Annotated in this window: 49 protein-coding genes (2 of these 49 cut by a window edge); 35 read left to right on the top strand and 14 right to left on the bottom strand. The window is 63.3% G+C overall.

What is annotated here, in order from left to right:
* The 12 genes from A3M3_RS0115770 to A3M3_RS0115715 form a co-directional block, all read left to right on the top strand.
* A protein-coding gene (locus A3M3_RS0115770; protein ID WP_028267133.1) for an aspartate carbamoyltransferase catalytic subunit crosses the window boundary here: on the top strand, positions 1-415 show its 3' end. Its footprint begins 599 nt before the window's first position; only the last 415 of its 1,014 coding nucleotides appear in the window; its start codon lies beyond the left edge, outside the window; the stop codon is at positions 413-415.
* A complete protein-coding gene (locus tag A3M3_RS0115765; RefSeq protein ID WP_028267132.1) occupies positions 415-1,776 on the top strand; it encodes a dihydroorotase in 1,362 nt (453 codons plus the stop codon). The genes A3M3_RS0115770 and A3M3_RS0115765 overlap by 1 nt, the downstream gene beginning before the upstream one ends.
* Complete coding sequence (locus tag A3M3_RS0115760) at positions 1,776-2,294, top strand: PH-like domain-containing protein (RefSeq protein ID WP_028267131.1); 519 nt, start codon at positions 1,776-1,778, stop codon at positions 2,292-2,294. The genes A3M3_RS0115765 and A3M3_RS0115760 overlap by 1 nt, the downstream gene beginning before the upstream one ends.
* Positions 2,275-3,561, top strand: a complete 1,287-nt coding sequence (gene carA, locus A3M3_RS0115755) for a glutamine-hydrolyzing carbamoyl-phosphate synthase small subunit (RefSeq protein ID WP_028267130.1) — start codon at positions 2,275-2,277, stop codon at positions 3,559-3,561. The genes A3M3_RS0115760 and carA overlap by 20 nt, the downstream gene beginning before the upstream one ends.
* Entirely contained in the window at positions 3,561-6,881 is a 3,321-nt protein-coding gene (gene carB, locus A3M3_RS0115750) for a carbamoyl-phosphate synthase large subunit (protein ID WP_028267129.1), read from the top strand. The genes carA and carB overlap by 1 nt, the downstream gene beginning before the upstream one ends.
* A complete protein-coding gene (gene pyrF / locus A3M3_RS0115745; RefSeq protein ID WP_028267128.1) occupies positions 6,874-7,743 on the top strand; it encodes an orotidine-5'-phosphate decarboxylase in 870 nt (289 codons plus the stop codon). Before carB ends, pyrF begins: the two co-directional genes overlap by 8 nt.
* 109 nt (positions 7,744-7,852) lie before the next feature.
* Positions 7,853-8,179: an integration host factor, actinobacterial type gene (gene mihF, locus A3M3_RS0115740; RefSeq protein WP_028267127.1), complete on the top strand. Its 327-nt coding sequence runs from the start codon at positions 7,853-7,855 to the stop codon at positions 8,177-8,179.
* Between the two features lie 71 nt (positions 8,180-8,250).
* Positions 8,251-8,823 (top strand): guanylate kinase, encoded by a 573-nt coding sequence (gmk, locus tag A3M3_RS0115735; RefSeq protein WP_028267126.1) that lies wholly within the window; start codon positions 8,251-8,253, stop codon positions 8,821-8,823.
* A gap of 39 nt (positions 8,824-8,862) precedes the next feature.
* Entirely contained in the window at positions 8,863-9,123 is a 261-nt protein-coding gene (gene rpoZ, locus A3M3_RS0115730; RefSeq protein ID WP_028267125.1) for a DNA-directed RNA polymerase subunit omega, read from the top strand.
* Between the two features lie 27 nt (positions 9,124-9,150).
* A complete protein-coding gene (gene coaBC, locus A3M3_RS0115725; protein ID WP_028267124.1) occupies positions 9,151-10,398 on the top strand; it encodes a bifunctional phosphopantothenoylcysteine decarboxylase/phosphopantothenate--cysteine ligase CoaBC in 1,248 nt (415 codons plus the stop codon).
* Positions 10,399-10,490: 92 nt separating this feature from the next.
* Complete coding sequence (metK, locus tag A3M3_RS0115720; protein WP_028267123.1) at positions 10,491-11,720, top strand: methionine adenosyltransferase; 1,230 nt, start codon at positions 10,491-10,493, stop codon at positions 11,718-11,720.
* Between the two features lie 105 nt (positions 11,721-11,825).
* Entirely contained in the window at positions 11,826-13,967 is a 2,142-nt protein-coding gene (locus A3M3_RS0115715; RefSeq protein ID WP_231497285.1) for a primosomal protein N', read from the top strand.
* Here A3M3_RS0115715 and A3M3_RS0115710 read toward each other — a convergent pair.
* Genes A3M3_RS0115710 through A3M3_RS0115695 form a run of 4 tightly spaced genes read right to left on the bottom strand, consistent with a single transcriptional unit; the run spans position 13,964 to position 17,902 of the window.
* Positions 13,964-15,049: a glycosyltransferase family 4 protein gene (locus tag A3M3_RS0115710; RefSeq protein ID WP_028267121.1), complete on the bottom strand. Its 1,086-nt coding sequence runs from the start codon at positions 15,047-15,049 to the stop codon at positions 13,964-13,966. The genes A3M3_RS0115715 and A3M3_RS0115710 overlap by 4 nt on opposite strands.
* A complete protein-coding gene (locus tag A3M3_RS0115705; protein WP_028267120.1) occupies positions 15,046-15,993 on the bottom strand; it encodes an alpha/beta fold hydrolase in 948 nt (315 codons plus the stop codon). The genes A3M3_RS0115710 and A3M3_RS0115705 overlap by 4 nt, the downstream gene beginning before the upstream one ends.
* Positions 15,994-16,003: 10 nt before the next feature.
* Positions 16,004-16,885, bottom strand: coding sequence for an aldo/keto reductase (locus A3M3_RS0115700; RefSeq protein WP_028267119.1), 882 nt, complete (start codon positions 16,883-16,885; stop codon positions 16,004-16,006).
* A gap of 42 nt (positions 16,886-16,927) precedes the next feature.
* The gene (locus tag A3M3_RS0115695; protein ID WP_028267118.1) at positions 16,928-17,902 is read right to left on the bottom strand and encodes a sugar-binding transcriptional regulator; all 975 of its coding nucleotides are present in this window, start codon (positions 17,900-17,902) and stop codon (positions 16,928-16,930) included.
* Between the two features lie 106 nt (positions 17,903-18,008).
* Between A3M3_RS0115695 and A3M3_RS0115690 the strand changes: the two genes are divergently transcribed.
* From A3M3_RS0115690 to holA, 8 genes are all read left to right on the top strand, one after another.
* Entirely contained in the window at positions 18,009-19,835 is a 1,827-nt protein-coding gene (locus tag A3M3_RS0115690; RefSeq protein WP_197023269.1) for a glycerol-3-phosphate dehydrogenase/oxidase, read from the top strand.
* Between the two features lie 93 nt (positions 19,836-19,928).
* Entirely contained in the window at positions 19,929-20,678 is a 750-nt protein-coding gene (locus A3M3_RS0115685) for an MIP/aquaporin family protein (protein ID WP_028267116.1), read from the top strand.
* A gap of 58 nt (positions 20,679-20,736) precedes the next feature.
* Positions 20,737-22,251 carry a glycerol kinase GlpK gene (gene glpK, locus A3M3_RS0115680; RefSeq protein ID WP_028267115.1) on the top strand — a complete coding sequence of 505 codons (1,515 nt, stop codon included), beginning with the start codon at positions 20,737-20,739 and terminating at the stop codon, positions 22,249-22,251.
* Positions 22,252-22,637: 386 nt separating this feature from the next.
* Positions 22,638-25,166 carry a leucine--tRNA ligase gene (gene leuS, locus A3M3_RS0115675; RefSeq protein WP_028267114.1) on the top strand — a complete coding sequence of 843 codons (2,529 nt, stop codon included), beginning with the start codon at positions 22,638-22,640 and terminating at the stop codon, positions 25,164-25,166.
* A gap of 6 nt (positions 25,167-25,172) precedes the next feature.
* The gene (locus A3M3_RS25480; protein ID WP_081736833.1) at positions 25,173-26,273 is read left to right on the top strand and encodes a DegV family protein; all 1,101 of its coding nucleotides are present in this window, start codon (positions 25,173-25,175) and stop codon (positions 26,271-26,273) included.
* A gap of 635 nt (positions 26,274-26,908) precedes the next feature.
* Positions 26,909-27,331 carry a helix-hairpin-helix domain-containing protein gene (locus A3M3_RS29570; protein ID WP_231497284.1) on the top strand — a complete coding sequence of 141 codons (423 nt, stop codon included), beginning with the start codon at positions 26,909-26,911 and terminating at the stop codon, positions 27,329-27,331.
* Between the two features lies 1 nt (position 27,332).
* On the top strand, positions 27,333-29,126 hold the full coding sequence (locus A3M3_RS0115660; protein ID WP_035741886.1) for a ComEC/Rec2 family competence protein: 1,794 nt from the start codon (positions 27,333-27,335) through the stop codon (positions 29,124-29,126).
* On the top strand, positions 29,045-30,061 hold the full coding sequence (holA, locus tag A3M3_RS0115655; protein WP_028267111.1) for a DNA polymerase III subunit delta: 1,017 nt from the start codon (positions 29,045-29,047) through the stop codon (positions 30,059-30,061). Before A3M3_RS0115660 ends, holA begins: the two co-directional genes overlap by 82 nt.
* Before the next feature lie 207 nt (positions 30,062-30,268).
* On the opposite strand, the gene rpsT is transcribed toward holA, so the two are convergent.
* Positions 30,269-30,529, bottom strand: coding sequence for a 30S ribosomal protein S20 (gene rpsT, locus A3M3_RS0115650; protein ID WP_028267110.1), 261 nt, complete (start codon positions 30,527-30,529; stop codon positions 30,269-30,271).
* A gap of 145 nt (positions 30,530-30,674) precedes the next feature.
* A complete protein-coding gene (locus A3M3_RS0115645; RefSeq protein WP_028267109.1) occupies positions 30,675-31,274 on the bottom strand; it encodes a type II toxin-antitoxin system PemK/MazF family toxin in 600 nt (199 codons plus the stop codon).
* A gap of 193 nt (positions 31,275-31,467) precedes the next feature.
* On the opposite strand from A3M3_RS0115645, the gene lepA reads away from it, so the two are divergent.
* Both lepA and hemW read left to right on the top strand, forming a co-directional pair.
* Complete coding sequence (gene lepA, locus A3M3_RS0115640; protein ID WP_028267108.1) at positions 31,468-33,321, top strand: translation elongation factor 4; 1,854 nt, start codon at positions 31,468-31,470, stop codon at positions 33,319-33,321.
* Between the two features lie 78 nt (positions 33,322-33,399).
* Positions 33,400-34,629: a radical SAM family heme chaperone HemW gene (hemW, locus tag A3M3_RS0115635; protein WP_028267107.1), complete on the top strand. Its 1,230-nt coding sequence runs from the start codon at positions 33,400-33,402 to the stop codon at positions 34,627-34,629.
* Here the strand turns inward: hemW and A3M3_RS0115630 are convergent, their stop codons facing one another.
* Both A3M3_RS0115630 and A3M3_RS0115625 read right to left on the bottom strand, forming a co-directional pair.
* The gene (locus tag A3M3_RS0115630) at positions 34,630-35,043 is read right to left on the bottom strand and encodes a DUF4870 domain-containing protein (RefSeq protein ID WP_028267106.1); all 414 of its coding nucleotides are present in this window, start codon (positions 35,041-35,043) and stop codon (positions 34,630-34,632) included.
* 147 nt (positions 35,044-35,190) lie between these two features.
* Complete coding sequence (locus A3M3_RS0115625) at positions 35,191-36,048, bottom strand: DUF3097 domain-containing protein (protein ID WP_028267105.1); 858 nt, start codon at positions 36,046-36,048, stop codon at positions 35,191-35,193.
* A 215-nt stretch (positions 36,049-36,263) separates the two neighbouring features.
* On the opposite strand from A3M3_RS0115625, the gene hrcA reads away from it, so the two are divergent.
* The 3 genes from hrcA (at position 36,264) to A3M3_RS0115610 (ending at position 39,255) form a co-directional block, all read left to right on the top strand.
* The gene (hrcA, locus tag A3M3_RS0115620; protein WP_028267104.1) at positions 36,264-37,277 is read left to right on the top strand and encodes a heat-inducible transcriptional repressor HrcA; all 1,014 of its coding nucleotides are present in this window, start codon (positions 36,264-36,266) and stop codon (positions 37,275-37,277) included.
* Between the two features lie 68 nt (positions 37,278-37,345).
* Positions 37,346-38,476: a molecular chaperone DnaJ gene (dnaJ, locus tag A3M3_RS0115615; protein WP_028267103.1), complete on the top strand. Its 1,131-nt coding sequence runs from the start codon at positions 37,346-37,348 to the stop codon at positions 38,474-38,476.
* A 2-nt stretch (positions 38,477-38,478) separates the two neighbouring features.
* A complete protein-coding gene (locus A3M3_RS0115610; RefSeq protein ID WP_028267102.1) occupies positions 38,479-39,255 on the top strand; it encodes a 16S rRNA (uracil(1498)-N(3))-methyltransferase in 777 nt (258 codons plus the stop codon).
* 62 nt (positions 39,256-39,317) lie between these two features.
* On the opposite strand, the gene A3M3_RS0115605 is transcribed toward A3M3_RS0115610, so the two are convergent.
* Positions 39,318-40,205, bottom strand: a complete 888-nt coding sequence (locus A3M3_RS0115605) for a GerMN domain-containing protein (RefSeq protein ID WP_442853107.1) — start codon at positions 40,203-40,205, stop codon at positions 39,318-39,320.
* Between the two features lie 422 nt (positions 40,206-40,627).
* Between A3M3_RS0115605 and A3M3_RS0115600 the strand changes: the two genes are divergently transcribed.
* From A3M3_RS0115600 to A3M3_RS0115580, 5 genes are all read left to right on the top strand, one after another.
* Positions 40,628-41,716 carry a PhoH family protein gene (locus tag A3M3_RS0115600; RefSeq protein WP_028267100.1) on the top strand — a complete coding sequence of 363 codons (1,089 nt, stop codon included), beginning with the start codon at positions 40,628-40,630 and terminating at the stop codon, positions 41,714-41,716.
* A complete protein-coding gene (ybeY, locus tag A3M3_RS0115595) occupies positions 41,713-42,186 on the top strand; it encodes an rRNA maturation RNase YbeY (RefSeq protein ID WP_028267099.1) in 474 nt (157 codons plus the stop codon). Before A3M3_RS0115600 ends, ybeY begins: the two co-directional genes overlap by 4 nt.
* Positions 42,183-43,514, top strand: a complete 1,332-nt coding sequence (locus A3M3_RS0115590; RefSeq protein WP_028267098.1) for a hemolysin family protein — start codon at positions 42,183-42,185, stop codon at positions 43,512-43,514. The genes ybeY and A3M3_RS0115590 overlap by 4 nt, the downstream gene beginning before the upstream one ends.
* The gene (gene era, locus A3M3_RS0115585) at positions 43,498-44,460 is read left to right on the top strand and encodes a GTPase Era (protein WP_028267097.1); all 963 of its coding nucleotides are present in this window, start codon (positions 43,498-43,500) and stop codon (positions 44,458-44,460) included. Before A3M3_RS0115590 ends, era begins: the two co-directional genes overlap by 17 nt.
* A gap of 164 nt (positions 44,461-44,624) precedes the next feature.
* Positions 44,625-46,085: an LCP family protein gene (locus tag A3M3_RS0115580; protein WP_231497283.1), complete on the top strand. Its 1,461-nt coding sequence runs from the start codon at positions 44,625-44,627 to the stop codon at positions 46,083-46,085.
* 93 nt (positions 46,086-46,178) lie between these two features.
* Here the strand turns inward: A3M3_RS0115580 and A3M3_RS0115575 are convergent, their stop codons facing one another.
* Positions 46,179-48,131, bottom strand: a complete 1,953-nt coding sequence (locus A3M3_RS0115575) for a M13 family metallopeptidase (protein WP_028267095.1) — start codon at positions 48,129-48,131, stop codon at positions 46,179-46,181.
* Positions 48,132-48,382: 251 nt separating this feature from the next.
* Between A3M3_RS0115575 and leuA the strand changes: the two genes are divergently transcribed.
* The 3 genes from leuA (at position 48,383) to A3M3_RS0115560 (ending at position 51,777) form a co-directional block, all read left to right on the top strand.
* A complete protein-coding gene (gene leuA / locus A3M3_RS0115570; protein ID WP_028267094.1) occupies positions 48,383-50,122 on the top strand; it encodes a 2-isopropylmalate synthase in 1,740 nt (579 codons plus the stop codon).
* 84 nt (positions 50,123-50,206) lie between these two features.
* A complete protein-coding gene (gene recO, locus A3M3_RS0115565; RefSeq protein ID WP_028267093.1) occupies positions 50,207-50,959 on the top strand; it encodes a DNA repair protein RecO in 753 nt (250 codons plus the stop codon).
* Between the two features lie 2 nt (positions 50,960-50,961).
* Complete coding sequence (locus A3M3_RS0115560) at positions 50,962-51,777, top strand: isoprenyl transferase (protein WP_028267092.1); 816 nt, start codon at positions 50,962-50,964, stop codon at positions 51,775-51,777.
* A gap of 6 nt (positions 51,778-51,783) precedes the next feature.
* Here the strand turns inward: A3M3_RS0115560 and A3M3_RS0115555 are convergent, their stop codons facing one another.
* From A3M3_RS0115555 to A3M3_RS0115545, 3 genes are read right to left on the bottom strand one after another with little or no spacing between them, the layout of a single operon-like run.
* Positions 51,784-52,857 carry an alpha/beta hydrolase gene (locus A3M3_RS0115555; RefSeq protein ID WP_035741879.1) on the bottom strand — a complete coding sequence of 358 codons (1,074 nt, stop codon included), beginning with the start codon at positions 52,855-52,857 and terminating at the stop codon, positions 51,784-51,786.
* Positions 52,854-53,894 carry an alpha/beta hydrolase gene (locus tag A3M3_RS25470; RefSeq protein WP_051423227.1) on the bottom strand — a complete coding sequence of 347 codons (1,041 nt, stop codon included), beginning with the start codon at positions 53,892-53,894 and terminating at the stop codon, positions 52,854-52,856. The genes A3M3_RS0115555 and A3M3_RS25470 overlap by 4 nt, the downstream gene beginning before the upstream one ends.
* A gap of 9 nt (positions 53,895-53,903) precedes the next feature.
* Positions 53,904-55,586, bottom strand: a complete 1,683-nt coding sequence (locus tag A3M3_RS0115545) for an FAD-binding dehydrogenase (RefSeq protein ID WP_035741877.1) — start codon at positions 55,584-55,586, stop codon at positions 53,904-53,906.
* Positions 55,587-55,654: 68 nt separating this feature from the next.
* Between A3M3_RS0115545 and A3M3_RS0115540 the strand changes: the two genes are divergently transcribed.
* The gene (locus A3M3_RS0115540) at positions 55,655-56,722 is read left to right on the top strand and encodes a quinone-dependent dihydroorotate dehydrogenase (protein ID WP_028267089.1); all 1,068 of its coding nucleotides are present in this window, start codon (positions 55,655-55,657) and stop codon (positions 56,720-56,722) included.
* A gap of 113 nt (positions 56,723-56,835) precedes the next feature.
* On the opposite strand, the gene A3M3_RS0115535 is transcribed toward A3M3_RS0115540, so the two are convergent.
* Positions 56,836-57,435 (bottom strand): DUF3043 domain-containing protein, encoded by a 600-nt coding sequence (locus tag A3M3_RS0115535; protein WP_028267088.1) that lies wholly within the window; start codon positions 57,433-57,435, stop codon positions 56,836-56,838.
* 122 nt (positions 57,436-57,557) lie between these two features.
* On the opposite strand from A3M3_RS0115535, the gene A3M3_RS0115530 reads away from it, so the two are divergent.
* Positions 57,558-57,671: the 5' portion of a dipeptidase gene (locus A3M3_RS0115530; RefSeq protein ID WP_028267087.1), read on the top strand. Its footprint extends 1,314 nt past the window's final position; only the first 114 of its 1,428 coding nucleotides appear in the window; it begins with the start codon at positions 57,558-57,560; its stop codon lies off the right edge, out of view.

Below are 57,671 nucleotides of genomic sequence, written 5' to 3'. Positions count from 1 at the left end.
CTTGCTGCCGATCGGCGTCGAGCATTGGCCGTGCAAGGTCAGTTACAACCTCGACGAGACCCTTCAGGCCGGTGTCGACGCGATGATGATGCTGCGCGTCCAGGGTGAGCGCATGAACGCATCCTTCTTTCCCTCCACGCGCGAGTATTCGCGCCGCTGGGGCTTCGACGATGCGCGCCTGCGCGCGCTCGACGACCTCGGCCTCAAGGACACCATCATCATGCACCCCGGCCCCATGAACCGCGGACTGGAGATTTCGTCCGCCGCCGCCGATTCACCCCGCTCCACCGTGCTGGCCCAGGTTCGCAACGGTGTATCCGTCCGGATGGCCGCCCTGTACTTGCTGCTCTCGGGGGATTCCCGTGAAGCCGTCAGCCCGCCGGGCACCGCCCGTTCCGACAAGGAGAACAACTGATGACCGAGACCGCACCAGGAACAGCAAGCGGCACCTATCTGATCCGCGGCGCGGCCATCCTGGGCGGCAGCGCAGAAGACCTGTTGATCCGCGAAGGAGTTATCGCCGAGCGTGGCACGGGCCTTTCCGCCGAAGGGGCCACCGTCATCGAAGCCGCTGGCCTCGTGGCACTTCCCGGCATGGTCGACATCCACACCCACTTGCGCGAGCCCGGTCGCGAAGACGCCGAAACGGTTGAAACGGGGACGCGCGCCGCAGCCCTTGGCGGTTACACAGCCGTACACGCCATGGCCAACAGCAACCCGGTGGCCGACACCGCCGGCGTCGTCGAGCAGGTCCACAGCTTGGGCCGCGCCTCGGGCTGGGTGGATGTCCGTCCGGTAGGTGCGGTCACAGTGGGACTTGCCGGCGAGCAGCTTGCCGAGCTCGGCGCCATGGCAGACTCGCGCGCCCAGGTTCGGGTCTTCTCCGACGACGGCATCTGCGTGCACGATCCCGTGCTCATGCGCCGGGCCCTGGAGTATGTCAAGGCGTTCGACGGCGTTGTCGCCCAACATGCGCAGGAACCCCGCCTTACTGCCGGAGCACAGATGAACGAGGGCACAGTTTCCGCGGTGCTCGGCCTTGCAGGGTGGCCTGCAGTGGCCGAGGAAAGCATCATCGCCCGCGACGTGCTCCTCGCCCAGCATGTCGGGTCCCGCCTGCACGTCTGCCACGTTTCCACGGCAGGATCCGTGGAGATCGTCCGCTGGGCCAAGGAACGCGGCATCAACGTCACCGCCGAGGTCACGCCCCACCACTTGCTGCTCACCGATGAGCTGGTCCGTAGCTACGACCCCGTCTACAAGGTCAACCCGCCGCTCCGCACCGATGCGGACGTCCAGGCGCTCCGAGCCGGGCTGGCCGACGGCACCATCGACGTCGTCGGAACGGACCACGCTCCGCATCCGAGCGAGCACAAGGAATGTGAATGGGCCCAGGCGGCCATGGGCATGACGGGACTGGAGACCGCCCTGTCGGTGGTCCAGGAAACCATGATCGAAACCGGGCTCATGACGTGGGCCGACTTCGCCCGCGTAACGTCCACGGTGCCCGCCGCCATTGGCCGCGTGACTGACCAAGGACGTCCGCTCGAGGCCGGTGAGCCCGCCAATGTGATCCTCGTGGACCCGGCTGCCCGCTGGACAGTGGACCCACATAAGATGGCGACAATGGGCCGGAACTCACCCTTTGCGGGCAGGGAGCTGCCGGGCGCCGTCCTAGCCACGTTCTTCAAGGGCCACCCGACCGTACTGGATGGCAAGCTCAACACGCCATACCGCTACGCCGCGGATTCTTCCGGCACAGGCAGCAGCAACTGATGGACAAGATCGCGTCCCTGCTCATCGTCGTCGTCCTTGCTGCGCTTGCCGCGGGGCTCATCGCGAAAGGCTGGCGCAGCCGGCTCAAACGGCAGGCCAGCCTTGGGCAACTTCCGGATGTGCCCGAACAACTCAGTCCGGCGATGGTTGTGACGGAGGGACAGTATGTGGCCACGACGACGGCGGGAGACTGGCTCGACCGGATCGCCGTCCACGGGCTGGGCTTCCGCGGGAACGCGGAAGTGAGTGTCCATCCGGAAGGCGTCTTGTTCGACCGCGCCGGGACAGGACCGTTGTTCGTTCCGGCGGCCGCCGTGTCCGATTGCCACAGTGCCAACGGAATGGCCGGCAAGTTTGTGGAAAAGGACGGACTCGTGGTCTTGAGCTGGATGCTCGGGGAACATGAGCTCGATACCGGATTCAGGACCAGGCACGCCTCAGACAAGCAGCCGCTCCTCGAAGCGCTTCAAGATTTGATTTCTGCAGCCCCCCAGGCAGATGCCGATAGTGGAAAGTAACAAAGTGACGGATAGCAATGCAGTAGCAGGCACAGTGACAGGCAATACCACCCCCGTAGAATCCACCGCAGCGGTGCTGGTGCTCGAAGACGGCCGCACGTTCCGCGGCCGCAGCTATGGCGCCACGGGCGTCGCCCTGGGCGAGGCGGTCTTCGCTACAGGCATGACCGGGTACCAGGAAACCATCACGGACCCCTCTTACGCCCGCCAACTGGTGGTCCAGACGGCTCCGCACATCGGGAACACCGGTGTGAACAAGGAAGACGCCGAGTCCCGCCGCATTTGGGTGGCCGGCTATGTGGTCCGCGACGCCGCACGCCGCCCCTCGAACTGGCGCTCGGAGCGATCTCTCGACTCCGAGCTCGTTGAACAAGGCATCGTCGGCATCCAGGCCGTGGACACCCGCGCCATTACCCGGCACTTGCGCGAGCACAAGACCATGCGCGCGGGAATCTTCTCCGGTGAGGCAGCCAACGCCACTGATAAGGAGCTCCTGGACACGGTCCTCGCCAGCGCCCCGATGGAAGGCGCCCGCCTGGCCGAGGAAGTAAGTATCGATAAAGCGTATGTCGTGGAACCCGCAGACCACGGTTGGAAAGGCGAAGCGAAGTTCAGCATCGCCGCGATCGACCTTGGCATCAAAGCCATGACTCCCACCCGCTTCGCTGAACGTGGCGTTCGCGTCCACGTGCTGCCGGCCACCGCCACGCTGGAAGACGTCAAGGCAGTCAATCCGGACGGCTTCTTCATGTCCAACGGTCCTGGCGACCCCGCCACCGCCGACGCCCAGGTGAAGCTGCTCCGTTCCGTGCTTGACGAGAAACTGCCATACTTCGGAATCTGCTTCGGCAACCAGATCCTGGGCCGGGCCCTCGGATTCGGCACCTACAAGCTCAAGTACGGCCACCGCGGTATCAACCAGCCGGTGATGGACCGCCGTACCGGGAAAGTCGAAATCACTTCGCAGAACCACGGCTTCGCCGTCGATGCACCCATGGACGGCGCCACCCTGGCCCCGGAAGAGCGCTTCGGCCGCGTCGAGGTCAGCCACGTCAGTCTCAACGACGACGTCGTCGAGGGACTTGCCTGCCTCGACATCCCGGCCTTCTCGGTCCAGTACCATCCCGAAGCCGCCGCCGGACCGCACGACGCCGCGTACCTCTTCGACCGCTTCATTGAGTTGATGGAGAGCACGAAGAACAGCGACGCCGTGCAGGCAGCCGACACTCAGACATCGAACTCCGCGAAGAACGAGGACACCAAGTAATGCCAAAGCGTACAGATCTCAAGAGCGTCCTTGTCATCGGTTCCGGCCCGATCGTCATCGGCCAGGCGGCCGAATTCGACTACTCCGGAACCCAGGCGCTGCGTGTGCTCAAAGAGGAGGGCCTGCGCGTCATTCTCGTGAACTCCAACCCGGCCACCATCATGACCGACCCTGAGTTCGCCGATGCCACCTACGTCGAGCCCATCACTCCCGAGGTGGTCGAGAAGATCATCGCCAAGGAACGCCCGGACGCGATCCTGCCCACCCTGGGCGGCCAAACGGCCCTCAACACCGCCATCGCCTTGGACAAGAACGGTGTACTCGAGAAGTACAAGGTCGAACTCATCGGCGCCAACATTGCTGCAATCGAACTTGGCGAAGACCGCGAAAAATTCAAGGGCGTGGTGGAACGCTGCGGTGCCGAGTCGGCCCGCAGCCATATCATCCACACGATGGATGAGGCACTGACTGCGGCGGAAGACCTCGGCTACCCCATGGTTGTCCGCCCGTCCTTCACGATGGGCGGCTTGGGCTCGGGACTGGCGTACAACGAGGAGGACCTGCGCCGCATCGTGGGCCAAGGCCTGCAGTACAGCCCCACGTCCGAGGTCCTGCTGGAAGAAAGCATCCTCGGCTGGAAGGAATACGAGCTTGAGATGATGCGGGACAAGAACGACAACGTCGTTGTAGTCTGCTCCATCGAGAACTTCGACCCGGTAGGCGTCCACACGGGCGACTCGATCACCGTTGCTCCGGCGCTGACCTTGACTGACCGCGAGTACCAGCGCCTGCGGGACATCTCCATCGCCGTGATCCGCGAAGTCGGCGTCGACACTGGCGGTTGCAACATCCAGTTCGCCATCGAACCGGACACTGGCCGTGTGGTCGTCATCGAAATGAACCCGCGCGTTTCGCGTTCCTCGGCGCTGGCCTCCAAGGCTACGGGCTTCGCGATCGCCAAGATCGCTACCAAGCTCTCCCTCGGCTACACCCTGGATGAGATCCCGAACGACATCACCCAGAAGACTCCGGCGAGCTTCGAGCCGACGCTGGACTACGTCGTCGTCAAAGTTCCGCGCTTCGCGTTCGAAAAGTTCCCGGCCGCGGACAACACGCTGACCACCACCATGAAATCCGTCGGCGAAGCGATGGCCATGGGCCGCAACTTCACGGAAGCCTTGCAGAAGGCCCTCCGCTCCTTGGAGCAGAAGGGCTCGCAGCTGGACTTTAGCCACGTGCCCGAATGGGAAGTCCCGGAGCTGATCGAAAAGTCAAAGCGCCCGACGACGGACCGCCTCTATCAGGTCCAGCGCGCCTTGCTCGGTGGTGCTTCGGTGGAAGACCTTTACGCCGCCACAAAGATCGATCCGTGGTTCCTGGACCAGCTTCAGCTGCTCAACGAAACGTCCCAGGAGATCCGCACGGCCGGCGCCCTGACCGAAGACATGTTGCGCCACGCCAAGCGCCATGGATTCTCGGACGAGCAGATCGGTCTCTTGACCCACAATCCGGAAGCGGTGGTCCGCGGCGTCCGCCAGGCCCTGGGCATCCGCCCGGTCTACAAGACCGTGGACACTTGTGCCGCAGAATTCGCCGCGTACACCCCTTACCACTACTCGGCTTACGACGAAGAGGACGAGGTTGGCCTGCATTCCAAGCCGTCCATTATCATCCTGGGTTCCGGTCCCAACCGCATCGGTCAGGGCATCGAGTTCGATTACTCCTGCGTCCACGCCTCCATGGCGCTGCGCAAGGCCGGGTACGAGACCGTCATGGTCAACTGCAACCCGGAGACTGTCTCCACGGACTACGACGTCTCCACTCGTCTCTACTTCGAACCGCTGACCCTGGAGGACGTTCTCGAGGTCATCGCGGCAGAGGAGCGGACCGGCGGGGTCATGGGCGTGTTCGTGCAACTCGGCGGCCAGACCCCGCTCAAGCTCGCCCAGCAGTTGGCGGATGCAGGCGTGCCGATCCTGGGCACCTCGCCCGAGGCGATCGACCTCGCCGAACACCGCGGCATGTTCTCCCTCGTGCTGGACCGTGCCGGCCTGATTGCCCCGAAGAACGGCACAGCGGTGTCCTTCGAGGACGCGAAGAAGATCGCTGACGAAATCGGCTACCCCGTCCTGGTCCGCCCGTCCTACGTGCTTGGCGGCCGCGGAATGGAAATCGTCTATGACGAGCCCAACCTGTCGCGCTACATCGCCAATGCCACGGAAATCACGCCGGATCACCCGGTGCTGATCGATCGCTTCCTGGAGGACGCCGTCGAAATCGATGTGGACGCGCTCTTCGACGGTACGGACATGTACCTCGGCGGCATCATGGAGCACATCGAGGAAGCCGGCATCCACTCCGGTGACTCCGCCTGCGTGTTGCCCCCGATCACCCTCGGCAACAACGTCATCGAACGCGTGCGCACGGCCACCCGGGCCATCGCGGAAGGCGTCGGCGTGCGCGGCCTCATCAACATCCAGTTCGCGTTGGCCTCCGACGTTCTGTACGTGCTTGAAGCCAATCCGCGGGCTTCCCGCACCGTGCCGTTCGTCTCCAAGGCAACGGGCGTGCAAATGGCCAAGGCCGCTGCCCTGATCGGTACCGGCGTCACGATCAACCAGCTACGCAGTGCCTACAAGATGCTGCCGGAAACGGGTGACGGCTCCAACCTTCCGCTGGACGCGCCCGTGTCCGTGAAGGAGGCCGTGCTGCCCTTCAGCCGTTTCCGGACGCCTGAAGGCAAGGTGGTGGACTCACTGCTTGGCCCTGAAATGCGCTCGACCGGCGAAGTCATGGGCATCGACAAGCACTTCGACACCGCTTTCGCCAAGAGCCAGGCAGCGGCTAACAACGCGCTGCCCACCGAAGGAAAGATCTTCGTCTCGGTCGCCAACCGTGACAAGCGTTCGGTCATCATGGGCGTCAAGCGCCTGTCCGATCTCGGTTTCGAGATTGTCTCCACGGGTGGCACTGCCGATGTCCTGCGCCGCAACGGCATCCAGGCCACCCCGGTCCGCAAGGTCGCAGAAGGCAGCAGCGCCGAAGGCGAAGGCACCATCGCAGACCTCATCATTGCCGGCGAGATCGACATGGTCTTCAACACCCCCTCCGGCGGCGAAGCCCGCAGCGATGGCTACGAACTCCGGGCAGCTGCTACGTCCATCGGCATCCCCTGCATCACCACGGTGGCGGAGTTCAATGCGGCGGTGCAGGCAATCGAGGCGCAGCGCACCTACGAATGGTCGGTGACCAGCCTGCAGGAGCATGCCGCGGCGCTGCTTGCGTCCCAAAAGGCAGCCATCGAGGCCGTCAATGCCTGAGTCTGCCGCAGACCGGGAGCCGTTCGGCTCCCGGCTGGCTGCCGCCATGGCCGCACGCGGCCCCCTGTGTGTCGGTATCGACCCCCACCCGGCTCTCCTGGCGGACTGGGGATTGGACGACGACGTCGCCGGGCTGGAGCGTTTTTCGCTCACGGTGGTGGAGGCCGTGGCAGCCCTCGCTGCCGCGGTCAAGCCGCAAGTGGCGCTTTACGAGCGACACGGTTCGGCAGGCATGGCTGTCCTGGAACGGACCCTTGCGGCGGCATCCGACGCCGGAGTGTTGAGCATCGCCGATGCCAAACGCGGAGACATCGGCTCCACGATGGCTGCTTACGCCGACGCTTGGCTGCGTGACGGATCGGCCTTGGCGGCGGACTCCGTCACCCTGAGCCCCTACCTGGGATTCGAGTCACTGCGGCCCGCGCTCGATCTCGCAGCCGAGTATGGCCGTGGGGTTTTTGTGCTCGCCTTGACGTCCAACCCCGAGGGCAAGTCAGTGCAGCATGTTGGCGGTTCCGAGTCCGTGGCTCGGCGGATCGTCGAGGCTGCGGCCAATGAGAACCGCCGCTATGCCGGAACCGTGGGCCCTGGGGGTCTGGGATCGGTCGGGCTCGTGGTAGGTGCCACGATCGGCGTAGCACTCACGGAACTTGGATTGGACCTCAACGCCGTTCACGGACCCATCCTGGCTCCGGGCCTGGGTGCCCAAGGAGCTACCCCGGCAGATTTGCGTGCCACCTTCGGTGACGCGTATCCGGCGGTCCTTGCGACGTCGAGCCGTGGAATCCTCGCCGCCGGTCCGACGATTTCCGGACTGCGCTCCGCCACCGAGGCCACCCGTGACGGCTTGTTGCAAGCCTGAGCGCAATCTTGGTGGGTCTGGTGCATTGCGCTCTGCACGGACCAAGCGGTAGCTTCGGGATCAGTCCAAACCGCTACGCGCTCGATCGCAGCCAAAGGGGGATGTGTCAGTGACGTTGAAGGCTTTGTCTCCAGAGGAACGTTCCGACGCCTTGGAAAAGGCGGCGAGAGCCCGGGCACGACGGGCTCTCGCGAAGGAACAGCTCAGGACGGGTGGACTGAGCATCGCCGGGCTGATCAAATCTGCGCAGGCAGACGAGGCCATCGCGCGCATGCGTGTCTCCGAGCTCCTTGAGGCTGTTCCGGGTATCGGTCCGGTCAGGGCTGCTGCCATCATGGAGGAGATCGGAATCGCCGCTTCACGAAGGCTCAGGGGTCTGGGAATTCACCAGTCCCGGTCGCTGATAGATTTTATGGAAGACAAATACAGCGTTTAAACAAATACGGCTAAACAAATACGGCGTTTAAGCAGAAATGCAGCGTATTGAGCCTCTCCACGAAGGACGATGTGAGCAAGAATCCGGGACTGACCGTCCTCGCAGGCCCCACTGCCGTTGGCAAGGGAACCGTATCCACGTATATCCGTGACAATTACCCCGAGGTCTGGCTTTCAGTTTCAGCCACTACCCGCGCGCCGCGTCCAGGGGAGACCGACGGAGTCCACTACTTCTTCAAGTCCGCCGAAGAATTCGACGCACTGGTTGAAGACGGGCAGTTGCTTGAGTGGGCTGTCGTCCATGGCAAGAACCGCTATGGCACCTTGCGCAGCACGGTGGATGCCGCCATCGCCGAAGGCAAGTCCGTGCTGTTGGAGATCGATTTACAGGGTGCCCGCCAGGTCAAGGCCGCAGTACCGGACGCCAATTTCGTCTTCCTCGCGCCCCCCAGCTGGGACGAAATGGTCCGCCGCTTGGTCGGACGCGGCACCGAAACCCCGGAGGAACAGCGGCGAAGGCTGGAAACCGCTAAACTGGAACTTGCCGCTGAACCGGAGTTTGACCACACTGTCATCAATGACGACGTACGCCGGGCAGCGGACGAGCTTGTTTCACTCATGGGGCTTACCCCGCACCAGCGCTGAGCGCTAGCACTAGTCAGCCCGTTAGAATTTGGAGAATTCGTGTCCACGAACCTTGAAGGCATCATCAACCCGCCGATCGACGAGCTGCTTGCTGCCGCCGATTCGAAGTACGGTCTGGTGATTTTCGGCGCCAAGCGCGCGCGTCAGATCAACGCCTACTACGCCCAGCTGCACGAGGGCCTCTTCGAGTACGTTGGCCCGCTGGTCGACACGAAGCTGAACGAGAAGTCGCTTTCGATCGCCCTGCGCGAGATCAACGAAGGCCTGCTGGTTTCCACCCCCATCGAACCCGCAGAGTAATACAGACTGCTTGTTGACGGAGGTCACGTGCGCATAGTCCTCGGAGTCGGGGGAGGGATCGCAGCCTACAAGGTTGCATCGCTCCTCCGGCTTTTTACTGAGGCCGGACACCATGTCACGGTAATCCCCACGGAGGCCGCCAGCCGATTTGTCGGTGTCGCTACGTGGGAGGCGCTTTCGGGCAACCCGGTGAGCAACAGCGTCTTTGACGACGTGGAGAAGGTCAACCATGTCCGGCTCGGTCACGAAGCCGAGCTCATCGTGGTTGCCCCGGCAACTGCCGATCTGCTGGCCAAGGCCGCAACCGGCCAAGCCGGGGATCTGCTCACCAACACGCTCCTCATGGCCCACGGCCCGGTGCTTTTCGCCCCCGCGATGCACACCGAAATGTGGCATAACCAAGCCACCCAGGCGAATGTGGAAACACTGCGCAGTCGGGGCATTACCGTCCTGGAACCCGCAGTGGGCCGGCTGACAGGCGCGGACTCCGGGCCCGGCAGGCTGCCCGAGCCGGAAGCGATCTTCGCAGCCGCTATGGCTTTGGTCGACACCTCCTCGCCGGCAACCCAGCCTGCTGGCGTGAAGCCGCTGTCGGGGCGAACCGTCACCATTTCCGCGGGAGGTACCAGGGAAGCCCTGGATCCGGTCCGCTTCCTGGGGAACAGGTCGTCTGGCAAGCAGGGCGTTGCGCTGGCCACCGCGGCCCTTGACGCCGGGGCACAAGTCCGGTTTCTCGCCGCCCACATGGATGTCCAGCCACCCGCAGGCGTCGAGCTGATCCAGGTTGAATCCGCTCTGGAACTCCGCGATGCCGCGCTCAAAGCCGCCGTCGGCTCCGACGTCGTGATCATGGCCGCCGCGGTCGCTGATTTCCGTCCTGCTGAAGTCTCGGGTACCAAGATCAAGAAGGTCAACGGCAGCGACGCTCCGGTAGTGCACCTTGTGCAGAACCCCGACATCCTCCATGAACTGGTTGTGCGCCGCGACGCTGAAGCATCCACCCAGTTGATCGTCGGATTTGCCGCTGAAACCGGGGACGAAGACGGCGACGTGCTGCAGCACGCCACCGCCAAACTGAAACGCAAGGGCTGCGACCTTTTGGTGGTCAACCAGGTCGGCGTCGGACGTGTCTTCGGACAAGACCGGAATTCTGTGATCATTCTCTCGGGCCGTGGCGCTGCGCCGCAGTCTGCGGCCGGTTCCAAATCCGACGTTGCTGCCGCCGTCATTGACCGGGTCAGTACTGAACTGAGCCGCGTGCACCCGGCCAGCTAGGCGCCGGATGAGGCTCAATCCTTAGCTAGTCCATCCTTAGCACAGGGACATACGGCGGAAGCCGGTCGGCCCCAACCGAGTAAGGTAGTCGAGTGACTTTACCGCTGCACCATGAATCCCACGGAAACCCGTCCAAGCTCCGGCTCTTCACTTCGGAGTCCGTTACGGAAGGGCACCCGGACAAGATCTGCGACCAGATCAGCGATGCGATCCTTGACGCCCTCCTGGCGGTAGATCCGGAGTCCAGGGTTGCGGTTGAAACCATGGCCACCACCGGCTTGGTGCACGTGGCTGGCGAAGTCACCACGGATGCGTACGTCGAAATCCCGCAGATCGTCCGCGAGACCATCCTCGGAATTGGCTATGACTCCTCCGCCAACGGCTTCGACGGTGCACGTTGCGGCGTGTCCGTCTCCATCGGACAGCAGTCCAACGACATCGCTGGAGGTGTCTTCAACTCCCTCGAAGCACGGGAAGGCCGCCAGGAGGACGACTACGACCTGCAGGGTGCCGGTGACCAAGGCATCATGTTCGGCTACGCGAGCGACGAAACCCCGTCCTACATGCCTACCCCCATTTGGCTTGCGCACCGGCTTTCGGAGCGCCTCACCGTAGTCCGCAAGAGCGGCGAGCTGGCCTACTTGCGTCCCGACGGCAAGACCCAAGTGACGGTCGGATACGACGGCGACCGGCCGGTGTCCGTCGAAACCGTGGTCATTTCCAGCCAGCACGCCGAAGGAACCCATCTGGATCGCCTGCGCGCGGATCTTGCCTCGCACGTCATCGACCCCGTCCTGGCGGTTTCCAATCTGGACATTTCGCACGTCGCGAACATCCTGAACCCCGCCGGCGCATTCGTCATCGGCGGACCCGTCGGGGACGCCGGGCTGACCGGCCGCAAGATCATCGTCGACACCTATGGAGGCTTTGCCCGCCACGGCGGCGGTGCCTTCTCCGGAAAGGACCCGTCGAAAGTGGACCGTTCGGCCGCCTACGCAATGCGCTGGGTAGCCAAGAACGTCGTCGCGGCAGGATTGGCCAAGCGCGCGGAGATCCAGATCGCCTACGCGATCGGGCAAGCGCGTCCCGTCGGTACGTACGTCGAGACCTTCGGCACGGAGACTGTTGACCCGGCCAAGATCAGCGAAGCGATTGCGGAGATCTTCGATCTCCGCCCCCGCGCCATCATCGATGCCCTTGACCTCAAGCGCCCGATCTACGCCAAGACGGCGGCGCACGGCCATTTCGGCCGCGACGAGCCCGATTTCACGTGGGAACGACTGGACCGCGTGGACGAGCTGAAGGAATTCTTCAACGCCTGAACCCGTCGCCGGAGCTCAGTCAGCCCGAGCCCAGCCAGCCCGAGCCCGATTGTCGGTGGTGTGTGTTTGGCTTGACTCAAGAGCCGAACCAGGGAGGTGACAAGCATGAGCGATGATTCGCAGCTTCCCTTTGCCATGGCGGTGCATTCGCCGGCCCGCCAGCCGTCCTTGTTGCAGGGCTTCCCCACTCGAGCGAACGACGCCGGTGGGCCGCCACTCGCGTCAATCAACCCCGTTGCGCGGGTTCTGGTCGAATCATCCTTGCCACATTTGGACCGGCCCTTCGACTACGGCGTCCCGGCCGAGTTCGCGGACAGTGCATCGGCGGGGGTCCGGGTCAAAGTACGCTTCAGCGGCCAGGAACTCAACGGCTACGTGCTGGAGCGTGCGGAATCGTCGGAGGCAGGGCACACCCTGAATCCGCTTCTCAAAGTGGTTTCGCCGCTCAGCGTGCTCACTCCTGCCTTGCTGGAGCTTGCCTCCAGCGTCGCGGCCCGTTACGCCGGGACCTTGAGCGATGTGCTCCGCACCGCCATCCCGCCGCGTGTGGCACGCCTCGAGAAGGCGTTGCTGTCCGGCGAGTCCCTTTTCGAGGGGCCGGTCGAATCCATCATGTCCGCACGCGTTTCCTCCACCGCGGGGCAATCGGCGTGGGCTTCGTATACCAACGGCGCCCCGTACCTGCAGCACCTGGCCGCTGGTGGCGCGCCTCGGGCTGTCCTGACCGCAGTGCAGGGTTTTGGGATTGCGGGCTGGCCGCAGCTGGTGGCATCAGCGGTAGCCGCGGTCCGCTCTTCCGGGAGGGGCGCCGTCGTGGTTGTGCCCGACTACCGAGATCTCGACCGCATGGAGGCGGCGTTACGCTGTGTCCTTCCCGATACGGACCTCGCCCGCCTGACGGCCGATGACGGCCAGACACCGCGGTACCGAAGCTACCTTCGGCTCCTCAGCGGCGAGGCGAAGGTGGCTTTCGGCACACGTTCCGCGGCATACGCTCCAGTGCAGGACCTCGGGCTCGTGGTGTGCTGGGACGACGGCGACGACCTCCACATTGACCAGCGCGCTCCTTACGCCCACACGAGGGAAATCCTGCTTTTGCGTTCGGAACAGGAATCCTCAGCCTGCCTCATGGCCGCGCATAGCCGCAGCACTGAACTCCAGCGGCTTGTCGAGGTGGGCTGGGCCGTGCCTGTGGAAGCCCCGCGCACCGTGGTCCGCGCCAAAACGCCGCGTGTGCTCAACACCGCGGACAGCTTCGAGCAGGAGTGGGATCCTCTGGCCAGGATCGCACGCTTGCCTGGCGCCGCCTGGCGGGCTGCCAAGGAAGGACTGGAGCGCGGTCCCGTCCTGGTACAGGTCGCCCGGGCAGGGTACGCTCCGTCCCTCGTCTGCGAGGATTGCCGCGAACCCGCCAGATGCAACAACTGCCAAGGCCCTCTTGCCATCGCCGGGCAGTCGGCGCTGCCACAGTGCCGCTGGTGCTCGGCCCCGGCCCCGGAATGGCGTTGTCGCACGTGCGGTGGTGGACGGCTTCGCAGGGGCGCAGCCGGAGTGCTCCGTACCGCGGAAGAGCTGGGAAGGGCCTTTCCGGGCAAGGCCGTTGTGACGTCTTCGGGAGACCAGGTCAAGGCCACCGTTCCGGATGCCGGTGCCTTGGTGGTGGCCACGGTGGGCGCTGAACCAGTTGTTTCCGGGGGTTACGCTGCCGCCCTGCTCCTGGACGGTGATTCGCTCCTACGCCGGGAAAACCTGCGTGCAGGTGAAGACACCGTGCGTCGCTGGTTTAACGCGGCTGCACTTGTCCGGCCCGCCAGCGAAGGCGGGCTCGTAGTCATCACGGCCGACGACACTACCGCGACCGGGGCTTTGTTGCGCTGGGACGCGGCCGGGTACGCCTCAAGGGAGCTGGCACTGCGGCAGGAACTCCAGTTGCCGCCTGCGGTGCGGATCGCGTCCGTGACGGGCCAGCGGGCCGACGTCGTGCACTTCACGGAAAGCCTGGCCAAAGGCATCCAATTGCGCACCGCCGGCCCGGCTCCGGTTTCGCTCTCTCCCGTGGCACAGCGCGGACCAGGGTCGCGGGCAGCAACGCAAGAGAGCGATCCGGAGGTCCGGACGCTGTTCTTCATCCCGTACGCTCACGCGGCCGAGGCCACCCGGGCCATGCGGGCAGTCAAGGCTGCCAGCGCGGCGAAGCGGACGTCAGGACCCGTACAGTTGCGGCTCGACGGCGTCGACGTCCTCTAGCGCCGCTTGCCGACTCGCATCGCAACGATCTCTTCGGCCACGGCCAGAAGCTGACGGGCTGACTCATCCCAGTTGAAGACTGCCGCGCGTTCCACTGACCGTCGTGAGCGGGCCCGCCACAATTCTCCGTCGTCAAGGGCTTTGACGGCCGCGGCAAATTCGGCAGCCGAGTTCGGGTGCACATAGCTCACGGCATCCCCGCCTACTTCACGGAAGATCGGAATGTCGCTGGCGATCACGGGAGTGCCAAGCGCCATCGCCTCGACCAAGGGCAGGCCGTAGCCCTCTGCCTTGGAGAGGCTGATGAGGGCGGTGGCCCGCAGCAAGAGCGAATCGTACTCGGCATCTGTGACGCCGTTGTGGAACTCCACCCGTGCACCCGGCGGAACCAAGGGTTCCAACTCGGCACGGCGTTGGGGGGTGATCCTGCTGAGCAGATGCAGGGTGAACTCGGGTAATTCAGCCATGCCCTGGAGCATGGTCTCCACGTTCTTGTACGGCATGAACGAGCCCATGTAGAGCAAGGATTTCTCGGCACCCGCTGCGGGATCCCGCGGCGACTGGCCAGGCTGGGGGGCATTGCCAATGATCCGCACCGGCCGGCGGGTCAGATTGAACTTGGCCATGAGCGACTCGGTGGTATGGCTGATGGTGGCAACGATGTCTGCCCGGTTGAGAAGCAGGCGCTGCGGCCAGTAGGCCTTGTGGTACAGCCGCCAGAGCAGCCGCACCGGCGCAGGGAGGAAGCCCGGAGGAGCCGGGTGTTCGTAGTAGATGAGGTCGTGCAGGGTGAGGACCAAGCCGTATTTGCGTCCCCAGGTTCCCATGGTCTGCATGGGACAAACCACAACATCGGCCCCAAGCCTATTGACTTCGCGCGCCACGAACAGTTCACGGGGAGACAGCGGGCTGCTGATGTGCACGTAGGGGACGTCGGGAAGGAGCGCCAACTGGCGTTTGTCGCTGATCAGCATGGTGACATCCGCAATCTTGGACGTCGCCGCGATGAGGCTCGAGCCGTAGCGGCTGATGCCGTCATGATGGTCCGTGCGGGTAAAACGGGCGTCGATGACGATCTTCACGCGGGGTGTTCCTCCAGGAAGCTGCGGATGGCGGCCGCGGCCGGCGCCGGGGTCTCGTAGTGGATCAAGTGCCCGACGTCGGGAATTACTTCCAGCCTGCCGTCCGGGAGGACGTCCATCAGTTTGTGCTGGTCCCGGAGGAGCGCGATCTCGTCCTTCTCCCCGGCCACCAATAATACGGGGAGGTCCAGCTGCCCGGCGACCTCGGCCACATGGCTGGACACGGAGGCGCGGAAGGATTCCAGCAGGCTGGCGCGGTCGGCGAAGGCGGAGAAGTACGCATCGTGCTGTCCATGGACGAAGTTCCGGAGTTCCTTGTCCCGGGTTTTGGCCATCGCGGCACTCATGATGCGAACGATCACGCGGCTGCGGAGCATGGCAAGGCCCAGCCGGCGCGGGAGGCCGGCGGAGACCTGGTAATAGAGAACTGCCAGTTTGGTCATGAGGCCCTTGGTCCCCTCAAGCGCGGGAGCCGCGATCGGATTGATCAGGATCAAGGGGCGCACGGCACCGGGGTTTGCAGCGACGAAATGGCTGGCGACTATGGATCCGAAGGAATGCCCCAGGAGAACCGTGTCCGATCCGAGATCCAAGGCCGCCATGAAACCGGTGATGAACTTCCCGTAGCGCTCCACGGTGTGGGGATCGCCTGCGAATGGCTCCGAGCTGCCAAAGCCGGGGAGGTCCGGCATGATGATCCGCATCTCGGGCAGATGGTCCACTACCCGCAACAGTCCGTGGTGGTCGCCGCGGAAGCCGTGGATGACCAGTATGGTTCGTGTCTCCGTGGTTAGAGTGACCGGTTCGTAGCACCAATAAGCCACATTGCTGCCGTCGAGGTCGATGTCCGAGGCGCTGGTCCTGGAAGCCAGTGCCTTGCTGAAGAACTCCCGGGTGGAGGCTGGTGCGGGTTCGGGGGAGTGGTTGGAGTCCACTTGTTCCATTCGGCGGGTCCTAGTTGACGTTATCCGGGTGTGACCCGGTGCGGTGGTGGCGTTCGAGGGCGGCCAGGCCATCCATGTCATCGGTATCTAGCTCGAAGCCGAAGACACTGAAGTTCTCCTGGATGCGTGCGGCAGTGCTCGCCTTGGGAATGACGATATTCCCCAATTGGAGGTGCCAGCGGATGATGATTTGCGCGGCTGTCTTGCCATATTTGTCGGCGAGGGCTTGGATGGCTGGATCGTGGAGAACCTGTCCGCGGCCCAACGGGCTCCACGCCTCGGTGCGTATGCGCAACTGCTCGTGCAAGGTCCGGAGCCGGGTCTGCTGCAGCCAGGGGTGCAGTTCGATCTGGTTCACTGCGGGCACTACTTCGGCTTTTTGCATGAGGGCCTCAAGGTGGGCCGGCTGGAAGTTGGAAACTCCGATCGCGCGTACGCGCCCCTCGCGGTACAGGGTTTCCATGGCCCGGTAGCTCTCCTGGAAGAGTCCGCGCGCGGCGCACGGCCAGTGGATCAGGTACAGATCGATGTAGTCCAGTCCGATGTTTGCCATGGAAGTGTCGAATGCCCGGAGCGTGGAGTCGTATCCCTGATCCTCGTTCCAGAGCTTGGTGGTCACAAAGACGTCTTCGCGTGAGAGCGGGTGGGTGCCTTCCCCGGAACCTCCCGTGTTGCTGTCCACGCCGGCCGGCGGTATGACGGCGCTGCCGATGCCGCGGCCCACACCGGTTTCGTTGCCATACATGGCGGCGGTATCGAAGTGCCGGTAACCTGTGCCGAGCGCCGTGGCGACCAGGGACGTGGCGTCCGCCGGTGGCACTTTGTAGAGTCCGAACCCTAGCTGGTCAATCAAGACGCCGTTGTTGAGACTGAGCCGGGGCGAGGGTTTCATAGCCAAGACTCTACCTACCTCGATGCCGGGAATGTTTCAGGCTCATTCAAACATTCCGGATGGACTGCCGAAACTCACCAGCCGTTTGGCGGTGGCCTCGTCCACGATCAGGTCGGTGGCCAACCTCGCTGCCAGGGCGCCGCGCAGGCCGTTGATCTTGGAGGCGCCGGATACGACGCAGATCCGGCGCCTGACCTGCCGTAGCTGCTCGTGGCTTGGACCGGTGGAACGCTCGTTGAGGGTGATCCCGTCGGAGGATCCATCGGCACGGAAGAAGACCGTCGCGACATCGCCCACGACGTCCGAGCCCGCCAGCAGATTGAGGTCTGTTTCGTCGAGGTACCCGCCGGCATATACGTGGCTGGGGTAGTCCGCGTGCACCGAGCCCACGCCGAAGATGGCGATGCTCATTTTGCCTTGGAGTTCGAGCACGCGTTGGACGCTTCGCTCATTCCACATGGCAGTCTTTGTCGAGGCGTGGTCGAAGAATGCGGGCACGGGGAACTGTTCCACCCGTGCGCCGTAAGCGATGCCAAAGCGCCGCATGATGTCGCTGGCGTACGTGATTCCGGTGGTTTGCATGTTGCCCGCACCGTTGAGCTGGACGACGGTGCTGTCGTGGGTGATCTTGCGGGTCAGATGCCTGCTGACGGCACTGATGGTGGCACCCCAGGCGACGCCGATGATGGCGTTTGAGTCGACGAGGGGACCTATGGTGCGTGCTGCCTGCATCGCGACCCGGTCAAGGGTTTCCGCCTCGTTCAAAGTGTCCAGAACGGGAACCACATGCACGTCGACCCCATATTGGCTGCGGATCATGCGCTCCAGTTCGGGGGCGGAGTCCAGCGGGCTGCGGATCTGGACTTGCACCAGTCCTGACTCGCGGGCCGAGGACAGCAGGCGGGAGACGGTTGAACGCGAGGTCCGAAGTTCCCGGGCGATCGCGTCCATCGTGAGGTCCTGAAGGTAGTACATCTGCGCTGCCCGGAGGGCGTCCGAAGGTCGTGAGCGTGGCATCCCGGTTCCGTTCTGCACGTTTGTGCAAATAGCTTGATTTCTTTTTCCACTCCTTCGAAGAATAGTTGTGCAAGGTGCGACGTCAAGAGATGCAGCGCACATACCAATGCCCAAGGGAGCAGTTTTGGGATACAACAGCATTTTCAGGTCCGCAGAGGGATCACTTCGCCGAAACTCGGCTTCCGCGCTTCGTGAACGTCCGCAAGCCCGGGTGCTGATCATCGGAGGCGGCATCAACGGCGTGGCTACCTTCCGTGATTTGGCGCTGCAGGGCGTGGACGTTGCCCTCGTCGAGCGCGGTGACTATTGCCAAGGTGCCAGCGGAGCCTCGTCCCATATGATCCACGGCGGTATCCGCTACCTTGAGAACGGCGAATTCCGCTTGGTGAAAGAGTCGGTGCTCGAGCGCAACCGGCTTTTGAAGATCGCTCCCCACTACGTCAAGCCACTGCAGACAACCATCCCCATCTTCAGCACCTTCTCCGGCATCCTTTCCGCTCCCACCCGATTCCTTACCCACAAGCAAGGGAAGCCGAAGGAACGCGGCGCCTTCCTCATCAAGCTCGGGCTGAGCATTTACGACTTCTTCTCCCGCGACGGGGGCAGCGTCCCCCGCCATCAGTTCCGCGGCAGGGAAAGAGCATTGACCGAACTGCCCCGGCTGCATCCCGGCATAAAATACGCAGCCACGTACTTCGACGCTTCCGTGCACAATCCCGAGCGCCTTACGCTCGACGTGCTACAGGATGGCGAGAAGGCCGGCATCGGAAGCGGGCTGCCGGGCGGCAGCGCACGCGCAAGCAACTATGTGTCCCTGGTGTCCATGGACCCCGCAGCTGGCGTGGATGCCACAGCGGGTTCTGTCTTGCTCCGGGATGAGCTCACGGGCGAGGAGTTCAGCTTCCATGCGGACGTCATCGTCAACACGACCGGGGCGTGGGTGGATCTCACCAACAAGGCGATGGGGACCGCGAGCCACTTCATGGGAGGGACCAAAGGTTCCCACATTGTGCTGGATCACCCGGAGCTTCTCGCAGCCTGCGGTGGTCGCGAAATCTTCTTCGAACACACGGACGGGCGGATCGTCCTGATCTACCCCATGGGTGACCGTGTCCTGGTGGGCACCACCGATGTGGACGCCGACATGGCCGAGGACGCAGTGTGTACGGAAGCCGAGATCGACTATTTCTTCGACCTCATTGGACACGTCTTCCCCTCCGTCACCGTGGACCGCGGTCATATCGTCTACAGTTTCGCCGGGGTCCGGCCGCTTCCGCGCCACGATGACACTCAGCCCGGGTTCGTTTCCCGCGACTACCGCATCGAACGAAGCGAGGGCCCAGCCTCCCGTCCTGTGGCCGCGCAAGGCGGCAAGGCCGCCGTCGTACTTTCCTTGATCGGCGGAAAATGGACCACTTTCCGGGCCCTTGCCGAACATCTCAGCGATGATGTGCTCCGGGAACTGGGCATGGAACGCAAGGTCTCGACGGCGAAGCTCGCCATCGGGGGCGGATCCGGCTTCCCGGACAGTGAAGAAGGGATCCAAGACTGGGTCAAGGGACACATGTCTCCCGGCCTTGGCGCCGACCGGGTCAGCGGATTGCTGACGCGCTACGGGACCCGTGCCGAAGACGTCATCGCCTACCTCCATGCAGGCGAGGACCGGAAACTGAGCTCCACGAACGAGCTCAGCGTCCGTGAACTGGAATTCATGGCCGGCAACGAACAGATCGGGCACCTCGTGGATGTCCTCATCCGCCGCACCTCGCTGGCTTTCCGGGGTCTCGTGACAGGGGAGCTCCTCAACGAAATCGCCGAAGTTCTTTCTGCGCAGCTTGCTTGGGACGAAGCGAGGCGTGACGCCGAGATCCAGCATGCACAGGAGGTCCTTCAACGTTTTCATGGCGTGACTGTTCACAGCCTCGTCGCATGAACGTAATGTACGTCACATCAGCTTGATTGTTCCGGCCAAAACGCCCTAACAAAATCTGCAGGGCTGACAACAGAAGAAAATGAGGAGTCAAAGATGTCTCTCGGGATTGTTTTCCTTTCCGAAGTGTTCGGAACCGGCATGCTTACCCTGCTTGGCTGTGGCGTTGTGGCAAACGTCGCGCTGAAGGGCACGAAGGGTAACAACGGCGGGTTCCTGATGGTGAATTTTGGCTGGGGCATCGCAGTATTTGCCGGCGTATACGTGGCTTCCAAGTCCGGTGCGCACCTGAACCCGGCCGTGACGCTTGGCCTCCTGGCTGACGGCAAGGCCGAGTTCGCCCCCGGAGTGGCAGTGAGTGCGGCATCCACGTTCACCTACTTCGGTGGAGAACTGCTCGGCGCATTCCTTGGCGCCGTCTTCGCGTGGCTCGCCCACAAACAGCACTTCGACGCCGAGCCGCTGGCAGCAAGCAAACTCGCCGTGTTCTCCACGGGACCGGCCATCCGCTCCTACCCGTGGAACCTCGTCACCGAAATCATCGGCACGTTCGTGCTGGTCTTCGTGATCCTGACCTTCGGCGGCACTCCTTCCGGCCTGGGGCCGCTCGCGGTGGCATTGCTCGTCGTCGGCATCGGCGCGTCCCTCGGCGGACCAACCGGCTATGCCATCAACCCGGCCCGTGACCTCGGCCCCCGCATCGCGCACGCTCTTCTACCGATCAAGGGCAAAGGCTCCAGCGACTGGGCCTACTCCTGGGTTCCTGTAGTAGGTCCCCTCCTGGGTGGAACCATTGCCGGCCTCGTCGCCCACTCCCTGCCGATCATGGCAACCGTCGCCAAGTAGTACATCTCCCGCTCCCTAATCCGTATCCGCACCACAGCAAGCAGACAAGGACGTCAAAATGTCGCAATACGTCATCGCCATTGACCAGGGAACCACCAGCTCGCGCGCCATCGTGTTTGATCACACAGGCAACATTGTCTCCACCGGCCAGATGGAGCACGAGCAAATATTCCCCCAGGCCGGTTGGGTGGAGCACAACCCGGTGGAAATCTGGAACAACGTCAGGGAGGTCGTCGGTTCGGCCTTGTCCAAGGCCAACCTGACCCGCCACGACATCGCTGCCGTAGGTATCACCAACCAGCGCGAAACCGCCGTCGTGTGGGACAAGAACACGGGCGAACCGATCTACAACGCCATCGTCTGGCAGGATACGCGCACCCAATCGATCGTGGACGAACTCGCCCGTGACGGCGGACCCGAGCGATTCAAGCAAAAGGTCGGCCTTCCCCTGGCCACGTACTTCTCCGGCACCAAGATCAAGTGGATCCTGGACAACGTTGAAGGTGCGCGGGCCAAGGCCGAAGCCGGCGACCTGATCTTCGGCAACACCGACTGCTGGGTCTTGTGGAACCTGACCGGCGGCGTCGACGGCGGTGTGCATGCCACCGATGTCACGAACGCCTCCCGCACGATGTTCATGGACCTCGACACCCTGCAGTGGGACCAGGACATTCTGGACGCGTTCGGCGTGCCGGCGTCGATGATGCCCGCCATCAAGTCCTCCTCCGAGGTTTACGGCACCGTCCACACTTCCCAACTGCTGCGCGAAGTACCGGTCGCGGGCATCTTGGGCGATCAGCAGGCGGCGACCTTTGGCCAGGCGGCGTTCGAGCCGGGAGAAGCGAAGAACACCTATGGCACCGGATGCTTCCTGATCTTCAACACGGGCGAAGAGATCGTCCACTCGAAAAACGGCTTGCTGACGACGCTCGGCTACAAGCTGGGCGATGCCAAGCCGCATTATGCCTTGGAAGGTTCCATTGCCGTCACGGGTTCACTGATCCAGTGGCTCCGCGACAACCTAGGCATGATCAGTTCCGCTCCGGAGGTGGAGACGCTGGCGGCCAGCGTCGAGGACAACGGCGGCGTCTACATCGTGCCTGCGTTCTCCGGCCTGTTCGCCCCGTACTGGCGCGCAGACGCGCGCGGAGCCATCGTGGGCCTCACCCGCTTCGCCAACAAGGGTCACATCGCCCGCGCAGCGCTGGAGGCCACAGCGTTCCAGACCCGCGAAGTGCTCGACGCCGTCAACGCGGACTCCGGCGTTCCGCTGACCGAGCTGAAGGTCGACGGCGGCATGGTCGCCAATGAGGCGCTCATGCAGTTCCAGGCGGACATCCTGGGTGTGCCGGTGGTCCGTCCTAAGGTCGTGGAAACCACGGCCCTGGGTGCGGCCTACGCGGCAGGCCTCGCCGTCGGCTTCTGGAAAGACCTCGGCGAGCTCAGCGCAAACTGGGGCGAGGACAAGCGCTGGGAGCCGCAGATGGACGCGGGCGAACGGGACCGCCAAATGCGTCTGTGGAAGAAGGCAGTCACCAAGTCCATGGATTGGGTCGACGAGGACGTTAAGTAGGTCTCTTTGAAAGGCCGCCTCACCTAAGCTAGGGGCCGCCTCGCCTGTTTCGATGGGGCGGCCCCTGCCCCGCCCGCTTCGCGGTGCCCACCACACCCGGGCGAGGGGCCGCCCCATCGAAACCCAGTTCACCCACCTCCGTCGAAAGGCGGCTTCCCTCGAACTTTTGGCTACTTGTTGCGTGTTTCCATAAACACGCAACGGGCGGGTAAGGTGGCTTTATGCGTGCGATCCTTCTGCTTAGCTAGCCGCCCGGTAAACGTCGATCTTAGAGAACGCGAACCGAGCGGCCGCCCCTCCTTGCCGAGGGGCTTTTGTGTGTCCGGGACCTTCCGGGACCCGGAGCAGGAGGCAAAACCGTCATGGAAGAACAGAAGAGGGCAGCAGTGAGCGTTCAGCCGGAGACAGAAACCGGAGCACAGTCAGCAGTGGCAGGCGAGACGCCCGAGGAGGGTGTCTACAGCTTCGCTTCGATGGAGGCCAAGTGGCCGCAGGTCTGGGAAGACCTCAAAGTCTTCACTCCCGTTGACGACGGCTCCCGTGAGCGGCGCTACGTCCTGGACATGTTCCCCTACCCTTCCGGGGACCTCCACATGGGCCATGCCGAGGCCTTCGCCATGGGCGATGTCGTGGCCCGGTACCTGCGGCAGAAGGGCTTTGACGTCCTGCACCCCATCGGCTGGGACTCCTTCGGGCTGCCCGCGGAGAACGCCGCCATCAAGCGCAACGCCCACCCAAGCGAGTGGACGTACGCCAACATCGATACCCAGGCGGCATCGTTCAAGCGTTATGCCATCTCTGTCGATTGGTCCCGCCGGCTGCACACTTCGGATCCCGAGTACTACCGCTGGACACAGTGGCTGTTCAAGCGCTTCTACGAGCGTGGCCTTGCCTACCGCAAGGATTCCCCGGTCAACTGGTGCCCGAAGGACTTGACCGTACTGGCGAACGAGCAAGTGGTCAACGGCGCTTGCGAACGCTGCGGAACCCCGGTCACCAAGAAGTCCCTGAATCAGTGGTACTTCAAGATCACCGACTACGCTGACCGCTTGCTGGACGACATGTCCGAACTGCAAGGCCACTGGCCCGAGCGGGTACTGGCGATGCAGCGCAACTGGATCGGCCGCTCCGAGGGCGCACACGTGCGGTTCGTCATCGAAGCCGCGGATACCAGGGCCGAGCGTGAAGTGACTGTCTTCACCACCCGCCCGGACACCCTGTATGGGGCAACGTTCTTCGTTGTTGCCGCGGACGCGCACCTGGCATTGGACCTGGTCACGCCCGAACACCATGACGCCCTCATGGCCTACCGTGAAAGGGTCAAGGCCCTGTCGGACATCGAGCGACAGTCGACTGAGCGCGAGAAGACAGGCGTGTTCACCGGCCGTTACGCCATTAATCCCCTCAACGGTGAAAAACTTCCCGTCTGGGCCGCCGACTACGTGCTCGCGGACTACGGCACGGGGGCCATCATGGCGGTACCCGCCCATGACCAGCGCGACCTCGATTTCGCCCGGGCCTTTGATCTGCCGGTGCGTCCCGTACTGGACACCGGTGCGGAAAACCCCGCGGAAACCGGTATTGCTTCCGCCGGTGAGGGAACCCTGATCAACTCCGGCGAACTGGATGGATTATCCAAGGCTGAGGCCGTCCCGGCAGCCATCGACATTTTGGAGAAGCTGGGAACGGGGGAGAAGTTCGTCAACTTCCGCTTGCGCGACTGGCTACTGAGCCGGCAGCGTTTCTGGGGAACACCGATCCCCATCATCCACTGCGCCGAATGCGGAGAGGTCCCGGTCCCGGACGATCAACTTCCCGTCAGGCTGCCTGAAGACCTTCGCGGCGAGGCTCTGTCGCCGCGGGGTACGTCTCCTCTGGCTGCCGCGGCCGAATGGGTCAACGTGGAGTGCCCGAATTGCGGACGGGCCGCCCAGCGCGACACGGACACCATGGACACGTTCGTGGACTCGTCCTGGTACTTCTTGCGCTTCGTTTCCCCGCATTACACCGAGGGCCCCTTCGATCCGGCCAAGATCAACGACTGGATGCCCGTGGGGCAATACGTGGGCGGCGTGGAGCACGCCATCCTGCATTTGCTGTACGCCCGCTTCTTCACCAAGGTCATCCACGACATGGGAATGCTTGCGGCCGACGAGCCATTCAGCGCCCTGCTCAACCAAGGCCAGGTTCTCAACGGCGGCAAGGCCATGAGCAAGTCCCTCGGCAACGGCGTGGACCTTAGTGAGCAACTGGACAAGTTCGGCGTCGATGCCGTCCGCCTGACCATGGTTTTCGCCTCCCCGCCCGAGGACGACGTCGACTGGGCGGATGTTTCGCCGTCAGGGTCGGCGAAGTTCCTTGCCCGCGCCTGGCGCCTCGGCCAGGACGTCGCGAGCGAACCCGGCGTCGACGTCTCGACCGGTGACCGTGCCCTGCGCACCGTCACTCACAGGACCATCGCCGACGCCGTGGAGTTGTTGGACAACAACAAATTCAACGTCGTGGTGGCCAAGTTGATGGAACTCGTCAACGCCACCCGCAAGACCATCGATTCCGGGGCCGGTGGCGCAGATCCTGCCGTCCGCGAAGCCGCCGAGGCCGTGGCGGTCATCTTGAGCCTCTTCGCGCCGTACACGGCCGAGGACCTGTGGAACCAGTTGGGCCACCCGGCCTCCGTGGCAAACGCTGGTTGGCCTTCCCACGATCCGTCGCTCCTTGTCCAGGACACCGTAACGGCCGTGGTCCAGGTCCAAGGCAAGGTCCGCGACCGCCTCGACGTATCGCCGGACATCAGTGAAGACGCCCTGCGCGAGCTTGCGTTGGCAAGCGAAAACGTGCAGCGGGCACTCGACGGCCGTGGCATCCGCACCGTGATCGTACGTGCGCCTAAACTGGTCAACATCGTCCCGGCATAGCCGGGAATGCGGCCGCCGGCGTTTGCCGGCGGCCGGGCAGCAGCCCAGGAGGCACCGTTGACGGACCGCGAACCACCCGCATGGATGTGGCTCAAGGAACGTCTGGCCCGCCTACGCCAGTCGACGACGCCGGGCCGCGGCGGAGCTGAACCAGCGCCTGTTCCGGTCCGCACCGCCGTCGTCACTGACTCGGCAGCCGCGCTCCCGGCCGAATGGGTCAAGGCGTTCGTCGCCGACGGGCGCCTCGCCGTCGTGCCGATGCCTGTGATGGTGGGTGAGGAAATCTACGGCGAGGGTGAAGACGATATCACCCAGACGCTCGCACTGGCACTGGCGGCCGGATCGCAAGTGAAGACTTCCAGGCCTTCTCCCGGCCAATTCGAACAGGCCTATCTCGCTGCCAAGGCTCGCGGCTTCGATGCGGTCGTCTCCATCCACATCTCCTCCGGGCTGTCGGGCACGGCCGACGCCGCCCGGCTGGCTGCCGAGCGCGTTTCAATCCCCGTCGAGGTCATTGATTCCCGCACTGTCGGAATGGCCCTGGGCATGGGTGTCCAAAGCGCCCTTGTGGCTGCAGCGGACGGTCGTTCGGCAGCCGAGGTCCGGCGCTTTGCCGAGGAGCGCATGGGCCGAACCAAGGTCTACTTCTACGTGCCGAGCCTTGAGCAGCTCCGGCGCGGCGGCAGAATCGGCACCGCTGCCTCTTTTCTGGGGACAATGCTGTCCATCAAGCCGATCCTCGCGGTCGACGACGGCAAGATCGTGCCGCTTGAGAAGGTGCGCTCGGCGGCGAGGGCCGTCGCCCGGCTTGAGGAAATCGTCGCTGCGGATGTAACTTCCCGCCCGGCAGGACAAGCGAGGCTTGCCGTGCACCACTTTGGAAACGTTGCAGAGGCCGAGCGGCTCGCCTCACGGCTGGGAGCGCATTGCCCGGGGTGCCCACCCGCACAAATCAGCGCCTTGCCGGCCGTGCTGGCTGCCCACGCCGGCCTCGGCGTCCTGGCGGTGATCGTCGGGGAAAGCAGTACACCTGGCCTTGCGGAACGCCCGGCAGGCAGTTCCGCGGAGGGTGCCGGGGCCGGTAAGCCGACCGCGGGCAGCAGCTGATCCTCCACAGCGTCTCTCGATAGGAGAGTTGTCCACATAGGGCCGATACTGCCTGCCAATGGTGGATTGGCCGTTCTACGCTCGGGGATATGCCGCGCAGGAAAGGTGCCCCCTCAGCCAACCACGCTGCGAGCGCTGCCCGGCAACGGTTCGCGGCCCGCCTTGCACCGGAGGGGCCGGACAGTGACGGGCCCGGCGGTGCCCATCGCGAGCATGAGAACGATCCTCTACCGCTTTTGCCCTTGGGTGAGTCCATTCAAGGCAGGCCGGGAAGCTCCGAGGCCGGCTTCGTCTGCGATGAATGGGAGGGCCCGGGGGAGTCCGGAGCCCCTCCACGGCTACGCTGGCGCACTCCGTGGCGTGTAGCCGCCTTGTTGGCCATTCCTTGCTTGCTGTTGCTGTCGTGGTGTGGCTGGCAGGCCTGGGCGCGACAGCCGACGGCAGAGCCGTTGGTCCGCAGCTCGTCAGCGGGAGGGCGGGCGGTTGACGGCGTTGACGCAGCTGCGGTTGACGGGACTGGGAGGAACGGGGCTGGGAGGAACGGGGCTGGGAGGGACGGGGCCCAGACGGGGCCGCCGGACCCGCACGGCCGAATTACTGTCCATGTGGTCGGTGCGGTGAAGAATCCCGGAGTCGTGACGTTACCCGCCGGAGCGCGTGTGGTTGACGCGATTGGCGCCGCCGGAGGAGCAGATCCGGCGGCCGAGCTGAACAGGCTCAACCTTGCGGCGGTGGTGCAAGACGCCGCGAAGATCCATGTTCCTCTGCCAGGGGAACCCGTTTCCTCCGCAGATGGACCAGCTCCTGGCGTGGCCGTGGACGAGACTACCGAAAGCAGGAACCCGGGAACCGGGAGTTCAGCAGCCCGCAAGATCAATCTCAACACGGCGACGGCTGAAGAACTCGACAGTCTGCCCAAGGTTGGTCCCGTCCTGGCCAAGCGCATCGTCGAGTGGCGGCGGCAGCACGGACCCTTTGCGGCTGTGGAAGATCTCGATGCCGTGGATGGTGTCGGGCCAAAGATGCTGGAAACCCTGTTGCCGCTGGTGACTGTCTGACATGGCACGGGAGGGAGAAAGCCGCATCGACCTGCGCTTGGTTCCGTCGGCCTTGCTCGCGTGGGCCGTTTCCCTCTCGGCCGCGTTCTTGCCTACGTCATGGACTGCGGCCCTTTGCGCGGCCTTGTTCCTTGGCTCGTGCGTTCTGCTGGCCGGGTGGCGTCGACGGGCCTTTCAGCGTAGTCCGCGTCTGCTCCTGAGGACGCTTCCTGCCACGGCGGCGGTTGCGTGTTTGTTCGGTGCTGCCGTGGCCGCCCATGCCGCGTTGGATGCCGCACCCCGGCGGGACGGTCCGGTCGCACAGGCTGCGGCATCGCGTGACTCGGTTGTCGTCCACGTGCTGGTTGTGGGAGATCCGAGGGAACTGGGCACCGCCTCCCGCGGATCTGGACGGTGGGCTGTTCCGGCCGAAGTGATTGACATCGCCGCCGACGGATTGTTGGTTCGTTCGCGCGCGAAGATTCTGCTGACCGGTGGAGAAGGCTGGGACCAGGTTGTAACGGGCCAGAAGCTCAGAACCGCAGGAAGGCTGAAGCAGGCAAAAGCGGGCCAGGCGGAGGCCGCCGTTCTCGCGGCTGCCACGCCTCCCATGCAGCCGGAGGCGAAGGAAAGCGTCTCCCGCGGGCCGGCGCAACTGAAGAAAGAGTTCAAGTCTGCTACCGAGTGGCTGCAGGGCGACGCTGCGGGTCTTCTCCCTGGAATGGTCACGGGTGACACCACGGCCCTGGACGAAGGCCTTGAAGCCGTCATGAAGACGACCGGAACCACTCACCTCACAGCCGTCAGTGGGGCAAATTGCAGTCTGATTCTTGGAGGCCTTGTGCTTCTGGCCAGGACCTTCCGGCTTGCCAGGGGAGTCGCGGCAATCGCGGCCCTGATGGGGTTGGCCGCCTTTGTCATGATGGTAGGACCGGACGCGAGTGTCCTCAGGGCTGCGGTCATGGGGGCGATCGGCCTCGCAGCGCTGAGCGGCGGGCGGAGGGGCCGGAGTCTGGGGTTCCTCTGCCTTGCGGTGATTGGCCTGCTGATTCTGGATCCTTCGCTTGGCATGAGCATCGGATTCCTTTTGTCGGTCCTCGCCACGCTGGGAATTGTCGTGTTGGCACGCCCCATCGCATCCTGGACTCCAGCTTGGGTGCCCTCCTGGCTCGCTTCAGCCATTGCGGTTCCCTTGGCGGCGCAGCTTCTGTGCGGTCCCGTGATTGTCGGCCTGCAGCCGCAGTTCTCCAGTTACTCGTTGATCACAAATGTCGTGGTGGCCCCGTTTGTCGCACCAGTGACGATCTTTGGGACCATAGCGGTTCCCCTGGTTCCCCTGTTTCCGTGGTTTGCGGTCATTCCCATCGCTGTTGCGGGGGCAAGCGCCGCCGCGGTGGCAGCGATTGCCAGGTTATGTGCGGAACTTCCAGGCGCATCCCTGCCTTGGCCGGAAGGCCCGACGGGAATTGCCACCATGATTCTGTGCTCGATTGCGACCCCGGTGCTCGTGTGGTTGGTCCTGCATCCAGTGTGGGCTGGCGCTGCCATGCTGGCTTTGCACAGCCGCTTAGTACACTTCATGGCCGCCGGGGAGTCAGCTGTTCGCCGCCGATGGGCCAAGGGCCAGAACGGGGGGCGGGGAGCGGCCAGGGGAACCACGGCCTGGACCACCGCCGGCCCGGCCGGACATGGGAGACTAGGACTGAAGCAAAAACCTTCTGGAAGGAAGCAACATTGGCTGCTGCCCCGGTCTCCAAGGCTAAACCCGCCGCGGCAAACACCGTCAGCTGGCGGGAGGTCACCCCGTCCGCCGTAGTGCTCATCACCGGACCTGAGGAGTACCTCGGAATCCGTGCCATGGATCGCATCCGTTCCCACGTGCGGTCCGCGGCGCCGGACGTGGAAATCAGCAAGCTTATTGCTGGAAGCTACGAATCCGGATCCCTCGCCATGACCGTCACGCCGTCGTTGTTCGATGAAGCCAAGCTCATCGAGATTGAGGGCCTCGAGTCCATGAACGATGCCTTCCTTGCCGATGCCTTGAAATACCTCGCACAGCCGGAGAACGACGTCGTGCTGGTCCTTCGGCACGGAGGCGGGACGCGGGGTAAGAAGCTTCTGGATGCCGTGAAGTCCTCCGGGTGGCCCGTTGTGGACTGTCAACCTTTGAAAAAGGACGCCGAAAAAACAGCATTCGTGGTCTCGGAATTCAAGGCAGGCGGGCGCCGCATCGAAGCGGAAGCTGTCCAAGCCCTCGTCAACGCCGTCGGGGCCAGCCTCTCCGAGCTTGCCGCGGCGTGCAACCAGCTCATCGCGGATGCCACCACCGCAGTGGATGCAGCTACGGTAGAGCGATACTATGGCGGCCGCGTGGAAGCCACGGCATTCAAAGTTGCCGATGCCGCCATGGCCGGCAATGGACCGCAGGCCCTGTCCAGCCTCCGGCATGCACTGGCCACCGGAGTCGACCCCGTGCCGCTCGTTGCCGCGCTTGCCGCAAAGCTCCGCACCCTGGCCAAGGTAGCCGGTGCCCAAGGATCATCGGCACAGATTGCCAAGCAGCTTGGCATGCAGCCATGGCTCGTTGAACAGGCCCAGCGGGATGTCCGGCGTTGGACTCCCGAAGGCCTGGTCCGATCCATCCAGGTCACGGCTGAAGCGGATGCCCAGGTGAAGGGCCTCTCGCGGGATCCGGTGTACGCGGTAGAGCATGCCGTCACGGTCATTGCCAACGCGGCCCGCGGCCGCTAAGCCCGCGTGCGACACCCGGGTTCTCGGGCGATACGCCCACTTCCTGGCGACGCCGGAATACACGCGTCACGGGTCCATTTCCGTGTAGTCAGTAGCTCCGGCGGCCAAACTCGGTCCTGCGCGTCTCAGGCAGCTCCGCCTTAAATACTTGAGGCCGGCACCCAGGGGTGCCGGCCTCACGTTCAGCTCAGTCGAACTGGGAAAACCTTACAGTGCGTTGACCTTTTTGGAGATCGCCGACTTGCGGTTTGCGGCGTTGTTCTTGTGAATAACGCCCTTGCTGACAGCCTTGTCCAGCTTGCGGCTGGCAGCAACAAGAGCCTTTGCAGCGGCATCCTTGTCCGTGGACTCAACAGCGGTGGCAACGGCGCGGATGGCCGTCTTCAGCTCAGACTTGACAGCGTTGTTACGCAGGCGAGCCTTCTCGTTGGTGAGGATGCGCTTCTTCTGGGACTTGATATTAGCCACGTGTGTGAACTCTCTTTTTAATGCGGAAATTGGTCTAGAGGGTTATCAGGTTGGCCATCGACTGAGCGGCGTGGGGATGCCTATGGCAGCCAACCATGAGTGCCCGTCGACCTGCACGGACACACAGCCATGAATATTATCAGACTCAACGCCTTTCCAGGGAGTTGCCATCTAGACCGAGTCGGGTCGCCCGCCCGCCCAGCCTCCGCGCCACAAGCTGGAAAGTGCGTTTGTCCAGGATGGCGCCCTCTCGGCGCACGTCCGAAGGGTTGATCCGCACCACCCGGTCTACCTTCACTTCGCTGGGCCGCCCCTGAGGGTCCCAGGGACCCTTGCCGATGTCGACATAGTCGTCGGAGCGGTGGCCGTTGTCGTGGTCTTTGCTGGTGAGCATCAGCCCGAGCAGCCACCCGCCGTCGCGCCCTATCAAGAGGACCGGCCGGTCCTTGCCCTGTGAATGGTCCTCTTCGTAAGGGACCCAGGACCACACAATCTCTCCGGGATCGGGTTTGGCGTCAGGGTTGGGGGAGTATCGCGGAGACACCTTGCCCCGGAAGTCACCCGGATATGGACGGGCAAGCTGCCCGACGCCGGTGCCTGCGTTCCGGGTCCGGCTGGCCTTCGCCGCGGCCCTGGCTTTCGGGGGTTGGCCAGGGCGCGTACCTGTGGGCGATCCGATGATCCGTCGGAGGTAGCCCAGGGAGCCCTTGATGAGCCTGCCAAACAAATGTGTGTCCGATGCCATGGCACTACCGTACTTTCCATTGCGGTGCCGCGTCGCTCACAATACGTGGCTCACATTGCGACAGCGCCCGATCACAGTGCACAACCGGCGCCGTGTTCATGGGAGACTATTAGTTCAGATATGCGGCGTCGGCCGGAATGGTGAAGACCAGTCCGGGGCGGAGCCGTGTGAGTATCGACAGTAAGGATCCTGCGTGTCTCCCATGGCCCGCACCGCACCGGTGCCCGCCGCGACAGATCCGGCCATCATCCGGAACTTCTGCATCATCGCCCACATCGACCACGGTAAATCCACCTTGGCCGACCGCATGTTGCAGTACACCGGCGTCGTTAAGTCCCGCGACATGAAGGCCCAGTATCTGGACCGAATGGATATCGAACGCGAGCGTGGCATCACCATCAAGTCCCAGGCTGTCCGCATGCCCTGGGAACTCGACGGCACCAGCTATGCCCTGAACATGATCGATACCCCTGGCCACGTTGACTTCACTTATGAGGTTTCCCGCTCCCTTGCCGCCTGTGAAGGTGCGGTCCTTCTGGTGGACGCAGCTCAGGGCATCGAGGCCCAGACGCTGGCAAACCTCTACCTGGCGATGGAAAACAACCTCACCATCATCCCGGTGCTCAACAAGATTGACCTCCCGGCCGCCCAGCCCGAAAAGTACGCCGCGGAACTCGCCAACCTGATCGGTGGAGATCCCGAAGACGTGCTGCGGGTATCCGGCAAGACCGGGGCCGGAGTGGAGGCCCTCCTGGACAAGATCGTCCGCGATCTGCCGGCTCCTGTAGGGGACCCCAACGCTCCGGCCCGCGCTATGATCTTCGACTCCGTTTACGACACCTATCGCGGCGTAGTCACCTACGTCCGCGTGGTGGACGGCATGCTTCACCCGCGCGAGCGGATCCAGATGATGTCCACCCGCGCCACCCACGAGCTCCTCGAAATCGGTGTCAGCTCCCCGGAACCCACTCCTTCCAAGGGACTGGGCGTCGGCGAAGTGGGCTACCTGATCACCGGCGTGAAGGACGTCCGCCAGTCGAAGGTCGGCGACACCGTGACCAATCTGGCCAAGCCTGCAGCGGAGTCCCTGGCCGGTTACGCCGACGCGAAGCCCATGGTCTTCTCCGGCTTGTATCCCTTGGACGGCACGGACTATCCGGTGCTGCGGGATGCCCTCGAGAAGCTGATGCTCAACGACGCAGCGCTCGTCTACGAACCGGAGACATCTGCGGCCCTGGGGTTCGGTTTCCGCGTGGGCTTCCTTGGCCTGCTGCACCTGGAAATCACCCGTGAGCGGCTTGAGCGGGAGTACAACCTCGACCTTATCTCCACCGCTCCCAACGTTGAGTACGAGGTCACGCTGGAGGACAAGCGGGTCCTCCACGTCACCAACCCGAGCGAATACCCCACCGGCAAGATCGCCGAGGTCCGTGAACCGATGGTGTCCGCCACCATCCTGGCGCCCAACGAATTCGTGGGTGCCATTATGGAGCTGTGCCAGAGCCGCCGCGGCGTCATGGGCGGCATGGATTACCTCTCCGAAGACCGGGTGGAAATCCGGTATCGCCTCCCGCTGGCCGAGATCGTCTTCGACTTCTTCGACATCCTCAAGTCAAAGACCCGCGGCTACGGTTCGCTGGACTGGAAGGCCGACGGCGAGCAGGTTGCCGACCTGGTCAAGGTGGACATCATGCTCCAGGGCGAGCAGGTTGACGCTTTCAGCGCCATCACCCACCGCGACAAGGCCTACGCCTACGGCGTCATGATGACGGGCAAGCTGCGTGAGCTCATTCCCCGCCAGCAGTTCGAGGTGCCCATCCAGGCCGCCATCGGCTCGCGAATCATTGCCCGTGAGAGCATCCGCGCCATCCGCAAGGACGTCCTTGCCAAGTGCTACGGCGGTGACATCACCCGTAAGCGCAAACTTCTGGAAAAGCAGAAGGAAGGCAAGAAGCGCATGAAGATGGTGGGCCGCGTGGAGGTTCCACAGGAAGCGTTCATCGCAGCCCTGACCACCGACGAATCCAAGGACAAGGCCAAGAAGTAATGGGGCTGTTCGCCCGGAACACTCCGGGACCGGAGCGCGTTGAAGGCTCGGGCACGGCATGGCCACCCGGAGGGTCCTGTGCCTAGTGTCCTTCCCCTCGGGGATCCGGCACCTGCTGATGGGCTCTTGCCACCGCAGGTGCTCGACGGCGTCGAGTCACGTAAGTTCGGGTTATACGTCCACATACCTTTCTGTGCCGTGCGTTGCGGGTACTGCGATTTCAACACCTACACCGCCACTGAGCTTGGGGGTGGCGCCTCTCAGGACGCCTACGCGTCTACTGCCATTTCGGAAGTGGACTTCGCCGTCCGGGCCATGGAGGCCTCCGGGCTCCCGCAGCGGCCCCTGAGCACGGTGTTCTTCGGCGGCGGCACACCGACGCTGCTGCCCGCTGAAGATCTGGCACGCATCCTGACGGCCGCCGTCGGGCATTGGGGTCTGGAAACCGGAGCCGAAGTCACCACTGAGGCGAACCCGGACTCGGTGACGCCCGAATCGCTTCAACTGCTCGCAGACGCCGGCTTCACAAGGGTCTCCTTCGGCATGCAGTCGGCGGTCCCGCACGTCCTCAAGGTCCTTGACCGAACCCACACGCCCAGCCGGGTCCCGTTAGTGGTCCAATGGGCTCGCGACGCCGGCCTGGCAGTGAGCCTGGACCTCATCTACGGCACTCCGGGGGAATCGATGGCCGATTGGCAGACCTCCTTGGAGACGGCCCTGTCATACGATCCGGACCACATCAGCGCTTATGCGCTGATTGTGGAAGAAGGCACCAAGCTGGCCGCACAGATCCGGCGCGGAGAAGTTCCCGGAATCGACGACGACGACCACGCCGCCAAGTACGAACTCGCCGATCAGCTGATCAGCGCAGCCGGGCTGGACTGGTACGAGGTCAGCAACTGGTCCCGCACACCCGAACAGGCGTGCAAACACAACCTTGCCTACTGGCGGGGAGACGATTGGTGGGGCATCGGACCCGGCGCGCATTCCCACATGGGCGGCGTCCGCTGGTGGAACGTCAAACACCCCACGGCCTATGCCAACAGGCTCGGTGGCGGAGTGTCGCCTGCAGCTGGACGGGAAACGCTCGACGCCGGAACCCGGGAAGTGGAACGCATCATGCTGGAGGCGCGCCTCGGCACCGGGCTTCAGGTCGATGCCCTCGACAAGGTGGGTCGCCACGCTGTCGCAGGCCTTATTGCGGACGGCCTGGTTGAACCTGCAGCGGCCTTCCAAGGACGGCTTGTCTTGACACTCAAGGGCCGGCTACTGGCTGATGCCGTGGTCCGGCGTATCCTTCCGGAGTAGCTATTTGATCCAGCGGAGGTTGAAGCGGTAGCGGTGCGGTTGCCCGTGGTTGACCCGGATGCCGGCGGACACCGAGAAACACGTCAGCGCCACCCAGATCGCCGTGGCAAGGACAGCGAACAGGTTTCCCACTACCGGGAGCAAGACCAGGATGTTGGCGAGCACTGCAGCAACCGTTGGAGGCAAGGTGAAGTTCAGCGCTTCCTTGGATTCCTGTGCCGTGAACGGGCCGCGTTCGCGGAAGATCAAGTAGATCAGCAGCGAAGGCACGCAGCCAAGGATCCCGCCGAAATGCGCCAGCGTGGCCCATTGACGGTCTTCCGCAGCGGTTAGGGGCAGCGCGTTGGCAGGAACGCCGTGGTACTGGGATCGGCCAGAGGCGCCGTCCTGTTCGTCAGGAGCGTTGTCTGCCACAGTTTCTTCCTTCGAGTATCTATCGGTGGAGTGTTGCTGTCCCAGAATACTTGCTCGGCGTGTGATCACGGGACCAAGTAGCTGACCTGGGGACGGATATACCATGCCTGCGCGGGTGGTGAAGCGAGCGCTATCCGAAGGGAATCGTCACGGCATGGTGAGGAAATCAATGACTTCTTCGACGCGCCCGAGCAACGACGCCTCCAAGTCCGCATAGCTGTGGACGGCCCCGAGAAGTTTCTGCCAGCCAAGGCCGATGTCCTCGGCCGTCTCGTGGGGCCAGCCGAACGACTTCAGGATGCCGGTCTTCCAATCGGTGCCACGGGCGATAGTCGGCCATTGTTCGATCCCGAGGACTTTGGGGCGGATGGCCTGCCAGACGTCTATGTAGGGGTGCCCCACGATCAGCACGTTTCCTGCCGCGCCGGGCAGAGTCATGGCGTCGGCGGCAATCCGTGATTCCTTCGAATCCCGTACCAAGTGGTCCACGAGGATCCCGAGCCTACGGCCCGGCCCGGGGGAGAACCCGGCGATAGCGGCCTTGAGGTCGTCCACCCCATGCAGAGGTTCGACGACGATGCCTTCGACCCGAAGATCGTCTCCCCAGACCTTCTCGACCAGTTCGGCGTCGTGTTTGCCTTCCACCCAGATCCGGCTTGCCTTGGCGACCCGGGCTCGCTGGTCCGCCACGCGGACGGATCCCGATGCGGTCCTGGCTGGTGGAACCGCACCCTTTCCGGCTGCCGCACGGGGCGCGGGCGGCAGGAGCTTGACTGCTTGCCCATCCAACAGAAACCCGAAGCCCAGCCGGAATGATTTGTTTTTCCCTCGTCGGTCCTCCAGCACAACAATGTGCATGCCACCGGACTTTTCGACCCTGGTCACGGCCCCGACCCAACCGGATTGCACATCTTCAAGAACCATCCCGCGTTCGACCGGCACCTCGGGCAGCTGCTTCTTGGCGGGCGAGGTGAGATCTTGCGGGCCCCAATTGTCGTAAGACACAGTCTTCACACCACTTTGCGCTAGGAGGATCGATGAAGTCCTGGCGATTCCGCAGGACCGCGCGGGAATCATGTTCGCCGCGAGCGGTACCAATGCTAACAACGGGGTGGCTCATACTAGACTTGTTAGCACTTGGGCATGTTGAGTGCTAATTGTTGTTGAGGGCCGATTAAGGGCCAATCGTTGAAGAACCGGCTGTTGAATGGAGGTGGGCAGTGAGCGAACCACGCAAGCTCGAAGTGTTGCGCGCCATCGTAGAGGACTACGTTCACTCCCGCGAGCCCGTCGGATCCAAAGCCTTGGTCGAGCGGCACCATTTGGGAGTGTCGAGTGCCACCATCCGCAACGACATGGCCCTTTTGGAAGAAGAAGGCCTCATCGCCGCACCGCACACGAGCGCCGGCCGCATCCCGACGGACAAGGGCTACCGCCTGTTCGTCGACCGCATTTCCGAGGTGAAGCCGCTCTCTGCTGCTGAGCGCCGGGCCATCCACTCTTTGCTGGAAGGGCCGGACGACGTCGAGGACATCCTTGAGCGCACCGTCCGCTTGCTCTCGCAGCTGACCAACCAGGTCGCCGTCGTCCAGTACCCGCACGTGAGCCGCGCACGGGTGCGGCACATTGAGTTCGTCCTTCTGGCGCCCCGCCAGGTCTTAGTGGTATTGATCGCAGATACCGGCAAAGTTGAACAGGGAGTTGTCCACGCCGGAGCGGATGCCAGCGATGAGGACATCATGGCCTTGCGCGCGCGTTTCCTCGGGAGCATTGCCGGTTCCCAGCTTGATCTGATGACGCAGGTGCTGCCTTCGGTCGTTGCCCTGTGTCCACCGGCGCTCCGGGGGCTTGCGGGCGTCCTTGCCCACGGCCTGGAAAGGCTTGCCGACAGAAGCAGGGACGAACGGATGGTCATGGCCGGCACGGCGAACCTGGCCCGCTCCAACGTGGATTTCCCGCTGAGTATCGGTCCTGTCCTCGAAGCGCTCGAGGAGCAAGTGGTCATGTTGCGACTGCTGTCGGACATGGCTGAGGACCCCCGGGGAGTCACCGTGAGCATCGGTCGCGAGAATCCCTACGACGGTCTCTCCGAAGCCTCGGTGGTTGCCACCGGCTACGGTCCCGGAAGCAGCGCAAAGATCGGCATTCTTGGACCTACCCGGATGGACTACCCCAACACCATGGCGGCGGTCCGCGCCGTCGCACGCTACCTTTCCCGCATTCTGGGCGGATGACGGCCTCGGCTGGAAACCTCCTGGCAAGATACGCTGTGTAACAGTAAAACAAGGAAGAGATACCGACTTTGAGCAGTCACTACGACGTTCTGGGCGTCTCGCCGGAAGCAACCGGCGAGGAGATCAAGAAGGCCTACCGCAAGCTCGCCCGCAAGCTGCACCCCGATGTAAACCCCGGGGCAGGTGCGGCCGAGGAGTTCAAGGCCGTCACCCACGCCTACGAGGTCCTCTCCGACCCCCAGAAGCGCCGCGTCTATGACGCTACGGGCAACGAGAACGGGACCGACAACGGATTCGGCGGAGGGTACGCAGGCCAAGGATTCGCCTTCCAAGACATCTTCGACACCTTCTTCGGCGGAGGAGGCGGCGGCATGCAAGGACCCGCGTCTCGCATGCGCCGCGGTCAGGATGCCCTGATCAGCGTCCGTATCGATTTGCGGGATGCCGTCTTCGGCGTCAACAAGAAGCTTGAGGTCGATACCGCGGTCATCTGTCCCACGTGCGAGGGCTCATGCTGCCGTGCGGGCACCCACCCCGAGCGTTGCGACATCTGCGGTGGCTCGGGTCAGGTCCAGCGGGCCGTGCGTTCCATCCTCGGCCAAGTCATGACCGCCGCACCGTGTGGCTCATGCGAGGGCTTCGGCTCCATCATCAAGGACCCTTGCAATGAGTGCAACGGCCAGGGCCGCATCCGCAGCCGCCGTTCGCTGACCGTCAAAGTGCCAGGCGGCGTGGCTACCGGAACACGCATCCAGTTGTCGTCGCAAGGCGAAGCGGGCCCCGCCGGCGGCCCTCCCGGCGACCTCTACGTGGAGATTCGTGTCAACAACGATCCCACTTACATGCGTGAAGGCGACGATCTGCACGCAACCCTCAGCGTACCCATGACAGCTGCGGCACTCGGTACTGAGCTACAGCTTGACACTTTCGACGGACCCCAGGAGATCGACGTCAAGTCCGGCACACAGTCCGGCGAGGTCATTACCCTGCGCGGACTGGGCGTCACCCATCTCCGCGGCTACGGGCGCGGAGACCTCAAGGTGCACCTGCATGTTGAGACGCCCGGCAAGCTCGACCCCGCACAGGAAGATTTGCTGCGCCAACTCGCCAAAATGCGCGGAGAGCAGTTCACCGAGGGCAAGCTCGTGGCCAGCGGTGGCATGTTCGCGAAACTGCGGGACAAGCTCGGTAACCTGTAGCGGTGAGCAACCCCGTATTCTTCACAGCAGCCGGAACGCTGGACGGGCTCGGGCGTGGCGACGTTTTCGTACTCGAAGGAGCCGAAGCAAGGCACGCTGTTACCGTCAAGCGACTGGAGATCGGTGAAGCAGTTGACATTGCCGACGGCGCCGGCAAACGGCTGACGGGAACCGTGACTGAATCGGGCCAGGGAACCCTCACGGTTCTTGCCGCGGATGTGGTGGAGGAACAGCAGCCGACGTTGCGGCTCGTGTTGGTCCAAGCCCTCGCCAAGGGCGATCGCGACGAGCTCGCCGTCGAGACGGCAACGGAACTCGGGATCGACGCGGTCGTGCCCTGGCAGGCAGAACGCTCCATCGTCCGTTGGAAGGGCGACCGGGCAGCCAAAGCCCACGCGAAGTGGCAATCCGTGGCCACCGCGGCCGCCAAACAGGCGCGGCGAGCGTGGATTCCGGAAGTGCGTGCCGCCGTCGACGGTTCCGGCTTGATTTCGGCTGTCGCCGCCGCGGATCTGGCGATCATCCTCCACGAGGACGCAAAGCGCCCCCTGCGGGAGGTGCTGGAGACGTGGCGGGAGCGCCTTCCCGACAGGGCCGACGACGCCGGACGGGAAGTCCTGCTCATTGTCGGCCCGGAGGGTGGCATTTCGCCGCGCGAAGTGACCAAGCTCAGCGACGTCGGCGCCGTCACCGCTCTCTTGGGGCACCACGTCCTTCGCTCTTCGACGGCGGGGCCGGCCGCCGTCGTGCTCGCCAGTGACATACTCGGGCGCTGGTAGCCAAGACTCTCTGTGAGGATTGGGGAGGTGAGGATTGGGGAGGCGCTGCCCGCGTACCGGAATCAGCGAACGTTGAAGGAGCGGGTATCCGTAGCGATATCCGCGTCGTTGGGTCCCACAAGGGAAACACGCAACTCATAGCGGCCCGTTCCGAGCCCCACCGTGAGGGTGAAAACTCCGCCCTGTCCTGCCACGGTGGAGGCGGTGGTCTGACCGGCCAGATAGGATGTTTTCTCGCCATTCGAGTTTTCGCGAAAGATCTGCCAGTGCAGTTTCTTTGAGGGGTCGGTGCTGCGCCCGTTGAACTTCACCGGACCGGCAGGCAAGGTCAGATCCTCTTGCGGGTCGATGATCCAGACGGGAGCTACCATGGCAGCGTCGCGGACCATCGCATCTCCGAGTTTCACTTGTCCGAACGCCATATAGTCCGTGTGCCCGTCCACCAAGATGGCCACCTTGATTTGCTGACCGGAATCGATCAGTCCCGAACTCGCCGCAGCAGCGGTGGCGGTGTAGACGAGTTGTTGGACCGCTCGCTGCGCCATGCCGGGGTCGAGGTTGGAATTGAACGCGTCGCGGGAAACATCTACGGTAACCACGTTCTTGCCGGAAATCGACGTTGCCAGGCTGCTTGGATTCTGCCACGGCGTGAAGAAGTCGTGGTCCAGCGGCTTCTGGGACATCATGATCCGCAGGGCCGTGGTGATGGGGTTCTCGTTGCCCGGGTTGTCGCGGAATTCGCGATACAGGAACGTGTCCTGGTCACTCCGTCCAATCCAGTACACCGGAATCTTGTTTGAGGCCTGGGTTGTTTCGAGCGGAGCGTTATTGTCCGGGGCAGCCTGCAGGCTGGCAGGCGGACTCGGGAGCGTCGTTGTCGATCCCTGTTCCGTGCGATCGGCGACGCACGCCGAAAGGGACAAGGCAGCCGTCAGCGAGGCCACAAGCACGGCGGATCGAATCCGGGTGCGTGTGCCCTGTGAAATGCCGGCTGGCCTGGTGATGGTGGATTCCTGCTCGTGTTCGGCCGCTGCAGCGCGGGGGAGTCATGCGCCCGATGGCGGGCACAGGGGCATTTTTGCCCATTAATCAGCTTGTCATAGACTGACCGGCGCTGACCGGCGATTCGATGCCCCGGAGGGCAACTGCAATCCGATTGATACGAGGTCGATGCGGAGTTGATACCAAAAAGGGCAGGGTCCGGCTGTTCAACGCTGTGCTCGATACTCGCTGGCATCACCTCGGACACCGGCTGGCGTAGGATTGAAAGCAATCCGAGGCCCGCGATCCTGCGCCCATCCAGCGAACGGACATCGGAGCAAATCGATGGATATGACCAAGCCGGAGGAGCACAGGCCACAAGGCCAGCACTATGACAGAATCATTGAACGGGCGGCCCAGGGCCAGCAGCGTAGACACAGGTCCGGCCGAGTTCCCACACTCTGTCCCGGGTGCCCGGACGGAAGTTGTTGTCTTCGACGACTCTGATCAGATGGTTCAGACCCTTGGTAGCCATGACGAGGCGCTGCGCTACATTGAAGCCCAGTTCCCCGGCGTCGATTTTCATGTGCGTGGCAACGAGCTCTCTTTCAGCGGGCCGGCCAGCGATGTCCCCAGGATCATGCGCCTGCTTGAAGAAGTTCGCGGCCTGGTGGACAAGGGGACGGTTATCACCCCGGACGTGCTTCAGCAGCTCGTTTCCTTGTTGCGTAGCCAGTCCCTGCAAAACCCCGTGGAAGTCCTGACCCACAATATTCTTTCCAGCCGCGGACGCACCATTCGGCCCAAGACGCTGAACCAGAAGAACTATGTCGATGCCATTGACGAGAACACAGTCATCTTCGGGATTGGCCCTGCCGGCACCGGTAAGACGTACTTGGCAATGGCCAAGGCAGTTCAGGCACTGCAGCTCAAGGAAGTCAGCCGCATCATCCTTACCAGGCCAGCCGTCGAGGCGGGGGAGCGTCTCGGCTTCCTGCCCGGAACACTGAGCGACAAGATCGATCCGTATCTGCGTCCTTTGTACGACGCCCTGCACGACATGATGGACCCGGAATCGATCCCGCGCCTCATGGCAGCCGGGACAATCGAGGTCGCGCCGCTTGCCTACATGCGCGGCCGCACGCTCAACGACGCGTTCATCATCCTCGATGAAGCCCAGAACACCACCGCGGAACAGATGAAGATGTTCCTGACCCGGCTTGGATTCGGTTCCAAGATGGTTGTCACGGGCGACGTCACCCAAGTGGATCTGCCCTTCGGCGCCACGTCCGGCCTGCGCATCGTGCAGGAAATCCTGCAGGGGATCGATGGCGTGAACTTTACGATGCTGGACGCTTCCGACGTCGTCCGCCACCGTTTGGTGGCCGACATTGTGTCCGCGTACAGCGTATGGGACGAAAAGCATCGGGTGCGTGCCCAGCACACGCCCACGCACGACAAACGGGGAGAGCACCGATGAGCATCGAGGTCAACAACGAGTCGGGCGTCCAGGTGGACGAGGCACAATTGGTGACGCTTTCGCGGTTTATTTTCGAACGGCTCTACATTCACCCCCAGGCCGAACTTTCCATTCTCCTTGTGGATGAGCCTGCCATGGAGAAGCTCCACATCGAGCTCATGGACGAGCCGGGCGCAACCGATGTACTGTCCGTTCCCATGGACGAGCTGACGCCGGGAACACCAGGCAAGCCGGCTCCCCAGGGCATGCTGGGCGACATTGCGATCTGCCCGCAGGTGGCACAGGTCCAAGCGCGCAACGCGGGTCATTCGACCCAGGATGAAATGCTCCTGCTCTGCACCCACGGAATCCTCCACCTCCTTGGCTTCGACCATGCCGAGCCGGAGGAGAAGGAAGAAATGTTCGGTCTGCAGCGTGAGCTCCTCTCCGCGTTCCTTGGCAAGGACGCCCCCATGGAGACCATGCAGTGACCTCAGTCATCCTGGTTGGCATGGCCTTGGTGTTCCTCAGCGTTGTTGGCCTGCTGACCGCGGCGGAGGCTGCCTTTACCTTTCTGCCGCGGCACGATGCAGAGCAAGCCGTCGTCAGGAGCCGGGGGAATTCGCTGCGCAGTATCCTTGACCAGCCCATTGCGCACATTCGCGCGTTGCGATTCTGGCGGGTCTGGTTCGAGATGGCGGCGGCCGTGGCTGTCGCAGTGGTCATGCATAGTCTCCTCGAGAACGTTTGGCTTGCCGGATTGGCCGCAACCGGCATCATGGCCGTGATCGGTTTCGTGCTCGTAGGGGTCTCGCCCCGGCAACTAGGACGCGCCCACCCGGGCAGCGTGGTTCGCTACTCGGCTCCGCTCATCCGGTTCCTGTGCTGGATCCTGGGGCCCATCCCTGGATGGCTCGTCGCGATCGGCAGCGTCGTGGCCCCTGGTGCTCCGAGCGGCGATGAGGCATTCTTCAGCGAGGAAGAATTCCGTGAGCTTGTCGACAGGGCCTCGGAGTCGGACATGATCGAGGACAGCGAGGCCGAACTCATCCAGTCGGTCTTCGACTTCGGAGACACCTTGGTCCGCTCGGTGATGGTCCCTCGGACGGATATTGTGTGCATAGATTCCGGCTCGAGCCTGGAGCAGGCCATGGCCCTGTTCCTGCGCTCCGGATACTCAAGGATTCCCGTGATCGGCGAGAACGCAGATCAGATCCGCGGCATCCTCTATTTGAAGGATGTTGCTGCTGCATTGCACCGTCCGGAACAGCCGTCAGTGCGCCAGAACGTGGATGCTTTGGCCCGCGAGGCACGTTTCGTTCCGGAGTCGAAGCCTGTGAGCGAACTCCTCAGCGAGCTTCAGCAGGAATCCACCCACGTTGCCGTGGTCATTGACGAGTACGGCGGCACCGCGGGACTGGTGACGCTGGAGGACCTCATTGAGGAAATCGTGGGGGAGATCGTTGATGAGTACGATTCCACCGATGCGGAGGTCACTGACCTGGGAGATGGCACGTACCGGGTCAGCTCACGGATGAGCATTGACGACCTCGGAGAACTTTTCGACATTGACCTCGACGACGACGAAGTGGACACAGTGGGCGGCCTCTTGGCCAAGACCCTGGGGAAAGTCCCGATTGTCGGCAGCGCAGTGGAGGTGGGCGGGATCTCGTTGAAAGCCGATAGGCTGGAAGGCCGGCGAAACCGGGTCAGCCATATCATTGCGGCAGCCATTCCAAAAGCAGACACTGACCTTGAAGACCTTCTCGACGAGGCCGACACAACGCAACAGGGAGTTCCACGTGAGCAAGCACAATAAGAAGTTCGACGCCGATCAGGACTTCGGCGGCTTCCACGCGGGTTTCTCGGTTCTTGTGGGCCGTCCCAATGCGGGAAAGTCGACCCTCACCAACGCTTTGGTTGGCCAGAAGGTCGCCATTACCTCGGCAAAGCCGCAGACCACCAGGCACACTATCCGCGGCATCGTTCATCGCGAGGATGCCCAACTCATCCTCGTGGACACTCCGGGTTTGCACCGCCCCCGCACCCTTCTTGGCAAGCGGCTCAACGACCTCGTCGCGGACACCCTCTCCGAAGTGGATGCCATTGGCTTTTGCCTCCCGGCCAACGAGAAAATCGGTCCGGGTGACAAGTACATCGCGGCCCAGCTCGCAGCTGTCGGACGCAAGCCCATCATTGCACTTGTCACCAAGACCGATCTCGTGGACCGTCAGGCCCTGACCGAGCAGCTCCTGGCCGTAGCCGCGCTGGGTCGCGAAGTCCTCGGCGAGCAAGGCTGGGCGGATATCGTTCCGGTTTCTGCAGCCGACGGCTTCCAGGTCGATACAGTTGCCGACGTTCTCATTGGGCACTTGCCGTCCTCTCCGCCTCTTTACCCTGACGGTGAACTGACGGATGAGCCCGAAGCCGTCATGGTCGCCGAACTGATCCGGGAAGCCGCCTTGGAGGGCGTCCGGGACGAGCTTCCGCACTCCCTGGCAGTGGTGGTCGAGGAAATCGTCCCGCGCGAGGGCCGTTCCGAGGACAATCCGCTCCTTGATGTGCGGGTCAATCTCTACGTCGAACGTCCGTCCCAGAAAGCCATCATTATCGGTAAAGCCGGAAGCCGCCTGCGGGAGGTCGGGACCAACGCCCGCAGGGGGATCGAAGCTCTCCTGGGGACCAAGATCTACCTCGACCTGCATGTCAAGGTGGCCAAGGACTGGCAACGCGATCCGAAGCAACTCGTGAAGCTGGGGTTCTAGCTGGGGGTTTTCCCAGTTCGGGCCCGTAAAATGGTCCGAATCCCGTTTTCCGAGGAAAGGTTGAGCGAGTAGTGCGACGTCGCGACGGACGCGTACAGGGGCCGGGCACCGTTGGTGCGTCCGGCGCTGCACGCCATGGGGACCCCTCCGGCACCCCACGCCACATGAATGCTCTCAATGGGCTCCCGGTCTGGCTCAAAGTGACTGCGGCCGCTGTGAGCGTACTGCTCATCGCTGGAATAGCTTTCGCTGCTTATTGGGTCATCCGCTTGCAGTCGAACATCAGCAAAGCACCCCTAACGGCAGGCGCCACTCGGACGGAGGCCCCCGCCAACGACGCTACGGACCGCTTGCAGATCCTGATCCTTGGGTCCGACACTCGGGACGGGAAGAACTCGCAATACGGTTCCGCGCAGGACTCCACGGGCTACGGCCAGTCGGATGTCATGATGCTGCTGGACATTTCGGCGGACAACAAGAGGGTGAGCCTCACCAGTTTCCCCCGCGATCTCCTGGTAAATGTCCCGCAGTGCACCGACCCCAAGACCAACACGGTCTATCAACCCCATTCCTCTGTCATGATCAACTCGGCCATGGCAGAGGCTGGCATTGGCTGTGCGGTCGACACCGTGAACAAGCTCACGGGACTGGAAATCGACCATTTCATGATGGCTGATTTCAACGCCGTCAAGGAACTGTCCAACGCCGTGGGCGGAGTCGACGTATGTGTGAGCGACGCTGTCTACGACCCCGATTCCGGACTCCGGCTCCCTCAGGGAACCTCGAAGGTCCAAGGCGAACAGGCCTTGGCCTTCTTGCGGACCCGCCACGGTTTCGGCGACGGAAGCGACCTCGGACGCATTCAGGCGCAACAAGGGTTCCTTTCGTCACTGACCCGCAAGATCAAATCCGACGGAACCCTCAGTAATCCTCAGAGCCTGCTGTCCATCGCTGACGTCGTGACAAAGAACCTCACCGTGGATGACGGGCTGGCGTCCGTCCAGTCACTCCTGACCATCGGGAGCCGCCTCAAGAACGTCGACCTGTCCAAGGTGGCCTTCGTCTCCGTCCCGACCCGGCCGGCCGCTGTCGATCCGAATCGCCTCGAGCTGGCCCAGCCGCAGGCTACCCAACTGTTTGCCGCGATGAAGGCGAACCTGGACCTGACTACCCCCGGAGCTACCGCCACACCATCGGCCAGCGCTTCGCCGGCTCCATCCAGCACCCCGTCGACCCCCAGCGCGCCTGCCTACAATAAGGCCATTCAGCCGGTAACGGTTGCCGACGGGACCGGGATCGCATCCCGAGGCCAAGAGATCGCAGCAGCCCTGGTTGGCGGTGGATTCACCGAGGCGGCACACTTCCTCGCGGCGGCCGTGCCCAAGACGGTCATCTATTATGGACCCGGCTACGCCGACGTTGCGCCGGATGTCGCGAATCAACTCGGGATCCCGGCTTCCCAGATCGAATTGTCCAACGGAGTTGTCGGAGTCCAGGTCTACATAGGCAGTGACTTCGATTCCGGAACCAAATATGGAGTTGCCTCCGTTCCGGCCGACGTCGTCAAGCAGACTGCCGGTGACGTGAAGTGCCAGGCCGTCAACCCGGCGCTCATCGCGAGGTAGCAACAACACCGGAACACCGGAGACGCAGCGAAGGGAGCGGTCACCACCGGGCTTGTGGTGACCGCTCCCTTCTGGTGGCAGAGCCGCTGACGCTTACCAGATGCTCACGCGGTCCTCGGGTGGTAACCACATTCCATCCCCGGCTTCCACCGAGAACGCCTCATGGAAGGAGTCGAGGTTCTTCGCGATGGCATTCGTACGGAACTCGTTGGGGGAGTGCGGGTCCGTGGCGACACGCCGGATGGCTTCCTCGGGCCGGATGACCTGGCGCCAGCCTGCAGCCCAGGACATGAAGAAACGCTGCTGGCCGGTGAACCCTTCGAGAACAGCCGGTTCCGCGCCATCAAGGCTCAGGAGGTAGGCCTTGTAAGCGATGGTCAGGCCACCCAGATCGCCGATGTTTTCGCCTAGCGTCAGCTTGCCGTTGACCTTGTGTTCGGGAGCGGCGTAAGGCGCAAGTTCGTCAAATTGGGCCACAAGCTTGGCCGCCAGTGCTTCGAAGGCCTTGCGGTCTTCTTCGCTCCACCAATTCCGCAGCGCTCCGCTTCCGTCAAACTGGGAGCCCTGGTCGTCGAAGCCATGGCCGATCTCATGGCCGATGATGGCACCGATTCCGCCGTAGTTGACGGCGTCGTCAGCCTCCGCGGTGAAGAAGGGCGGTTGCAGGATCGCGGCCGGGAAGACAATCTCGTTCAGCATCGGGTGGTAGTAGGCGTTGACAGTCTGCGGGGTCATGAGCCATTTGTCGAGATCGACCGGCTTGCCGATTTCATCAAGATGGCGGTCGACGTCGGCGTCATGTGCCCGCTCGACGTTCCCCAGCAAATCAGTCGGATCGATGTCGACAGCGGAATAGTCTATCCATTTGTCCGGGAAGCCGATCTTCGGCCGGAAAGCCTCCAGTTTCTTCAAGGCTTCCGCTTTGGTGTTCTCGCCCATCCAGTCGAGGGCAGTGATGCTTTGGCGATAGGCCTCGATCAGCTTCGCAACCAGCGTCTGCATCCTGGCCTTGTAGCCTTCGGGGAAATGGCGCTCCACGTAGATCTGTCCCACCGCCTCGCCGAGTGCGGCTTCGACGACGGCGACTCCCCGCTTCCAGCGGTCCTTGTTCTGCGGCGTGCCACTCAAGGTGGTGCCATAGAAATCGAAGTTCGCATCAACGAAGGCCGACGACAGATAGGGGGCCGCGGCATTGAGCACCCGCAGGGCCAGCCATTCCTGCCATGCGGCGAGAGGCTCGGACTCAACGAGCGCGGCCGCACCGGAGAAGTAATCAGGCGTGCTCACCACCAACTCGGTGACTTTGTCTCCCTCGATCCGCGCTGAGTGGAACCATTCATCAAGGTACGGGAAAAGTTCGCGGCTTTGCTCCGCAGTCTTGAGGTTGTAGGTCTTCTGCGGATCACGGAGCGTGACGTTGTCCCAGTGGTGCGAGGCAAGGGCCTTTTCAAGGGCGACGACGCGTGCGGCTGCTGCGTCGGCGTCGGGAATGTCTGCCAGGCCGAAGAGCCTGGCGACGTACTTGGCATACGCCTCAACGATCGGCGCGAACTTTTCTTCCCGATAGTAGGACTCGTCAGGAAGGCCCAGCCCGCCTTGGCCGATGTACAGCAGGACCCGGTCCGGGTTCCCGGCATCAGGGGCCGGATAGATGGAAAAGAGACCAGAGACATCGGAACGGAACAGCCGCCCCGTCAACGAAACAACCTCGGCGGGCGAAGCTGTTGCAAAGACCGCATCGAGCCGGGCGCGGATGGGCTCCAGGCCTTTGGCCTCGGCGGAATCCTCATCCATGAAGCTGTTGTAGAGCTCGCCGATCTTGCGTTGGATTCCGCTGGCGTCCTGGCCCTTGGCGGCTGCTTCCTCGATGATCGCCTTCACTGCCAGTTCAGCGCCATCGCGCAACGCGGTGAATGTTCCCTCCAACGGGCGGTCATCCGGAATGATGGTCGACTTCAGCCACGATCCATTGACGTGCTGATAGAGGTCGTCCTGCGGCCTGACACTTTCATCGATGTTGGTCAGTGTGATCCCCGATTGTGGCACTAGAACTCCTTCGGACGACGAGCGGAACAGGCTATCCACCGTTACCGCGTCTGCATGGTGGACGTTGCTTCAGGTATTGCATTGTCATCATACGCACCCGTGTTACTGTGAAATGGTGCGTGCAGGAATGCTTCTCCTTAGCTGCCGCGGCGGGGCCTCGAAGGCGATCATTCGCTAGGCCAACCCTCGCTGCGGAGTTAGCTGTGCCCGGCCAATCTTCCATCAAAGATTAAGAGAAAAGGCCCTAAGTCATGCATAACGCACAAAAGCCCTCCGGAATGCCAACTCATCGGTACCTGCCTTTCCAGGACCTGATCAACGTGGAACTGCCGGACCGGACGTGGCCGGACAAAGTCATCACCAAGGCTCCGCGCTGGTGCGCAGTGGATCTGCGCGACGGCAACCAAGCCCTGATCGATCCCATGAGCCCCGCCCGCAAGCTGAAAATGTTCCAGCTGCTTGTCAAGATGGGCTACAAGGAGATCGAGGTCGGCTTTCCGTCTGCTTCCCAGACCGACTTCGACTTCGTCCGCCAGCTCATCGAAGGCGGCCATATCCCGGATGACGTCTCCATCCAGGTGCTGACCCAGGCTCGCGAGCATCTGATCGAGCGTACCTACGAGTCCCTCGTTGGCGCCAAGCAGGCCATCGTCCACTTGTACAACTCCACGTCGGTCCTCCAGCGCCGCGTCGTGTTCAACCAGGACGAGGACGGCATTCTGGACCTTGCCCTCCAAGGTGCCCGTTTGTGCAAGAAGTACGAGGAAACTCTCACGGACACCCACATCACGTACGAGTACTCGCCGGAGTCCTTCACGGGAACCGAACTCGAGTACGCAGCGCGCGTTTGCAACGCCATTGCCGACGTTTTCGAAGCGTCCGCCGACAAGCAGATCATCATCAATCTTCCCGCCACCGTGGAAATGGCCACGCCCAATGTCTACGCCGACTCGATCGAGTGGATGCACCGGAACCTCCACCCCCGGGACGGCATCATCATTTCCCTCCACCCCCACAACGATCGCGGCACCGGCGTAGCCGCGGCCGAGCTGGGCTACCTGGCCGGCGCCGATCGCATCGAAGGCTGCTTGTTCGGAAATGGCGAGCGTACCGGCAACGTGGACCTCGTTACCCTGGGCTTGAACATGTTTGTGCAAGGGGTCGATCCGATGATCGATTTCTCGGACATCGACGAAGTCCGTCGGACAGTGGAGTACTGCAACCAACTGCCGGTCCCCGAACGTTCGCCGTACGGTGGCGACCTCGTGTTCACGGCATTTTCCGGTTCCCACCAGGACGCTATCAAGAAGGGTTTCGAAGCCCTCGAAAAGGACGCCGCCGCGGCGGGCAAAGCCGCCGACGACTTCACCTGGCAGGTTCCGTATCTGCCGATTGATCCCAAGGATCTGGGCCGGAGTTACGAGGCCGTCATCCGCGTCAACTCCCAGTCCGGCAAGGGGGGCGTGGCGTACTTGCTCAAGAACGAGCACAGCCTGGACCTGCCCCGCCGGGCACAGATCGAATTCTCCGGCGTTATCCAACACCGGACGGATACCGTGGGCGGCGAGGTCAGCGGTGCCCAGCTGTGGGCGATGTTCCAGGACGAGTACCTGCCCGCCAGCACTGCCGATGGCCAATGGGGACGCTACTCGCTGGGCTCCATCCGCACCGAAACCGACGAATCCGGCGAGCTGACCCTGCACGCGGCCCTGCGCGTGGACGGCACCGTCGTCCAGCGAACGGGCACAGGCAACGGACCCATCGCGGCACTGCTGGACATCTTGCGCGAAGACGGCGTGGACGTGCGAGTCCTGGACTACACCGAACATGCGCTCTCCGAAGGTGGCAGCGCCACCGCCGCAGCATATGTTGAATGCGCCGTCGGCGAGCGGGTCCTCTGGGGCGTCGGCATCGATCCCAACACGAGCACCGCTGCGCTCAAGGCAGTCATCTCTGCCGTCAACCGCGCCATCAGGGCCGTCCGGGCGTAACCAGTGTGCCGTGCGGCGCCGTCAACACGGCGCCGCACGGCACGGCCGGTCCCGAGAACGGCCGGTGTAGTGCGAAGATTAACTGTGGCCAATCCTTCGTTTGCAGCGCGATCCTATCGGGACGATGCCGTAGTGCTGCGTACTCACAAGCTGGGCGAAGCGGACCGCATCATCACCCTGCTGACGAAGCACCACGGCCAAGTAAGGGCCGTTGCCAAGGGCGTGCGGCGTACCTCAAGCCGCTTCGGTGCCCGGCTGGAGCCCTTCATGGTGGCAGACCTGCAACTTATCTCCGGCCGAAACCTGGACATTGTCACGCAGGCTGTTGCCAAGGGAGCCTACGGAAGCTCCATCGCCGCCGACTACTCCCGGTATACCGTGGCTGCGGTCATGACCGAAACGGCAGAGAAACTGACCGACGCCGACGTCGATTCGGGGACCGCCCAGTACAACTTGCTGGTGGGCGCTCTTGCCTCGCTGAGCCGTTCGGACCATCCTCCGGAACTCATTCTTGATTCATACCTCCTCCGTGCCCTGGCCACCGGCGGCTGGGCACCCAGTTTCACCAATTGCGCACGCTGCGGGGCGGCTGGTCCCCACACCGCTTTCTCCGCGCCCTTGGGCGGAATGATCTGTAGCAATTGCCGCCCGCCCGGTTCGCCGGCGCCCGCGACCGCGACGGTGATCCTTTTGGCCGCCCTGCTGACGGGGGACTGGGCCATTGCCGATGAGTCCGAAAGCGTTCACCGCCGCGAAGCGGCGGGTTTGGTGGCCAGCTACTTGCAATGGCATCTTGAACGAGCATTGAAGTCCCTCAAACATGTGGAGCGAAGCTGACAGTGGCACTGGGAAAAAAGAAGACGGCAACGGCACGGACAATCCCCGTAATGGCCCCTTACCCCCATCCTTCAGGTGCCAGGCCTCCGGCGATTCCCGCCGAACTGATACCGCGCCACGTCGCCATCGTCATGGACGGCAACGGCCGTTGGGCAAACCAGCGCGGCCTGCCACGCATCGAGGGCCACAAAGCCGGGGAGCCCGCCCTGCTCGACGTGATGGCCGGAGCGATCGAACTCGGCATCAAGTATGTCAGTGTCTACGCATTCTCTACGGAAAACTGGCGCCGTTCGCCCGAAGAAGTGCGCTTCCTCATGGGATTTAACAAAGACGTGCTACGTCGGCAGCGCAACCAGCTCGACGAGTGGGGAGTGCGGATTCGATGGGCTGGGCGACGGCCCCGGCTGTGGGGTTCCGTTATCAAGGAACTCGAGGAAGCCGAGGAGTACACACGTGGCAACGACACATGCACTTTGACCATGTGTGTTAACTACGGTGGTCGAGCCGAAATCGCCGATGCCGTGGCCGCTATTGCCCGGGATGTTGCCGACGGCCGCCTGAAACCCGGCTCTGTCACTGAGAAGACCATCCAGAAATATCTGGACGAACCGGATCTTCCCGATGTGGACTTGTTCCTGCGCAGCTCGGGTGAGCAGCGGCTCTCCAACTTCCTCCTGTGGCAATCTGCCTACGCGGAGTTCGTCTTCATGGATACGTTGTGGCCGGACGTCGACCGCAGGACGTTGTGGGACGCCGTCGAAATCTACGCCAAACGGGACCGTCGCTACGGCGGTGCCGTTGACGCCGCGACCCGCTAAGCACAGTCAGTCCGGATAGGAAGCCAACCAGATGGCGACGTCCCGGTAGGCCTGCTGGCGGACAGTGCGCCGTGACAGGAACACATCGTGAATGGCTCCCGGATAGCGGAACACTGCCGTCCGCCGGCCGAGGCCCAGTGCCCGGCGGGCAGTCTGTTCGACGTCGATGACGGCGTCGACGCGCATGAGTTCAGCGCTCCACTCGGCCTGGATCCGCGTACGGCCGGAAAGCAGCACCAGCACCGGAGCGTCGATATTGAGTTTGCGCTCGACGGCGGCGTGTCCGGCCAGGACTGCTTTTGTCCAGCCTGCACGGATGGGGAAAGAAGCCCGGGGCCGCCATTCCGGATCGAGGGTCCATTCCCCGTGGGCCAGATTGCTGACGCTTTCCCAATAGGCCGGCATCTCGGGGAAGCGGAAAGGCCGTTTGGGGTCGGTGCGCGCAAACGGTTCCACCACGTGCATCGCTATGCTGCGGATCAGGCTGCTGCCTTGAAGTTCCAGCCACGGCGAATTCAAGGTCAGCGTGGCAATGCGGCCGGGGTTCCTGTCAGCCCAAAGCGCCGCGATCAGGCCGCCAAGGGAATGTGCCAACAGGTGAACGGTGGGAATGTCCGCACTTCCGGTCCGCTCAGCAACGTCCTGTTGTATGGCAAGTAGGGCAGCGTCGAGGTCTTCGTCATAAACGGTCAAGTCGGTGGTGTAGCCGGGGGTCTGAGCTGGCCGCAGGCTCCGCCCGAACTTACGTAAGTCAAGGGCATAGAAATGGAATCCCGAAGCACCCAGGAATTCGGCTAGTTCCGTTTGCAGGAAATAGTCGGCCCAGCCGTGCAGGTACAGCACCACACGCGGCGGGCCCCCGGTGACGGGTACGTCGTGCCGGCGTCGGCGTCTGGTGAAAGCTGCCAAAGCGTCCAGAAGCCCGTGTGGAACGGACTGGGTGGCCACCGGGCGGACGTGCCGGATGAGCGTGGCGCAAACCGGTCCTTCTTCATCGGGTGAAAGTTCAAGCTCCAAGGTTTCGAAACCAGGGCCTAAATAGTCTTGTTGCCAAACAGGCAACCCCAGCTCCGTGGTCATGACATGTCCCCCGTCCCGCCACGTTCGAGTCCGGCCGGAGGTTCCGGCTGCGGTCCACTGGAAATGTATCCGTGAATCCATCGTGCGAGCCTCGCGTAGGCGTCGGCGCGCACCGGACCGGCGGACAGGAACACATCATGCAGTCCGCCATCCACTCGTTCCAAGGTGACGGTCCGGCCAAGCGTCATGGCGCGGACGGCCATGGTATTGACGTCCAATACTGCGTCGGAATGACGCATGGACTCCTGCCAGACCATGCCATTGGCACTTGCTCCGGAGATCAGCACCAGGATCGGAATGTCTATTCCAAGTCCCCGGGCGACCCTCGTGTGGCCACTGAGTACTGCGCTGAGCCATCCGGCCCGCATGGGGAATGCCAAGGGGGGCCGGTACTTGTCGTCGAGGAGCCATTCGCCCTCGGCCGAGCTGCTGATGCTGCGGTAGTAGAATCCTCGCTCGGGGAGGCGCAGGATGGTCTTCGGGCGGAAACGTGCGAGCGGTTTCACCATGGTCTGGGCTGCACGGCGGACCATGGAACTTCCGTGCATTTCAAGCCATGGGCTATTGAGGACGAGGAACTGGACAGTACCGGGATGCCTGCTGACCCACAGCGCCGCCACAAGGCCACCGGTGGAATGCCCCATGAGGGTCAACGGACCAGGCGCCTCCCCGAGCGGATCGCAAGAGCGGATCATCTCTATGGTCTTGCTGATTTCGGCGTCATAGTCGTCCAAGTGCTCTACGTAACCGCCAGGCGTTTCTGCCTGCAGGCTGCGGCCGTGGTTGTGCATGTCCAGCGCGTAGAACCGGAAGCCCTGTCCCGTCCAAAACTGCGCCAGGGCGACGTTGAAGAAATAGTCGCTCCAGCCGTGGAGGAACAGTACGGAACCATTGGCGGCCCGCGGGCCGGAACCGCCCGCGGCTTGGTGCGGGACATGACGGACCAAAGTCGCTCGCCGGAGCACTCCGTCGGGTCCAGCCGCCTCGAACGCGCAACTTTCAAAGTCCGCACCGAGGATGTCGGTCTGCCATTCCATGGGATCAGCTTAGACACTCGCCGCGGCATCATGCCCGGATGCGCGTCCGGAGAACAGGCAGCCGCCCAGAAAGGTTCCTTCCAATGCCCGATAGCCGTGAATTCCTCCACCGCCGAAGCCCGCTGCCTCGCCCGCCGCGTACAAACCCGGGACTGGAACGCCGGAACCGTCCAGGACCCGTGAACGCAGGTCCGTCTGGAGTCCGCCGAGGCTCTTGCGTGTGAGCACGGAGAGCCGAACGGCAAGGAGCGGACCATGCTTCGGATCGGTGAGGCGGTGCGGAGGGGCCACTCGCATGATCTTGTCGGTCGCGAACCGCCGGGCCGCCCGGATGGCGCCAAGCTGCGGATCCTTGCCCAGCCGGCTTGCCACTTGCAGGTCCCGGTCCCTGATGAGCGACGCGAGCCGGCAGGGATCTATCAGCGCCGTACCGGTCAAAGAGTTCATTTTCGACGCCAGTTCCACGGCAGTAGCGGCCTGCAGGAAATCCACGCCACGGTCCAGAAACACGCTTAGAGGCGACTCGCTACGGGGGTTGAGCCGCGAAGCCAGGAGCCGGAGATCCTTGCCCGTGAGGTCCGGGTTCTGCTCCGAGCCCGACAGGGCGAATTCCTTCAAGGCGATGGCGCGGTTGCACACGAACCACGAATGTCCGTGTCTACTTGCCTGGATATGTCTGAGCGCGCCAAGCGAGTCGAACCCTGGAAACAGCGGCGCTGGCAGTTGCCGGCCCTCCGCGTCAATCCACAGCGACGACGGTCCGGGCAGGATCCGAATGCCATGCAAGGGCCAGACGGGGGAGTGGTTGCGGATGCCTTCGGGATAGTGCCACATGCGGTCGCCATTGATAAGCCTTCCGCCGGAGGCTGCAGCCGCAGCGAGGAAGTCACCGTCGACGGATGCAGGCACGCCGCTCAGCATGTGCTCCGGCGCTGCACCATCCGGCCATTGCTTCCGCACCGTTGCATGGTTTCCGCCGATTCCACCGGTCGTGACGATGATGGCACCCCCGCTCGCCTCAAAGCTTCCGACGACGATCCTCGAGGACGATTCACCGCGTCCGGATCCGGACGGCTCAAGAACGTCGCCGCTGACCCCGGTGACGCGGCCCGCCGTCGTCGTGATTTCCGTGGCGCGATGCCGGAAGTGGAGCGATACCCTGCCGCTCGTGACGCCTTCTTGCACCTTCGCGAGGAAGGGTTCCACGATTCCCGGGCCCGTGCCCCACGTGACGTGGAACCGCGGGACTGTATTTCCGTGGCCCTGCGGCCCATAGCCGCCACGCTCGGCCCACTGCACCAGCGGAAAGAACCGCACACCCAAGGCGCTCAGCCATCGTCGCTTCTCGCCGGCGGCAAAGTCGACGTACGCTTTTGCCCAACGCTTGGCCCAGGTATCCTCCGGTCTGTCGAAGGCCGCGGACGCCAACCAGTCGCTTAAGGCAAGCTCAGGGCTGTCCCGCACGCCCAATCTGCGCTGTTCGGGGGAGTTGACCAGGAACAATCCGCCGAAAGACCAGTGTGCCTGGCCACCCACTGAAGCAGCAGGTTCCTGGTCGAGGACAGCAACCCGCTTGCCGTCCGCGTAGGCCTGCGCGGCGGCGACGAGTCCTGATAATCCTGCACCAATGACGACGACATCGGCTTCGATGATTGCCTTGGAGTGAACTCCATCACGCGGATTGCTCGGCATTCGTACATGCTACCGCCCGGTAACCGCTCCGGTTTGGTAGGAGCCCCGTAAACCGGAAAACTAGGGACATGCGTGTTTACCCCACCTTCTTCAAGTTGGCCTTCTCCTGGATGGATGCCGAAAAAGCCCACAAGATCGGCTTCGAGGCGATCCGCTGTGTACACCGTTCAGGAGTGGGGCGCGTTCTGGCCAAATTGACGGCACCCCACCCCTCGCTGCGCACGGAGGCTTTCGGCCTTATCTTCCCTTCGCCGTTTGGCCTTGCTGCCGGCTTCGACAAGGAGGGTCACTGCATCGAAGCCCTCGCCGAGCTGGGCTTCGGTCACGTGGAGGTGGGCACCATCACGGGCCAGGCGCAGCCTGGCAACGAGAAGCCCAGGCTCTTCCGCCTCATTGAAGACAAGGCCGTGATTAACCGCATGGGTTTCAACAACGACGGCGCGGCGGCCGTCGCGCCCCGGCTCAAGGCTGCGCGGGCGGCTCTGCAGCGAACCCATGCCGGCGTTCGTCCCGTGATCGGCGTCAACATCGGCAAGACCAAGGTTGTTGAACTCGACAATGCCGTTGATGACTACTTGGTCAGTGCCCGAACCTTGGCACCGGCCGCCGACTACCTTGTGGTCAACGTCAGCTCACCGAACACTCCCGGACTCCGCCTGCTCCAGAACGTCGAGACCTTGCGTCCACTGCTGCGTGCTGTCGGGGAGGCCGCCGACGCGGCGGCCGGCCGGCATGTGCCCCTTCTGGTGAAGATCGCTCCCGACCTGAGTGACGAAGACATCGACGACGTCGCCCGCCTCGCCCTGGACCTCAAGCTCGATGGCATCATCGCCACCAACACCACTATTGGCCGGGAAGGCCTTGTGTCCGAGCCGGGCAAAGTGGAGGCCTGCGGCGCCGGGGGACTCTCCGGTGCTCCACTCAAGCAGCGCTCGCTCGAGGTACTGCGCAGGCTCAAAGCAGCGGTAGGCGATGAGTTGGTGCTTGTGGCTGTCGGCGGAGTGCAGTCTGCCGATGATGTCCTGGAACGCCTCGACGCCGGTGCAACATTGGTCCAGGGCTATACAGCATTCCTCTATGAGGGTCCGTTCTGGGCTGCCGGGATCAACAGGGCCCTTGCGAAGCGGCGTCGCTAGGCCGGGGACCCCGATCGCCGCGCACCACTACGTGCGGACAAGCAGAAGACCCCGGAACGGTTGTTCCGGGGTCTTCTGCTTCGACGGACTCTTGCCCTTGGCTATTGCCGGTCTTAGGAAGGAAACTGACCGCGCTGGACCTGCGGCTTGGGCAGCCGCAGCCGGCGGAATTGCAGGGAACGCATGCTGCCGTACCAGATGGTGCCGCGCTCCACCTCACCGAATTTCTGCGCCAAACCCTTGCGCAACTTACGGGAAAGGACGAACACGTCCGCGAAGACCGCAAGGAACATGACCCAGAAGCCGATCAAAACATAGCTGAGGACATTGCTTCCCGCCGGAATGACGAAAGAGATCACCACGAACAGCAGTGCCCCGAACATTAGGTACTCACCCAGGCTGAAACGTGCGTCCACGTAGTCGCGGGCAAACCGCTTCTGCGGGCCTTTGTCGCGCAACGGCAGGTACTTTTCATTACCGGTATCCAGTGCCTGGCGCATCTTCTGGCGCTGATCCTGCACCGCGATACGCTCGGCGTCCTTGGAGGCCTTGCGGTCTGTCGGCACCAACGGGCGCTTGCGGGCTGCTTCCTGCTCTTTGCGCTTGGGCGTGGGTGCGCCCTTACCAGCACCTGCACCTTTCGCGGGGGCATCGGTGGCAAGCTGGTCTACTGAGTCTTGAGCGCTCGGCTCATCCTTTTTACGTCCAAACACCAGTACAGAATACCCCGCAGCAACCGACGGAAAGTCGACGTGTCGCGGGATCCCGTGAATGACACCGCCACGGGCGCATGTGCGAGTTCCCCGGTACGGCTCCCGGCGGTAGTCTTTGGCCCATGACTTCAATGAATGCGGAGATCCCGCAGACCTTTTCCGGCGGTGTCAGCACGATCAATGTTGATGCGCTCAAGTCCTCCGTCGATGGCACTTTTGATGAAACCATGTCCCGA

This window comes from Arthrobacter sp. MA-N2, assembly GCF_000517125.1.
GTDB classification, from domain to species: Bacteria; Actinomycetota; Actinomycetes; order Actinomycetales; family Micrococcaceae; genus Arthrobacter; species Arthrobacter methylotrophus.
Note: the sequence above shows the minus strand (reverse complement) of the source record. Positions and strands in the feature narration are given on the sequence as shown.

Coding starts and splice junctions, on each gene's coding strand:
- A3M3_RS0115765 (WP_028267132.1), top strand. CDS start 415: ATGACCGAGACCGCACCAGGAACAGCAAGCGGCACCTATCTGATCCGC.
- A3M3_RS0115760 (WP_028267131.1), top strand. CDS start 1,776: ATGGACAAGATCGCGTCCCTGCTCATCGTCGTCGTCCTTGCTGCGCTT.
- carA (WP_028267130.1), top strand. CDS start 2,275: ATGCCGATAGTGGAAAGTAACAAAGTGACGGATAGCAATGCAGTAGCA.
- carB (WP_028267129.1), top strand. CDS start 3,561: ATGCCAAAGCGTACAGATCTCAAGAGCGTCCTTGTCATCGGTTCCGGC.
- pyrF (WP_028267128.1), top strand. CDS start 6,874: ATGCCTGAGTCTGCCGCAGACCGGGAGCCGTTCGGCTCCCGGCTGGCT.
- A3M3_RS0115715 (WP_231497285.1), top strand. CDS start 11,826: ATGAGCGATGATTCGCAGCTTCCCTTTGCCATGGCGGTGCATTCGCCG.
- A3M3_RS0115705 (WP_028267120.1), bottom strand. CDS start 15,993: ATGGAACAAGTGGACTCCAACCACTCCCCCGAACCCGCACCAGCCTCC.
- A3M3_RS0115700 (WP_028267119.1), bottom strand. CDS start 16,885: ATGAAACCCTCGCCCCGGCTCAGTCTCAACAACGGCGTCTTGATTGAC.
- A3M3_RS0115695 (WP_028267118.1), bottom strand. CDS start 17,902: ATGCCACGCTCACGACCTTCGGACGCCCTCCGGGCAGCGCAGATGTAC.
- A3M3_RS0115690 (WP_197023269.1), top strand. CDS start 18,009: ATGCCCAAGGGAGCAGTTTTGGGATACAACAGCATTTTCAGGTCCGCA.
- A3M3_RS0115685 (WP_028267116.1), top strand. CDS start 19,929: ATGTCTCTCGGGATTGTTTTCCTTTCCGAAGTGTTCGGAACCGGCATG.
- glpK (WP_028267115.1), top strand. CDS start 20,737: ATGTCGCAATACGTCATCGCCATTGACCAGGGAACCACCAGCTCGCGC.
- A3M3_RS25480 (WP_081736833.1), top strand. CDS start 25,173: ATGCGGCCGCCGGCGTTTGCCGGCGGCCGGGCAGCAGCCCAGGAGGCA.
- A3M3_RS0115660 (WP_035741886.1), top strand. CDS start 27,333: ATGGCACGGGAGGGAGAAAGCCGCATCGACCTGCGCTTGGTTCCGTCG.
- A3M3_RS0115645 (WP_028267109.1), bottom strand. CDS start 31,274: ATGGCATCGGACACACATTTGTTTGGCAGGCTCATCAAGGGCTCCCTG.
- A3M3_RS0115600 (WP_028267100.1), top strand. CDS start 40,628: ATGACAGAATCATTGAACGGGCGGCCCAGGGCCAGCAGCGTAGACACA.
- ybeY (WP_028267099.1), top strand. CDS start 41,713: ATGAGCATCGAGGTCAACAACGAGTCGGGCGTCCAGGTGGACGAGGCA.
- A3M3_RS0115580 (WP_231497283.1), top strand. CDS start 44,625: ATGAATGCTCTCAATGGGCTCCCGGTCTGGCTCAAAGTGACTGCGGCC.
- leuA (WP_028267094.1), top strand. CDS start 48,383: ATGCATAACGCACAAAAGCCCTCCGGAATGCCAACTCATCGGTACCTG.
- A3M3_RS0115555 (WP_035741879.1), bottom strand. CDS start 52,857: ATGACCACGGAGCTGGGGTTGCCTGTTTGGCAACAAGACTATTTAGGC.
- A3M3_RS25470 (WP_051423227.1), bottom strand. CDS start 53,894: ATGGAATGGCAGACCGACATCCTCGGTGCGGACTTTGAAAGTTGCGCG.
- A3M3_RS0115545 (WP_035741877.1), bottom strand. CDS start 55,586: ATGCCGAGCAATCCGCGTGATGGAGTTCACTCCAAGGCAATCATCGAA.
- A3M3_RS0115540 (WP_028267089.1), top strand. CDS start 55,655: ATGCGTGTTTACCCCACCTTCTTCAAGTTGGCCTTCTCCTGGATGGAT.